Source organism: Hoyosella levis (assembly GCF_026008515.1).
Classification (GTDB): domain Bacteria; phylum Actinomycetota; class Actinomycetes; order Mycobacteriales; family Mycobacteriaceae; genus Lolliginicoccus; species Lolliginicoccus levis.
This window is the reverse complement of sequence record NZ_BQYM01000013.1, coordinates 55496-111792: the sequence shown is the minus strand read 5'-3', so window position 1 is coordinate 111792 and position 56297 is coordinate 55496. Positions and strand designations below refer to the sequence as shown.

Annotated in this window: 51 protein-coding genes, 2 tRNA genes and 1 pseudogene (1 of these 54 cut by a window edge); 37 read left to right on the top strand and 17 right to left on the bottom strand. The window is 67.8% G+C overall.

Annotated elements, in window-relative coordinates:
- Positions 1 to 212 precede the first annotated feature (212 nt).
- Positions 213 to 286: transfer RNA gene (locus tag QC765_RS14450), tRNA-Gly, on the bottom strand.
- A 128-nt stretch (positions 287 to 414) separates the two neighbouring features.
- Between QC765_RS14450 and QC765_RS14445 the strand changes: the two genes are divergently transcribed.
- The 7 genes from QC765_RS14445 to mobA all read left to right on the top strand — a co-directional run bounded on the left by QC765_RS14445 (position 415) and on the right by mobA (position 6229).
- Positions 415 to 488, top strand: a tRNA-Pro gene (locus QC765_RS14445).
- Positions 489 to 623: 135 nt separating this feature from the next.
- Positions 624 to 2039 (top strand): trigger factor, encoded by a 1416-nt coding sequence (gene tig / locus QC765_RS14440; RefSeq protein ID WP_278315131.1) that lies wholly within the window; start codon positions 624 to 626, stop codon positions 2037 to 2039.
- A gap of 220 nt (positions 2040 to 2259) precedes the next feature.
- On the top strand, positions 2260 to 2847 hold the full coding sequence (locus QC765_RS14435) for an ATP-dependent Clp protease proteolytic subunit (protein ID WP_278315141.1): 588 nt from the start codon (positions 2260 to 2262) through the stop codon (positions 2845 to 2847).
- Positions 2848 to 2949: 102 nt separating this feature from the next.
- On the top strand, positions 2950 to 3603 hold the full coding sequence (locus QC765_RS14430; RefSeq protein ID WP_278315130.1) for an ATP-dependent Clp protease proteolytic subunit: 654 nt from the start codon (positions 2950 to 2952) through the stop codon (positions 3601 to 3603).
- Between the two features lie 278 nt (positions 3604 to 3881).
- Positions 3882 to 5162, top strand: coding sequence for an ATP-dependent Clp protease ATP-binding subunit ClpX (clpX, locus tag QC765_RS14425; RefSeq protein WP_278315129.1), 1281 nt, complete (start codon positions 3882 to 3884; stop codon positions 5160 to 5162).
- 8 nt (positions 5163 to 5170) lie between these two features.
- Positions 5171 to 5632, top strand: coding sequence for a type II 3-dehydroquinate dehydratase (gene aroQ / locus QC765_RS14420; RefSeq protein ID WP_278315128.1), 462 nt, complete (start codon positions 5171 to 5173; stop codon positions 5630 to 5632).
- A 9-nt stretch (positions 5633 to 5641) separates the two neighbouring features.
- On the top strand, positions 5642 to 6229 hold the full coding sequence (gene mobA / locus QC765_RS14415) for a molybdenum cofactor guanylyltransferase (RefSeq protein ID WP_278315127.1): 588 nt from the start codon (positions 5642 to 5644) through the stop codon (positions 6227 to 6229).
- Positions 6230 to 6235: 6 nt separating this feature from the next.
- On the opposite strand, the gene QC765_RS14410 is transcribed toward mobA, so the two are convergent.
- Positions 6236 to 7057 (bottom strand): GNAT family N-acetyltransferase, encoded by an 822-nt coding sequence (locus QC765_RS14410; protein WP_278315126.1) that lies wholly within the window; start codon positions 7055 to 7057, stop codon positions 6236 to 6238.
- A 93-nt stretch (positions 7058 to 7150) separates the two neighbouring features.
- On the opposite strand from QC765_RS14410, the gene QC765_RS14405 reads away from it, so the two are divergent.
- Positions 7151 to 9205: a S9 family peptidase gene (locus tag QC765_RS14405; protein ID WP_278315125.1), complete on the top strand. Its 2055-nt coding sequence runs from the start codon at positions 7151 to 7153 to the stop codon at positions 9203 to 9205.
- Between the two features lie 3 nt (positions 9206 to 9208).
- Here the strand turns inward: QC765_RS14405 and QC765_RS14400 are convergent, their stop codons facing one another.
- Both QC765_RS14400 and QC765_RS14395 read right to left on the bottom strand, forming a co-directional pair.
- Positions 9209 to 10186 carry a pirin family protein gene (locus QC765_RS14400; RefSeq protein ID WP_278315124.1) on the bottom strand — a complete coding sequence of 326 codons (978 nt, stop codon included), beginning with the start codon at positions 10184 to 10186 and terminating at the stop codon, positions 9209 to 9211.
- A gap of 110 nt (positions 10187 to 10296) precedes the next feature.
- A complete protein-coding gene (locus tag QC765_RS14395; RefSeq protein WP_278315123.1) occupies positions 10297 to 10647 on the bottom strand; it encodes a hypothetical protein in 351 nt (116 codons plus the stop codon).
- 191 nt (positions 10648 to 10838) lie between these two features.
- Between QC765_RS14395 and QC765_RS14390 the strand changes: the two genes are divergently transcribed.
- The 9 genes from QC765_RS14390 to proB all read left to right on the top strand — a co-directional run bounded on the left by QC765_RS14390 (position 10839) and on the right by proB (position 23875).
- The gene (locus QC765_RS14390) at positions 10839 to 13463 is read left to right on the top strand and encodes a valine--tRNA ligase (protein WP_278315140.1); all 2625 of its coding nucleotides are present in this window, start codon (positions 10839 to 10841) and stop codon (positions 13461 to 13463) included.
- Between the two features lie 63 nt (positions 13464 to 13526).
- Positions 13527 to 15020, top strand: coding sequence for a bifunctional tetrahydrofolate synthase/dihydrofolate synthase (folC, locus tag QC765_RS14385; RefSeq protein WP_278315122.1), 1494 nt, complete (start codon positions 13527 to 13529; stop codon positions 15018 to 15020).
- Positions 15017 to 15460 carry a DUF4233 domain-containing protein gene (locus tag QC765_RS14380; RefSeq protein WP_373876762.1) on the top strand — a complete coding sequence of 148 codons (444 nt, stop codon included), beginning with the start codon at positions 15017 to 15019 and terminating at the stop codon, positions 15458 to 15460. The genes folC and QC765_RS14380 overlap by 4 nt, the downstream gene beginning before the upstream one ends.
- Before the next feature lie 34 nt (positions 15461 to 15494).
- On the top strand, positions 15495 to 15908 hold the full coding sequence (ndk, locus tag QC765_RS14375) for a nucleoside-diphosphate kinase (RefSeq protein ID WP_278315121.1): 414 nt from the start codon (positions 15495 to 15497) through the stop codon (positions 15906 to 15908).
- Between the two features lie 482 nt (positions 15909 to 16390).
- Positions 16391 to 20047, top strand: a complete 3657-nt coding sequence (locus tag QC765_RS14370) for a translation initiation factor IF-2 N-terminal domain-containing protein (RefSeq protein WP_278315120.1) — start codon at positions 16391 to 16393, stop codon at positions 20045 to 20047.
- Between the two features lie 404 nt (positions 20048 to 20451).
- Positions 20452 to 20760, top strand: a complete 309-nt coding sequence (gene rplU, locus QC765_RS14365) for a 50S ribosomal protein L21 (RefSeq protein WP_278315119.1) — start codon at positions 20452 to 20454, stop codon at positions 20758 to 20760.
- A gap of 47 nt (positions 20761 to 20807) precedes the next feature.
- On the top strand, positions 20808 to 21071 hold the full coding sequence (gene rpmA / locus QC765_RS14360; RefSeq protein ID WP_278315118.1) for a 50S ribosomal protein L27: 264 nt from the start codon (positions 20808 to 20810) through the stop codon (positions 21069 to 21071).
- Positions 21072 to 21317: 246 nt separating this feature from the next.
- Positions 21318 to 22781: a GTPase ObgE gene (gene obgE / locus QC765_RS14355; protein ID WP_278315117.1), complete on the top strand. Its 1464-nt coding sequence runs from the start codon at positions 21318 to 21320 to the stop codon at positions 22779 to 22781.
- Positions 22778 to 23875, top strand: a complete 1098-nt coding sequence (proB, locus tag QC765_RS14350) for a glutamate 5-kinase (protein WP_278315116.1) — start codon at positions 22778 to 22780, stop codon at positions 23873 to 23875. The genes obgE and proB overlap by 4 nt, the downstream gene beginning before the upstream one ends.
- Before the next feature lie 273 nt (positions 23876 to 24148).
- Here proB and QC765_RS14345 read toward each other — a convergent pair.
- From QC765_RS14345 to QC765_RS14310, 8 genes and pseudogenes are all read right to left on the bottom strand, one after another.
- Positions 24149 to 24541: pseudogene (locus QC765_RS14345) on the bottom strand (arsenate reductase ArsC); the annotation flags it as partial.
- A complete protein-coding gene (arsB, locus tag QC765_RS14340; RefSeq protein WP_278315115.1) occupies positions 24538 to 25629 on the bottom strand; it encodes an ACR3 family arsenite efflux transporter in 1092 nt (363 codons plus the stop codon). The pseudogene QC765_RS14345 and the gene arsB, both read right to left, overlap by 4 nt.
- A 34-nt stretch (positions 25630 to 25663) precedes the next feature.
- Entirely contained in the window at positions 25664 to 25990 is a 327-nt protein-coding gene (locus tag QC765_RS14335; protein WP_278315114.1) for an ArsR/SmtB family transcription factor, read from the bottom strand.
- A 71-nt stretch (positions 25991 to 26061) separates the two neighbouring features.
- Positions 26062 to 26913, bottom strand: coding sequence for a Sir2 family NAD-dependent protein deacetylase (locus QC765_RS14330; protein ID WP_278315138.1), 852 nt, complete (start codon positions 26911 to 26913; stop codon positions 26062 to 26064).
- Between the two features lie 318 nt (positions 26914 to 27231).
- Complete coding sequence (locus tag QC765_RS14325) at positions 27232 to 27630, bottom strand: ectoine synthase (RefSeq protein ID WP_278315113.1); 399 nt, start codon at positions 27628 to 27630, stop codon at positions 27232 to 27234.
- A gap of 91 nt (positions 27631 to 27721) precedes the next feature.
- Positions 27722 to 29029 (bottom strand): diaminobutyrate--2-oxoglutarate transaminase, encoded by a 1308-nt coding sequence (gene ectB / locus QC765_RS14320; protein WP_278315112.1) that lies wholly within the window; start codon positions 29027 to 29029, stop codon positions 27722 to 27724.
- A gap of 78 nt (positions 29030 to 29107) precedes the next feature.
- Positions 29108 to 29629 carry a diaminobutyrate acetyltransferase gene (gene ectA / locus QC765_RS14315; protein WP_278315111.1) on the bottom strand — a complete coding sequence of 174 codons (522 nt, stop codon included), beginning with the start codon at positions 29627 to 29629 and terminating at the stop codon, positions 29108 to 29110.
- Between the two features lie 162 nt (positions 29630 to 29791).
- Positions 29792 to 30652 carry a ribokinase gene (locus QC765_RS14310; protein WP_278315110.1) on the bottom strand — a complete coding sequence of 287 codons (861 nt, stop codon included), beginning with the start codon at positions 30650 to 30652 and terminating at the stop codon, positions 29792 to 29794.
- Between the two features lie 75 nt (positions 30653 to 30727).
- Between QC765_RS14310 and QC765_RS14305 the strand changes: the two genes are divergently transcribed.
- Genes QC765_RS14305 through QC765_RS14290 form a run of 4 tightly spaced genes read left to right on the top strand, consistent with a single transcriptional unit; the run spans position 30728 to position 34764 of the window.
- Positions 30728 to 32014, top strand: a complete 1287-nt coding sequence (locus QC765_RS14305; protein WP_278315109.1) for a glutamate-5-semialdehyde dehydrogenase — start codon at positions 30728 to 30730, stop codon at positions 32012 to 32014.
- A gap of 58 nt (positions 32015 to 32072) precedes the next feature.
- On the top strand, positions 32073 to 32951 hold the full coding sequence (locus QC765_RS14300) for an AAA family ATPase (protein WP_278315108.1): 879 nt from the start codon (positions 32073 to 32075) through the stop codon (positions 32949 to 32951).
- 10 nt (positions 32952 to 32961) lie between these two features.
- Entirely contained in the window at positions 32962 to 34425 is a 1464-nt protein-coding gene (locus QC765_RS14295) for a vWA domain-containing protein (protein ID WP_278315107.1), read from the top strand.
- Positions 34426 to 34464: 39 nt separating this feature from the next.
- Positions 34465 to 34764, top strand: coding sequence for a DUF1905 domain-containing protein (locus QC765_RS14290; RefSeq protein WP_278315106.1), 300 nt, complete (start codon positions 34465 to 34467; stop codon positions 34762 to 34764).
- A 14-nt stretch (positions 34765 to 34778) separates the two neighbouring features.
- Here QC765_RS14290 and QC765_RS14285 read toward each other — a convergent pair whose 3' ends face one another.
- On the bottom strand, positions 34779 to 35948 hold the full coding sequence (locus tag QC765_RS14285) for an adenylate/guanylate cyclase domain-containing protein (protein ID WP_278315105.1): 1170 nt from the start codon (positions 35946 to 35948) through the stop codon (positions 34779 to 34781).
- A 178-nt stretch (positions 35949 to 36126) separates the two neighbouring features.
- Here QC765_RS14285 and nadD point away from each other — a divergent pair, with 178 nt between their 5' ends.
- The 8 genes from nadD (at position 36127) to holA (ending at position 43963) form a co-directional block, all read left to right on the top strand.
- On the top strand, positions 36127 to 36843 hold the full coding sequence (gene nadD / locus QC765_RS14280) for a nicotinate-nucleotide adenylyltransferase (RefSeq protein WP_278315104.1): 717 nt from the start codon (positions 36127 to 36129) through the stop codon (positions 36841 to 36843).
- Entirely contained in the window at positions 36840 to 37235 is a 396-nt protein-coding gene (gene rsfS, locus QC765_RS14275; protein WP_278315103.1) for a ribosome silencing factor, read from the top strand. Before nadD ends, rsfS begins: the two co-directional genes overlap by 4 nt.
- An 85-nt stretch (positions 37236 to 37320) precedes the next feature.
- Positions 37321 to 38001 carry a histidine phosphatase family protein gene (locus QC765_RS14270; protein ID WP_278315102.1) on the top strand — a complete coding sequence of 227 codons (681 nt, stop codon included), beginning with the start codon at positions 37321 to 37323 and terminating at the stop codon, positions 37999 to 38001.
- Positions 37991 to 38746, top strand: a complete 756-nt coding sequence (gene octT, locus QC765_RS14265) for a diglucosylglycerate octanoyltransferase (protein ID WP_278315101.1) — start codon at positions 37991 to 37993, stop codon at positions 38744 to 38746. The genes QC765_RS14270 and octT overlap by 11 nt, the downstream gene beginning before the upstream one ends.
- 16 nt (positions 38747 to 38762) lie before the next feature.
- Positions 38763 to 39596: a DegV family protein gene (locus tag QC765_RS14260; protein ID WP_278315100.1), complete on the top strand. Its 834-nt coding sequence runs from the start codon at positions 38763 to 38765 to the stop codon at positions 39594 to 39596.
- Positions 39597 to 39689: 93 nt separating this feature from the next.
- Entirely contained in the window at positions 39690 to 40604 is a 915-nt protein-coding gene (locus QC765_RS14255) for a ComEA family DNA-binding protein (RefSeq protein WP_278315099.1), read from the top strand.
- The gene (locus tag QC765_RS14250; protein WP_278315098.1) at positions 40585 to 43014 is read left to right on the top strand and encodes a ComEC/Rec2 family competence protein; all 2430 of its coding nucleotides are present in this window, start codon (positions 40585 to 40587) and stop codon (positions 43012 to 43014) included. The genes QC765_RS14255 and QC765_RS14250 overlap by 20 nt, the downstream gene beginning before the upstream one ends.
- A gap of 1 nt (position 43015) precedes the next feature.
- Entirely contained in the window at positions 43016 to 43963 is a 948-nt protein-coding gene (gene holA / locus QC765_RS14245) for a DNA polymerase III subunit delta (protein WP_373876761.1), read from the top strand.
- A 150-nt stretch (positions 43964 to 44113) separates the two neighbouring features.
- Here holA and rpsT read toward each other — a convergent pair whose 3' ends face one another.
- The gene (gene rpsT / locus QC765_RS14240; RefSeq protein WP_278315095.1) at positions 44114 to 44377 is read right to left on the bottom strand and encodes a 30S ribosomal protein S20; all 264 of its coding nucleotides are present in this window, start codon (positions 44375 to 44377) and stop codon (positions 44114 to 44116) included.
- A 303-nt stretch (positions 44378 to 44680) separates the two neighbouring features.
- On the opposite strand from rpsT, the gene QC765_RS14235 reads away from it, so the two are divergent.
- From QC765_RS14235 to QC765_RS14220, 4 genes are all read left to right on the top strand, one after another.
- Positions 44681 to 45253 (top strand): hypothetical protein, encoded by a 573-nt coding sequence (locus QC765_RS14235; RefSeq protein ID WP_278315094.1) that lies wholly within the window; start codon positions 44681 to 44683, stop codon positions 45251 to 45253.
- Positions 45254 to 45469: 216 nt separating this feature from the next.
- Positions 45470 to 47080, top strand: a complete 1611-nt coding sequence (locus QC765_RS14230) for a circularly permuted type 2 ATP-grasp protein (protein ID WP_373876766.1) — start codon at positions 45470 to 45472, stop codon at positions 47078 to 47080.
- Positions 47081 to 47093: 13 nt separating this feature from the next.
- Entirely contained in the window at positions 47094 to 48065 is a 972-nt protein-coding gene (locus QC765_RS14225) for an alpha-E domain-containing protein (RefSeq protein ID WP_278315093.1), read from the top strand.
- Positions 48062 to 48904: a transglutaminase family protein gene (locus tag QC765_RS14220; protein ID WP_278315092.1), complete on the top strand. Its 843-nt coding sequence runs from the start codon at positions 48062 to 48064 to the stop codon at positions 48902 to 48904. Before QC765_RS14225 ends, QC765_RS14220 begins: the two co-directional genes overlap by 4 nt.
- Here the strand turns inward: QC765_RS14220 and QC765_RS14215 are convergent.
- On the bottom strand, positions 48888 to 50153 hold the full coding sequence (locus QC765_RS14215; protein WP_278315091.1) for a peptidoglycan recognition protein family protein: 1266 nt from the start codon (positions 50151 to 50153) through the stop codon (positions 48888 to 48890). The genes QC765_RS14220 and QC765_RS14215 overlap by 17 nt on opposite strands.
- Before the next feature lie 249 nt (positions 50154 to 50402).
- On the opposite strand from QC765_RS14215, the gene lepA reads away from it, so the two are divergent.
- Positions 50403 to 52274 (top strand): translation elongation factor 4, encoded by a 1872-nt coding sequence (gene lepA / locus QC765_RS14210; protein ID WP_278315090.1) that lies wholly within the window; start codon positions 50403 to 50405, stop codon positions 52272 to 52274.
- A 36-nt stretch (positions 52275 to 52310) separates the two neighbouring features.
- Here the strand turns inward: lepA and QC765_RS14205 are convergent, their stop codons facing one another.
- Positions 52311 to 53096 (bottom strand): PhzF family phenazine biosynthesis protein, encoded by a 786-nt coding sequence (locus QC765_RS14205; protein ID WP_278315089.1) that lies wholly within the window; start codon positions 53094 to 53096, stop codon positions 52311 to 52313.
- 67 nt (positions 53097 to 53163) lie between these two features.
- Here QC765_RS14205 and QC765_RS14200 point away from each other — a divergent pair, with 67 nt between their 5' ends.
- A complete protein-coding gene (locus QC765_RS14200; RefSeq protein WP_278315088.1) occupies positions 53164 to 54438 on the top strand; it encodes a cation:proton antiporter domain-containing protein in 1275 nt (424 codons plus the stop codon).
- Here the strand turns inward: QC765_RS14200 and QC765_RS14195 are convergent.
- Positions 54432 to 54737, bottom strand: a complete 306-nt coding sequence (locus tag QC765_RS14195; RefSeq protein WP_278315087.1) for a YrhK family protein — start codon at positions 54735 to 54737, stop codon at positions 54432 to 54434. The two genes, QC765_RS14200 and QC765_RS14195, sit on opposite strands and share 7 nt — an antisense overlap.
- A gap of 140 nt (positions 54738 to 54877) precedes the next feature.
- Between QC765_RS14195 and QC765_RS14190 the strand changes: the two genes are divergently transcribed.
- Positions 54878 to 55777 (top strand): potassium channel family protein, encoded by a 900-nt coding sequence (locus tag QC765_RS14190; protein WP_278315086.1) that lies wholly within the window; start codon positions 54878 to 54880, stop codon positions 55775 to 55777.
- Positions 55778 to 55809: 32 nt separating this feature from the next.
- On the top strand, positions 55810 to 56297 hold the 5' portion of the coding sequence (locus QC765_RS14185; protein WP_278315085.1) for an NAD(P)H-dependent flavin oxidoreductase. It continues 448 nt past the right edge of the window; the window shows 488 of its 936 coding nt (coding positions 1-488); the start codon lies at positions 55810 to 55812; the stop codon falls past the right edge of the window.

Sequence of the window (56297 nt, the reverse complement as noted above, 5' to 3'; positions counted from 1 at the left end):
TGCCGAGGCCCTCGCTAGGATGTTGTCCGAGGAGCCGGATCCGCCTGGTGTTGCGACGACCGCATGAATCCACCGGCGGTGAGCTGTCGTTTTCCGAACACTCGCGAGGCGAGGCGGGGCTAGACCAGGCTAGGCGAGGCCAGGCCAGGCGAAGGACCTACGGATGCAGAAAGCCCCTGGCTGCGAATCCGCTGGCCAGGGGCTGTTCCGTGTGGAGCGGGTGACGGGAATCGAACCCGCACCATCAGCTTGGAAGGCTGAGGTTCTACCATTGAACTACACCCGCGCTCGCACCTCGGTGCATGCGACAAGTGACTGTACCTAACCTGCTTTGGAAACGCCAAGCCAAGCACGTAATATTGCCCCGGCTGCAACTTGGAGCTAATTCCATGTAGTCTCTCGGGTTGGAGCAAACGGGGTGTAGCGCAGCTTGGTAGCGCATCCGCTTTGGGAGCGGAGGGTCGCAGGTTCAAATCCTGTCACCCCGACGTTGTGGCCTCCGGTCGTGGTTCGTGAGCTTGGCGCCAAGCTGGGCCGGTGGGTCGCGCAACCGGGGCCGGTAATCCGGGATTCGCATTGCCACCCCCTCGTAAGATTTCAAAAAACCAGGTAGGAGCATCTCCGTGAAAAGCACCGTCGAGCAGCTGAGCGCGACGCGAGTACGTATCAGTGTCGAGGTGCCCTTCGAGGAGCTGAAGCCGGACTTCGATCGCGCCTACAAGGCGCTCGCCCAGCAGGTCCGGGTGCCCGGCTTCCGCCCTGGAAAGGTGCCGCCCCGCATCATCGACGCGCGCGTTGGCCGTAGTGCCGTGCTCGAGCAGGTCATCAATGACACTGTTCCGGGCAAGTACTCCGAGGCAGTCTCCGAGGGAGACATCAAGGCCATCGGGCAGCCCGAGATCGAGGTCACCAAGATCGAGGACGATCACTTCGGCTTCACCGCCGAGGTGGATGTGCGCCCCGAGATCACCCTGCCCGAGTACGCATCGCTCGAGGTGTCGGTCGAGGCCGAGGAAGCCACTGACGCCGATGTCGAGGAGCAGCTCGACGAGCTGCGCAAGCGCTTCGGCACGGTCGTCCCGGTCGAGCGCGGCGCCGAAAAGGGTGACCTGGTCACCCTTGACCTGTCGGCCACCGTTGACGGCAAGCCCGTCGAGGACGCGACCGCGGATGACCTCTCCCACGAGGTGGGCTCGGGCGAGCTGATCGAAGGACTCGACGAGGCCATCACCGGCGTCGAGGCCGGCGGGACCGCAGAGTTCCCCACCAAGCTTCTCGCAGGCGATTTCGCGGGCGAGGACGCTGTCGTCGCGGTGAAGGTGACGTCGGTGAAGACCCGCGAGCTGCCCGAGGTGGATGACGATTTCGCTTCGCTGTCCAGCGCGTTCGACACTGTCGAGGAACTGCGGGCGGATCTTCGCGAGAAGGCGGAGCAGTCCAAGCGGATCGCACTGACCAACTCGATCCGTGACAAGGTGCTCGAGAAGCTCCTCGAGGTCGTGGATTTCGAGGCGCCGCAGAAGGTCGTCGACGAGCAGGTGCATGAGCAGCTGCATAGCGCGCTCCACTCGCTCGGAGGCGAGGAGGACACCCTCAACCGCCTCCTCGAGGCGCAGGGCAAGTCCCGCGAGGAGTTCGACGCCGAGTCCCGCGAGGCTGCCGAGCGTGCGGTGCGCGCCCAGTTGCTGCTGGACGCGATCGCTGATGCCGATGACATCACTGTCGGGCAGCAGGAGCTGTTCGAGCGGATCTTCTCCGAGGCGCAGCGCTACGGCATGGAGCCGCAGCAGTTCATCCAGGAGATCCAGAAGCAGCCCAACGGCCTCGCGACGATCTTCGCCGATGCGCGCCGCACCAAGGCTCTCGTCGAGGTGATCCGCGCGGTGGTCGTCAAGGACCAGAATGGCTCGGAGCTCGACGTCACGGAGTACTTCGGTGCTGCCGGGGACGACGAGGACGATGCGCTTCCCACCGAGGGCTCTGATGACGAGTCGGGCGATGCCAACGAGGTCGACGAGACCGAGGCCGACGCCAAGTAGGCCGTTATTCTTGACGCTTACAGCGAACTAGGGCGGTGCCGGGATACCGGTGCCGCCCTAGTTCGTTACTGTCAGTGTCAGACCCATTGCACATCGGCGCCCACTAGCTCGACTTGATGGCGGGAACCCCCGCACCAAGCCCCGGCGCCGGGGAAAAAACGTCCAGGTATCCGGAAGGCAGGCACCCGTGACCGTGCACACTCCCGCGCGCACCCCATCGATGCGTTCAAACACATACGGAATGAACCTCAGCGACTCGGTGTTCGAGCGGCTGTTGCAGGAGCGCATCATCTTCCTGGGCACCCAGGTCGACGATGACATCGCCAACAAGCTGTGCGCTCAGATCCTCCTGCTCTCGGCGGAGGACCCCACCCGTGACATCTCGCTCTACATCAACTCGCCCGGTGGCTCGGTCACCGCGGGCATGGCGATCTTCGACACCATGCAGTTCGCCGAGTGCGATGTCGCGACCTACGCGATGGGCCTCGCGGCATCGATGGGGCAGTTCCTGCTCTCGGCGGGCACCCAGGGCAAGCGGTTCGCGCTCCCGCACGCGCGGATCATGATGCACCAGCCGTCCGCGGGCATCGGTGGCACCGCGGCGGATATCGCTATCCAGGCCGAGCAGTACGCCCATACCAAGCGAGAGATGGCCGAGCTGATCGCGCTCCACACCGGGCAGACCGTCGAGCAGATCACCAAGGACTCCGATCGCGATCGCTGGTTCACTGCCGCGCAGGCGCAGGACTACGGTTTCGTCGACCACGTAATCTCCCGTGCCGGCCAGTCCGGCGGCCTTGGCCGCTGAGCTATCCGGCGGCCACCCCGCTGAGCCATCGGCGGCCCTGGCCGCTCTGGCCGAATCGAACCCCCACCTGTTGTCCTCGCCTGATAGAAACGTGGAGAAGACATGACCGTCAACCGCAATCCGCTCCCACAGCACATGGGCCCGCAGGCCCGCTACATCCTGCCTTCGTTCATCGAGCATTCCAGCTACGGCGTCAAGGAATCGAACCCGTACAACAAGCTCTTCGAGGAGCGCATCATCTTCCTCGGCGTGCAGGTCGACGACGCATCCGCGAATGACGTGATGGCGCAGCTGCTTGTCCTCGAGTCGCAGGATCCCGACCGCGACATCACCATGTACATCAACTCGCCGGGCGGCTCGTTCACCTCGCTGATGGCGATCTACGACACCATGCAGTACGTGCGCGCCGACATCACCACCGTGTGCCTGGGCCAGGCGGCCTCCGCTGCGGCGATCCTGCTTGCTGCGGGATCAGCCGGCAAGCGGCTCGCCCTGCCCAACGCCCGCATCCTCGTCCACCAGCCGGCCACCGGCGGCATGCAGGGCCAGGTGTCCGACCTCGAGATCCAGGCCCGGGAGATCGAGCGGATGCGCAAGCAGATGGAGGACACGCTCTCGCGGCACACCGGCAAGACGGCGGAGCAGATCCGCAAGGACAGCGATCGCGACCTCATCCTCACAGCCGAGGAAGCCAAGGCGTACGGCATCATCGACAATGTCCTCGAGTACCGCAAGCTTTCACTGTCCAACCAGTGACAAAACTGACATGCTGACGGGTCGTCCCGGTTGTATGCTGGGACGACACGCCGCATGACGGCAGATACCGCACAAATCGGTATCGAACGGTGACGCTAGAGCCTCCAAGGGTCGCGAAGCGCCGCCGGGGCGCTGACGATAGGTAGCTGGCAGGCACAAGGACGTCGTGGATCCTCCACGGCAGGTACTGTCAGGGCATGCTGCACATGACCACGATGTTGTTATAGCCGGGAATACCCGGCAGGCGTGGCGAGTATCAGGAAGTTGGGAGCACGGGTATGGCGCGCATCGGTGACGGCGGCGACTTGTTGAAGTGCTCTTTCTGCGGAAAGAGCCAGAAGCAGGTCAAGAAGCTCATCGCGGGCCCGGGCGTGTACATCTGCGACGAGTGCATCGACCTGTGCAATGAGATCATCGAGGAAGAGCTCGCTGAGTCCAGCGACGTCAAGCTCGACCAGCTGCCCAAGCCGGCCGAGATCCACGACTTCCTCGACCAGTACGTCATCGGGCAGGGGAACGCCAAGCGCACCCTCGCCGTGGCCGTGTACAACCACTACAAGCGAGTGCAGGCAGGCGAGAAGGCCCGCGACTCCCGCCACGAGCATGTCGATCTGCAGAAGTCGAACATCCTCATGCTCGGTCCGACGGGCTGCGGCAAGACCTACCTGGCCCAGACTCTCGCGAAAATGCTCAACGTGCCCTTCGCGATCGCGGATGCCACGGCGCTGACCGAGGCCGGATACGTCGGCGAGGATGTCGAGAACATCCTGCTGAAGCTGATCCAGGCTGCCGACTACGACGTCAAGCGTGCCGAGACGGGCATCATCTACATCGATGAGGTCGACAAGATCGCCCGCAAGAGCGAGAACCCCTCCATCACCCGCGATGTGTCCGGCGAAGGCGTGCAGCAGGCCCTGCTGAAGATCCTTGAGGGTACCCAGGCCAGCGTGCCCCCACAGGGCGGGCGCAAGCACCCCCACCAGGAATTCATCCAGATCGACACTAGCAATGTGCTGTTCATCGTCGCTGGAGCGTTCGCTGGCCTCGAGCGGATTGTCGCCGACCGTGCGGGCAAGCGCGGAATCGGCTTCGGCTCCGACGTGCGGTCCAAGAACGAGATCGACACCGCTGACCGCTTCGCGGATGTCATGCCCGAGGATCTCATCAAGTTCGGGCTCATCCCCGAGTTCATTGGACGCCTGCCCGTGGTCGCCTCAGTGACCAACCTCGACAAGGATTCGCTCGTCTCCATCCTGTCCGAGCCGAAGAACGCGCTCGTCAAGCAGTACACGCGGCTGTTCGAGATGGACAACGTCGAGCTCGAGTTCACCCCCGAGGCGCTCGAGGCCATCGCTGACCAGGCCATCCTGCGTGGCACCGGCGCTCGCGGGCTGCGCGCGATCATGGAGGAAGTGCTACTGCCCGTCATGTATGACATCCCCAGCCGCGATGACGTCGCCAAGGTTGTTGTCACGGGCTCCACCGTCCGGGAGAACGTCAACCCGACCATTGTCCCGCGGCGAGCCGAGGATCCCGAGCGGCGCGACAAGTCCGCCTAGGCGCCACTGTGACCACGCCACAGCCGGGCCGCGGCACGATCGTTGTGCTCAACGGGCCCAATCTCAACCTGCTCGGCAAGCGACAGCCCGACGTCTACGGGCACACCACGCTCGCTGATGTCGAGGAGCAATGCCGCGAGCAAGCGCGCAACCATGGCTTCGCGCTCGATGCCCGCCAGAGCAACCACGAGGGCACGCTCATCGACTGGATCCATGAGGTCCGGGAGTCGTGCGCCGGACTGATCATCAACCCGGGCGGGCTCACGCACACTTCCGTGGCGCTGCGTGATGCTGTCATCACCGTCGAGGCCCCCGTGCTCGAGGTCCACATCAGCAATATTCATTCCCGCGAGGAGTTCCGGCACCACTCCTACATCTCTGGCATCGCCACCGGAGTGATCGCGGGCCTCGGCACGAATGGCTACCTCGCCGCCATCGAGCATCTGGCCCGAGCCCTTCCGCGGGGATGATCGTGCAGCATGCCTGAGATTGCCGGGATCATCCTGGTCGGAGGGCAGTCCCGCCGCATGGGCCGCGACAAGGCGACTCTCAAGTGGGGGGGAGCGACCCTCGCCGAGCACCTCGTCGCTCGCCTAGCGCGACGCTGCGCTCCGATCATCGTGGTTGCCGCGCCCGGCCAGGCATTGCCCATTACTGGGGCGCGCATCGTCGAGGATCCCATTGCCCACCAAGGCCCGTTGCGCGGGCTCGCCACCGGCCTTGCCGCTGCTAGTCCCGCCGAATGGGCTTTCGCCTGCGCCATCGACATGCCCGGCATCGAGGCCAGCCTCATCGATGAGCTCGCCCGGCACATCGCCGTATCGCACGACATCATCACCGCCCACGATGGCGCGTCCGCGCAACCGCTCGCCGCCCTCTACCGCACCGCGCTCGCGCCAAGCATGGAAGCCGCGCTCGCCGACGGCCAGCGCTCACCACGGCGCTTCCTCGCCAGTGCCCGCACCTGCGAAGTGCTCGCCACGGGGCTCGAGCACCAGTTGCGCAATCTCAACACGCCCGAGGAGTATCGCGCGGCGCTGGACGAGGATATTCCTGCAGGCGACTAGCTCCGGCTACCAGGCAGTCGGGCTGCGGCGCTCCACGATCACGGTGTCCCGCCAGTGGTCATGGTGGCGCGCTACGGCCTGGCGCACGCCGACGGTGCGGAATCCCGCCTTGCGATGCAGCACGAGGCTCGCCATGTTCTCCGGGAAGATCGAGGACTGCAGCGTCCACAGCCCCGCCGCGTCCGCGTGCCGCACCACATGCTCGAGCAGTCTCGATCCCACTCCCTGCCCGGCAGTGGCCCCGCTGATATAGATCGAGACCTCGAGGACCCCAGCGAAGAATGGTCGCACGGAGGTGGGGCTCAGCGCGGCCCACCCCAGGATGGTGCCCTCCCGCTCGGCTATCCAGCGATGCTCCGGAAGCCAGCGTCCATCGAAGGCGTCCGCTCCCGCGGAGCGCGTGTCGAAAGTCGCGTTGCCCGTGGCGATGCCTTCCTCATAGATCGCGAGGATCGCGTCCCAGTCCGACGTGGCGGCGGCACGGATCGCGACGTCGCCGGAACTGGGCGGGATGGCGCTACCGATGCCGACCGGGGCGAGGCCGAGCAGCAGGTCCGTGAGAACGGAAGCGTGCGCGCGGGCGTCGCGGGCCACAACGATGCTGCCGTTGTGCTCGGCCAGGATCCCGGACTCGAGGAGAGCGTGCAGGTCGGTTCGCGAGCAGTCGTGGGGGAGAGGCTCGCCGCTCCGGATGCCGCCGGGTGTGCGAGCGACGTGGTGGACCAGTGCTACCCGCGCGGGCGTGGAGAGCGTGGAGAACAACGCTGCGATCCTGTCCACGGCTGGCAGGGCAGTGTGGTTCTGCCCAGAGGAGAATGGGGTGCTCACCGGCCCACTCTAGAGCGCGATGGGGGCCGCGGGGAGCTCTCGTGCTGGGCATCACGCGGCACGATGCGTGGCGCACGTGGTAACAACTTCACTGTGACCGATGCGAACAGTGGCGCGAGCGCCCCCAGCGAGACCCCGTTCCATGATCTTGATGCGTTCCTGCGGCTGCCACGCTTGTCCGGGCTGCGGCTTTCCCCGGACGGCTCTCGCTTGGTCACCGTCGTCAGCGGGCTCAACGATGATGCGACCAAGCATGTGCCCGCGCTGTGGGAGATCGATCCGGAGGGCGAGCGCGCGGCCCGCCAGCTGACCCATGGCGCGCGCGGGGAGAGCTCGCCCGCGTTCGCGCCCAACGGCGACCTGCTCTTCGTGGCCGCGCGGGGGAAGTCCGACGAGGACCCCGCGACGGCCTGGCGACTGCCCCGCGATGGCGCCGAGGCCGTCGAGGTTGCACGCTCGCCCCTCGGCATCAGCAGTGTCATGGTGCCGCGCGAGCGCGATGCGACGATCGTGACGATGCCGGTGTTCCCGTCAGCAAGCGACGATGCCGGTGATGAGCGGATCCGCGACGCCCGGCGGTCCGGCAAGGTCTCGGCGATCCTGCACACCGGCTACCCCGTGCGCTACTGGGATCACGACCTCGGCCCCGAGGTGCCATGCCTCGCTGTGGTCGATGCGAACGGCGCTGGCCAGAGGATCGTGCAGGACGCGGCATTGCGCGAAGCGGGAATCGACGTGGACCCATCGGGCTCGTTCGCGGTCACGGTGTGGAACGAGGCCGGGCCGCTGGGCGTGACGCGCGCGCAGTTGATGCGCCTCGACCTCGTGACCGGCGAGCGATCGGTGATCGCGCGGGAGAACGACGCTGATTTCGGGATGCCCACGATCTCGCCGGACGGCATGCGGATCGCCTATGTGCGCGAGGCACATGCGGATCCCGAGACCGCGCCCGACGTGACGATCCACGTTCATGACCTATCCACGGGCAAGGCCACGCGGATCGCGGTGGGCTGGGACCGATGGGCGACCGCGCTTGCCTGGCTGCCCGACGGAACAGGTCTCGTTGTCACCGCAGACCAGTACGGCCGCGCGCCCCTGTTCCTCGTCTCCGCCACGAGCCCGAAGGCCGCGGTGCGAGCGCTGACCACCGACGACGCCGCCTACAGCGATGCGTGCATCGATCCGTCCGGCCGCTACGCCTACGCCCTGCGGGCCGCGATCTCCGTGCCGCCCGCTCCGGTTCGCATTGATCTCGAGACCGGCGAGCTGCTGCGGCTCCCCGCGCCCGCGTCCGTGCCTGCCGTCCCCGGGCGCGTTACCGAAGTACTGACCAGCGGCGATGATGGCACACCGATCCGGGCATGGCTCGCGCTGCCCGCGACGGCCAGCGAGGACTCCCCGGCCCCGCTGCTGCTCTGGATCCACGGCGGCCCGCTCGCCTCATGGAACACCTGGCAGTGGCGGTGGAACCCCTGGCTGATGGTCGCGCACGGCTATGCGGTGCTACTGCCGGACCCGGCACTGTCCACCGGGTTCGGGCGCAGGTTCATCCAGCGAGGCTGGGGTGAATGGGGCAATGCCCCCTACACGGACCTGATGGCACTGACTGATGCGACCGAGCAGCTGCCGGAGATCGACGAGAGCCGGACCGCCGCGATGGGTGGCTCCTTCGGTGGCTACATGGCCAACTGGATCGCCGGGCACACCAACCGGTTCGCGGCCATCGTGAGCCATGCCGGGCTGTGGGCGCTCGATCAGTTCGCGCCCACCACCGATGCAGCGTGGTACTGGGCGCGGGAGATGACGCCCGAGATGGCCGTGGACAACTCGCCGCACCTCTACGTCGCTGACATCAACACCCCCATGCTGGTCATCCATGGCGACAAGGACTATCGGGTCCCCATCGGCGAAGCACTGCGCCTGTGGTTCGAGCTCAATTCCGAGTCGGGCCTGCCCAGCGATGACCACGGGATCTCCGAGCACCAGTTCCTGAGCTTCCCCGATGAGCACCATTGGATCCTCAAGCCCCAGCACACCAAGGTGTGGTACGAGACCGTCCTGGCTTTCCTCGCTGGCCGGATGGGGGCCGGGCCTGCCGCGCTGCCCGACGTCCTGGGCGTCGCCCTGCCGGATGACGACGAGGAGTGACGCCTACCGGCTTGATGGGTTGCGGCGTGGCTTGAGCTGCGCGTTGGGCAGCGGGGGAGCCGGGATGCGCTCGGTCTTGCCCTCGTACCCCTCCACGGCCCCGAACCGATCGGAGTGCGCTTCCCATTCCTCGCGGAAGCGGGTGATCTCCGCGTGCGTGCGGCCCACGAAGTTCCACCACATGATGATGTCCTCGTCGAACGGCGTGCCGCCGAGCAGAATGATCCGCGTCGCCCCGTCGCCGGTGTTGTCCAGGGTGATCGTGCGGCGCCCGGTGGGCAGGTATGCGAGCGCGCCTCGATCGATTGTTGTCGTGCCAACGCTGGCCTGGCCTGAGTCGACGAGGATGCCATGCTCGAACCCGGGATCGACCTCGAGCTCGATGGTCGCACCTGCCTCGAGCAGCAGCTCGGCTCCCAGCAGCGGCGTGTGGGTGGTGACCGGGGAGGTGCTGCCGGCGAGGCTGCCGAGGAAAACGCGGAGGCTCGCGCCGTCGAGCTGCACCAGCTCGGGCTCATGGTGCTGGAAATCGCGAGGGGCATCGCGCGCGTGCTCGGGCAGTGCCACCCAGAGCTGCACGCCATGCAGGACGGTGGTGTTGCCCGTGGAGACCTCGGAGTGGCAAATGCCGTGGCCGCCCGTCATCAGGTTGATCTCGCCCGGGCGGACGAGGCCGTGCACGCCGCCGCTGTCGCGGTGCTCGATCTCGCCAGTGAACAACCAGCTGACGGTTTGCAGCCCGGTATGGGGGTGCGGGGCCACATCCATGCCACCGCTGTCGGAGACATCCTCCGGGCCGTAGTGGTCGGCGAAGCACCAAGCCCCGATGAAGGAACGTTGCCGCTGGGGGAGGGTGCGGCGCACGAGCATGGCACGAGGCCCGCCGAGGGGCACATCCCGTGGTGCGAGGATCTCCACCTCGCCTTGGCTGCTCGCGGCGGTGCAGTTGAGTTCCGCGGGGTGGGCTTCGGTGTTGCTCATGGCTGTGCTCCCGGCTTCGTGGGCCCAGTGCGGGGCCCGGTGCGGATCGGCTCCTCGTCCGATCATATGTGCCAGGCCCGGGCTCTCGCGGAGCAGTCGTCCGGGGCGGGCTACCACATGGTGGCGAGCAGGATGTTGACCGTGGCGAGCGCGCCGATGCTGCCGAGCAGCGCGGGGGTCACAGTGGCGGCGTTGCGCTTGGCGATGACGAGCACGAGGACCGCGACGAGGACGAGGGACTTGATGCCGATCTTCATGTGGTTGAGCTCGGCATCGTTCATCTCGTTGAGGCCGACGAGCAGCAGTCCTGTCACCAGCAACGTGAGGGCGCCGTGCAGCATTCCGGGGGATATCCGGGCTGTCCCGGCCTTGATGTCCTTCATCTGGTAGAGCACCCCACCGAGCAGCGCGACGATCCCGATGATGTGCAGGGCGAGGACAAAGCCGATCACGATTTCCATACGACGAACCGTAGTAGATCGCGGCCGGGGCTGCTCGCAGCGGAACGGATGTGACCCCGGGCAGTCCTGTTCCCTAGAATCGCGGGGTGACCAGTGCAGCGCCAGACCCCCAGGACACCGCCAGCCCGAGCGGCACGAGCCCAGAAGGTTCCAGCGCGGAAGGATCCCGCGCGGAAGGATCCCGACCAGTTGTGGACCTGCCCAAGGCGTGGGAGCCGCAGGCCGTCGAGGCCGGGCTGTACCAGCGCTGGGTCGATGCCGGGTACTTCACCGCTGACCCGCGCAGCGACAAGCCGGGCTTCTCGATCGTGCTGCCCCCGCCGAACGTCACCGGCAGCCTGCACATGGGCCACGCGCTCGATCACACGCTGATGGATATCCTGTGCCGCCGCAAGCGCATGCAGGGATTCGAGGTGCTCTGGCTGCCCGGCATGGACCACGCGGGCATCGCCACCCAGATGGTCGTCGAGAAGCAGCTCGACGCCGCGGGCACCAGTCGGCACGAGATGGGCCGCGAGGCGTTCGTGGAGCGGGTGTGGCAGTGGAAGGCCGAGTCCGGCGGCACCATCATGGAGCAGATGCGTCGCATCGGAGATGGCGTCGACTGGGGACGCGAGCGCTTCACGCTGGACGAGGGCCTCTCGAGCGCCGTGCACACCATCTTCAAGAAGCTCTATGACGCTGGCCTGATCTATCGCGCCGAGCGGCTGGTCAATTGGTCACCGGTGCTGCAGACCGCCATCTCCGACATCGAGGTCAAGCATGAGGAGGTCGAGGGCGAGCTGGTCTCGTTGCGCTACGGCTCCCTCAAGGACGACGAGCCGCACGTCATTGTCGCCACAACCCGGGTCGAGACGATGCTCGGTGATACTGCCGTCGCTGTGCATCCCGAGGACGAGCGCTACCAGCACTTGATCGGCACCACCGTCTACCATCCGATCACCGAGAGCCAGATCCCGATCATCGCCGACGAGTACGTAGACCCCGCGTTCGGCTCCGGTGCGGTGAAGATCACTCCCGCGCACGATCCCAACGACTTCGAGATCGGTGTGCGCCACGGCCTGCCGATGCCCACGATCATGGACGAGCGCGCCCGCATCGCTGGCACCGGTACCGAGTTCGATGGCATGGACCGGTTCGAGGCTCGTGCCCGCATCCGGGAGCGGCTCGCGGCCGAGGGGCGAGTGGTTGCCGAGAAGCGCCCCTACGTGCACAGCGTCGGCCACTCCGAGCGCGGTGGCGAGGTCATCGAGCCCCGGTTGTCCAAGCAGTGGTGGGTCAAGGTGGACGAGCTCGCGCGCATGGCCGGTGATGCCGTCCGCGATGGCGATACCGTCATCCATCCCAAGTCCCTGGAGCCCCGCTGGTTCTCCTGGGTCGATGACATGCACGACTGGTGCATCTCCCGCCAGCTGTGGTGGGGCCATCGCATCCCCATCTGGTACGGCCCCGAGGGCGACGTGGTGTGCCCCGCGCCGGGGGAGACGCCGCCCGAGGGCTATGTGCAGGACCCCGATGTGCTCGACACCTGGTTCTCCTCCGGGCTCTGGCCGTTCTCCACGATGGGCTGGCCCGAGCAGACCGACGAGCTCGCCAAGTTCTATCCCACCAGCGTGCTCGTCACCGGCTACGACATCCTGTTCTTCTGGGTCGCCCGGATGATGATGTTCGGCCGCTTCGTCGCCGAGGAGACCGAGGACTCCCCGGGCGGCAAGATCCCGTTCCATGACGTGTTCCTGCACGGGCTGGTGCGCGATGAGCAGGGCCGCAAGATGTCGAAGTCCCGCGGCAACGGCATCGACCCGCTCGACTGGGTGGAGCGCTTCGGCGCGGATGCCCTGCGCTTCACCCTCGCGCGCGGCGCCAATCCGGGCGCTGACCTGCCTGTCGGCGAGGACCACGCGCAAGCGGCCCGCAACTTCGCCACCAAGCTGTTCAACGCCACCAAGCTGGCCCTGATGAACGGCGCAGCGCCCGGCGAGCTTCCAGCCCGGAACACCCTGACCGACCCGGACCGATGGATCCTCGACCGCCTCGAGCACGTGCGAGCAGAGGTGGACGCCGCCTTTGATCGCTACGAGTTCGGCAAGGCATGCGAGGCCCTGTACCACTTCGCGTGGGACGAGTTCTGCGATTGGTACCTCGAGCTCGCCAAGGTGCAGTTCGCCGACGACGCCACCGCGCCCGCCACCCGCATCGTCGTGGGAAACGTCCTCGACACCCTGCTGCGCCTGCTGCATCCGGCCATCCCGTTCGTCACCGAGACGCTCTGGACCAAGCTCACCGGCGAGGAGTCCGTGGTCATCGCGGACTGGCCCGGAACGCTGGGCGCGGACCGCGACGAGCAGGCTGCCCGGCGAATCGAGGACGTCCAGCACCTCGTCACCGAGATCCGCAGGTTCCGCTCCGACCAGGGCCTGCGCCCCGGCCAGAAGGTGCCAGCCCGCATCACGGGCCTGGACCAGGCAGACCTCGAGGCGCTCGATCCCTACATCGCCGCCCTCTCGCGGCTCACCGCTGCCGGGGAAGGCTTCACCGCGTCCGCTGGCATCGAGGTCCGCACCAGTCGGACTACCCTGCAGGTGGAGCTCGACACCTCCGGCACGGTGGACATCGAGGCGGAGAAGCGGCGCCTTGCCAAGGATCTCGCCGCCGCGGAGAAGGAGCTCGCGCAGACCTCCGCCAAGCTCGGCAACGAGGCATTCCTCGCCAAGGCGCCGGCGCAGGTCGTCGAGAAAATCACCACTCGCAAGGCCATCGCCGAGGAGGAGGTGCAGCGCATCGGGGAGCGGCTCGCCGCGCTGGGAGCACGATGAGGCTGGATGCAAATTGAGGCTGGCGAACGATGAGGCTGGGCACATTATCAACCTGGGAGCACGATGAATATCGATGACCTCGACGGACCCGACCTCCTCAAGGCGCTCGGGGTGCCTGACGATGAGTCCAAGCCGGACCCCGATACACCGATCTACGTCCCGCCCACCGCGGAGGATCTCGCCGAGCTCGCCGAGGTGGAGGCCGAGCTCGACCAGCGCTGGCCCGAGACCAAGATCGAGCCAAGCCTGACCCGGATCTCCCTGCTGCTCGATGTGCTCGGCGAGCCGCACACCGCGTACCCATCGATCCACATCGCCGGGACCAACGGCAAGACCTCCGTCGCCCGCATGATCGACGCGCTGCTCACCCGCATGGGGCAGCGCACCGGGCGCACCACGAGCCCGCACCTGCAGCTCGTCACCGAGCGGATCAGCGTCGACAACGCGCCCATCAGCCCGCGGACCTACATCGACACCTACCGCGAGCTCGAGCCGTACATCGCGATGATCGACGAGAAGTCCGTCGCCGCTGGTGGCCCGCGCATGAGCAAGTTCGAGGTGCTCACCGCGATGGCGTTCACCGTCTTCGCCGATGCCCCCATCGACGTCGGTGTCATCGAGGTGGGCCTCGGTGGAACGTGGGACGCGACCAACGTGGTCACCGGCGACGTCGCGGTGATCACACCCATTGGCCTCGACCACACCGAGTACCTCGGCTCCACGCTCACCGCCATCGCCTCCGAGAAGGCTGGCATCATCAAGCGCGCCCCCGAGAAGCTCATTCCCACCGATACCGTCGCGGTCATCGCCGAGCAGGAGCCCGAGTCCATGGACGTGCTGCTCCGCCAGGCCGTCGACACCGATGCCGCGGTGGCCCGCGCTGGCAGTGAGTTCCTTGTCATCGAGCGGCGGGTGGCCGTCGGTGGCCAGCAGATCACCCTGCAGGGACTCGGTGGTGTCTACGACGACATCTTCCTGCCGCTCCACGGTGAGCACCAGGCACGCAATGCGTCGCTCGCCCTCGCTGCGGTCGAGGCGTTCTTCGGCGCGGGCAAGGATCGCCGGCTCGATATCGATGCGGTGCGCGATGCCTTTGCCACTGTCGCTAGCCCAGGACGGCTCGAACGAGTCCGGCCCGCCCCCACGGTCTTCCTCGACGCGGCGCACAATCCCCACGGCGCGCAGGCGCTCGCCTGCGCTCTTTCCGACGAGTTCGATTTCCGTCGGCTCGTCGGTGTGGTCGCGGTGATGGCGGACAAGGACGCGGCCGGGATACTCGATGCCCTCGAGCCCGTCCTTGACGAGATCGTCGTCACCACTAACTCCTCGCCCCGCGCGATGCCTGCCAACGATCTCGCCGAGCTCGCGCTGCCACGATTCGGCGATGATCGTGTCATCATCGCTCCTAGCCTCGCCGATGCCATCGAGACCGCCGTGGCGCGGGCGGAGGAGGTCGCCACCGGCGACGAGCATGTATCCGGTGCGGGCATCGTCATCACCGGATCCGTCGTCACCGCCGGCAACGCGCGCAGCCTGTTCGGAAAGGAACCGTCGTGACCGAGGCAACCGCAAGCAGTGGTCCTGGAACAGCTCCCGACCCCTGGAAGGGCCTGCGGGGAGTCATGGCTGGCACGCTGATCCTGCAAGCCATTGTCGTCCTGCTCGCGCTACCCGCCGTGTGGCGCGTCGGCGAAGGCATCACCTGGCTATCGGGGAGCTACATCCTCGGGCTCGCGGGCCTGATGATCATCGGCTCCGGTCTGCAGCGCCGGCCGTGGGCCCTGCGCTTTGACTTCGCCCTGCAAGCGCTCATGGTCGCGACGTTCTTCTTCAGCATCGCGCTCGGCATCCTTGGGCTGATCTTCCTCGCGGTGTGGGCGTACATCCTGTACCTGCGCAATGACATCCGCAAGCGCATGGCCGAGGGACTGCTTCCCGCGCAGCAGCGGGATCAAGCGGACATTGCGCCCGAGGAGAACGATGCGCCAGGCCGATGACGCAAGGGCTGGCCAATGCAGCTAGGCTAGGCGCGTGAGTGAGCGCACCCTAGTATTGATCAAGCCCGACGGCGTGGCCCGTGGCCTCGTCGGTGAAGTCCTCTCCCGCATCGAGCGGCGCGGCCTCAGCCTCGCTGCGCTGGAGCTGAAGCATGTCACCGAGGAGATTGCCGCGCAGCACTATGCCGAGCACCAGGGCAAGCCCTTCTACCAGTCCCTGATCGACTTCATCACCTCCGGGCCGCTCGTCGCGGCCGTGGTCGAGGGCCCGCGCGCCGTAGCGGCGTTCCGCCAGATCGCCGGCGGCACCGACCCCGTGGAGAAGGCAGCGCCCGGTTCCGTCCGTGGCGACTTCGCCCTCGAGGTCCAGGAGAACATCGTGCATGGGTCGGACTCGACCGATTCCTCAGCGCGCGAGATCGCGCTCTGGTTCCCCGGCCTGGCCTGACCCGAGCAGCCTGACCCGAGCAACACATCCGTGGCCCGGGCGGGACCTACCACACCGAGGCTCGGCAGCACCGGCTGAGTGCATGGGCACCAGCCACGCTGCCGAGTCTTTCCCATCGTGGCGAGCCTGGCGCGAGGAGTGTGGGATAGTAGGGGGCAGTGGCATCACATCCGCCGCGACGGGACGGGGACATGGTCGCGTTCCAGCGAGGATGAGACGGTGCTGCTGCAGGGCTTCCGACGGGGAGCCCGGCCTGGTCCCACCACCGGTTCAGGCGCGGCATGACAGTCATGCCAGGCGCCGAGCCCAACGGAGGATCCAGCCGGGCAAGCCAAGGTGCCCGCAGCGATGACCTGCTGGAACAGTTTCCCGGTGAGGCACCGCTGGCAGACCTGACAATGTACTCGCGCCGGTACGAGCGCGAGAAGGCTTATGCCCCTGTGTGGCCGCGTCCGACGCGCCCGGGGGCCCGAGGAGTATACGTGGCTGATCACGTGGCGCCCGATGACGCTACCCAACCGAACACCAGCGGTGAACCCGCAGCTCAGTCCGCCGACAGTGAGGACTCACGCCCAGTGTTCCCCGCCAAGATGCGCGTGCACGCGCTCGCCAAGCTGCTAGGGCAGACCAGCAAGCAACTGCTCGCTAGCCTCAAGGAACAAGGCCACGAGATGCGCAGCGCGCACTCCACCGTGGAACGGTCGCTCGCCGAGCAACTGTGGGACGACGCGCGAGGCACTGCGGGCACTGCGCATGCTGCTCCCGCAGCGACAGCCCCCGAGACGGCCGAGCCCGCGCCGCCCACCGAGGAAGCGGGACCGGCGAAGCGATCGGGACCATCCGGGTCGCCATCGCTCTTCTCGGAGCCCGCGGCAAAGCGCGAGCCCACTGCGACCCGGCAGCGCTCGACCGATGAGCCCGCGATCGATGTCGGCCCTCCGTTGTTCCTGTCGCCGCCGGAAGTGGACCGCGATGAGGAGCCCCGGGCACGGACCCGCACGCGCAAGCCCAAGCGCGCGGCCGAGGACCAGGCCCCGGAGCAGCCAGAGGCAACCACGCCAGATGGCGCCACGTCCGACGGCACCCAGCCTGATGGCGGCAAGCCCGATGATGCTCAGGCCAAGTCGCCCAAGGCAGGTCGCCGCAAGGCCAGCGACGGCAAGGATGCGGACGAACCAGATACGTCCGGGAGCGACAAGCCCCGGCGCCGCGACTCCGGCAAGACCAGTGATCCAGAGAAGGCCAGCGACTCCGACCAGGCGAGCGACGCTGACGGGGACGAGTCGGAGACCTCGGAATCGGGCACCGACGATGACAGCGGCAAGCGCAATAGGCGCCGCCGCCGTGGCCGCCGTGGCCGTGGCCGCGGCAAGGGCGAGACGTCCTCGGGCGACGATGGTTCATCGGACGGCGATAGCGAGGACACTGGCCAGCAGTCCGACCGTCGCGCTGCCAGCAAGGATGCAGGCGCAGCCGACGACGACCAGCCCGGCAAGGCCGAGTCCTCCCAGTCCTCGCAGGGCGACGACTCGGGCAAGGCTGACTCGGGCAAGGCTGACTCGGGCAAGGGTGCGGACAGCAAGGGCGAGTCGTCGAAGGACGAGTCGGGTTCCAGCGATTCCGCCGAGGAGTCCTCGGGCGACGACAGCGATGAGGGATCCGGCTCCGCGAGCAGCCGGCGTCGCCGTCGCCGCCGCCGGAGGCGGGGCAGCGGTGACGATGCCAGCGATGCCACTCCGGGGGAGGATCCGCCGAACACCGTCGTGCACGAGCGGGAGCCACGCAGCAAGTCCCGCAAGGATGAGGTGCAGGGCATCACCGGCTCGACGCGTCTCGAGGCCAAGCGCCAGCGGCGCCGCGACGGGCGGGAGGCAGTTCGCCGACGCCCGCCGATCCTGACCGAGGCCGAGTTCCTCGCGCGCCGCGAATCGGTCGAGCGGGTGATGGTGGTGCGCGAGAAGCGAGCCAGCAACCAGCCCGGCACGACCACCCAGATCGGCGTCCTCGAGGACGGGATGCTCGTCGAGCATTTCGTGACCAGCGCCGCGTCCGGCTCGATCGTGGGCAACATCTATCTCGGCCGGGTCCAGAACGTCCTGCCCAGCATGGAAGCCGCATTCGTGGACATCGGCCGTGGCCGCAATGGCGTGCTCTACGCCGGCGAGGTCAACTGGGATGCAGCCGGGCTCGATGGCGGCGCCCGGAAGATCGAGCAGGCGCTGAAGCCCGGCGACCAGGTGCTCGTGCAGGTCTCCAAGGATCCGGTCGGGCACAAGGGTGCTCGACTGACCACCCAGGTCTCCCTCGCTGGCCGGTTCCTCGTCTACGTTCCCGACGGCTCGTCCACCGGTATCAGTCGCAAGCTGCCTGATAACGAGCGGCGCAGGCTCAAGGAGATCCTCCGCGAGATCGTCCCGGACGATGCGGGCGTCATCGTTCGCACGGCGTCGGAGGGCGTGCCGGCCGAGGAGCTCGCGCGGGATGTCGATCGCCTCCGCAAGCTGTGGGCATCGATCTCCGAGGAGTCCAAGGCCGACAAGGGCAAGGCGCCACGATCGCTGTACGAGGAGCCCGACCTTCTCGTGAAGGTCGTCCGCGACATGTTCAACGAGGACTTCGCCCAGCTTGTCGTGCAGGGCGACCGGGTGTGGGACACCGTGGAAGGGTACGTGCGCAAGGTAGCGCCCGACCTGCTCGATCGCGTGGTCAAGCACGACGAGAAGCTGGATGTGTTCGAGCGGTTCCGGATCGACGAGCAGATCTCCAAGGCGCTCGACCGCAAGGTCTGGCTTCCGTCCGGCGGCACGCTGGTCATCGACCGCACCGAGGCGATGACCGTGATCGATGTCAACACGGGCAAGTTCACCGGATCGGGCGGCAACCTCGAGGAGACGGTCACGAGGAACAACCTCGAGTCGGCAGAGGAGATCGTGCGGCAACTGCGCTTGCGCGATGTTGGCGGAATGATCGTGATCGACTTCATCGACATGGTGCTCGAATCGAACCGCGATCTCGTTCTCCGGCGCCTGACCGAGGCACTGGCGCGGGACCGCACGCGGCACCAGGTCTCAGAGGTCACCTCGCTCGGGCTTGTCCAGATGACGCGCAAGCGCATTGGCACCGGACTCGTCGAGGCATTCTCGACCAACTGCGAGCACTGCCACGGCCGGGGAATCGTCATGCATGACGAGCCCGTCGATGCGCAGTCCGATCCGGATCGCGGCACCAGTTCCCGCCGGTCGCGCCGATCACGCGCGGCCAAGCCCGAGGTGGAGGTTCCCGAGGCTCCCAAGCAGCACGCGCCGCAATCGTCGCCCGATGACCTCAAGGCGCAGGCTGAGAACCACTCGAAGCACCCGATGATCCTCGCGATGTCAAAGCAGGAGGAGGAGGAAGCCGCTGCTGCGGCTGCCTCGGGAAGCTCCGATGCGCGGGGGCAGTCGGACAGTGCCAGCGCTGCAACGGGCTCGTCGGCGAACGAGGCGGACTCGGCGGAGGCCGCTGCACCGGAGCAGGCCAGCAGGCCATCCCGGTCGCGCCGGCGCAGCCGGTCGAGTGGGTCCAGCAGCGCGCCCAAGGCTGTAGCGGAAGCGCAGGACGCAGAAGCCAAGGACGCAGAAGCCAAGGGCGCAGAAGCCAAGGGCGCAGAAGCGAAGGTTGCAGAATCGCAGGTTGCGGAGCAGCCACGGGACGCAGCCCCCGGACCGGATAGTGCGGCCGGACAGGCAGTGGCTCAGAACCAGGCAGATGCCAGCTCCAACGCGACCGCTAGTGCCCCGAACGCAGTCACCGGGGGAGCGGATACGGAAACGGCGCGTCCGCCGCGGCGGCGGCGCGTCCAGCGGCCTGCGGGTGGCGCAGCGTCCTCGGCGCCGGTCTCTTCGGGGTCGGATTCGCCGGAGCAAGCAGCTGCAGCATCGCCGGAAACGGCATCCGCGGTGGAGCCTGCTAGCGAGGAGCCTGCACCCGCCGTGACGATCGTGCCCGCTCAGGAGGCCGAGGTAGTTGCGCGGCCTGTGCCACGGCGCAAGCGGCGTGCTGCGGGACGGCCCTCGGGACCGCCGGTGGATGCGGGCGATTCCAGTGGAACCGATGTGGGTGAATCTGCTGGGGCCGACTCCGCTGGGAGCACGGACTAGGTCCTTCGACGCCGCCGGGCGGCCAGCCAACGGCCTCGGGCGGCACAAGCACTAGATGCCGTCAGACGCGATAGAAGCAGCATGGGATCCACTGCCGCTTCTATCGCGTTTGCAGTTTGATCCGGCGCGGCTCCGGAGTCTGGTTTGACCAGGCTGCCTCCTGTCCACTAGCCTTGGAAAGTCGCTGCCCGGCGATGCCCCTTCATGCTGCGATCGCGCATAAGTGAGTGGTCATGGGAGCTCCGCCTCCCATGCGCGCTATGTGCCTGCGAGACGTGGTGACGGCGTGAACCCCGTGTTCGCCGCAGGTGCATTGGTGAACTGGGTAGCTAGCATGATGGACCAGTCGTATCGCGCCCTGCGGTACGAGCACACACGTTTGATGAAGCAAGGGGTAGCCCTCCATGTACGCGATCGTCAAGTCCGGCGGCAAGCAGTACAAGGTTGCTGTTGGTGACCTCGTGAAGGTCGAGAAGATCGAGGGTGCTCCGGGCACTGCGGTTGAGCTTCCTGTCGCCCTCGTCGTTAATGGCGCAGAAGTCACCTCCGATTCCACCGCTCTGGCCAAGGCATCGGTCACCGGTGAGGTCGTCGAGCAGACCAAGGGCCCGAAGATCCGCATCCACAAGTTCAAGAACAAGACCGGCTACCACAAGCGTCAGGGTCACCGGCAGAAGCTGACCGTCCTGAAGGTCACCGGCATCAACGCGTAAGTCACTGTCTCGATCTCAGTACTTCAGGCCTTCAAGGAGGACCAGCAATGGCACATAAGAAGGGTGCTTCCAGCTCGCGCAACGGGCGCGACTCGAACTCCAAGCGGCTCGGCGTCAAGCGCTACGGCGGCCAGCTCGTAAACGGTGGCGAGATCCTCATTCGCCAGCGTGGCACGCACTTCCACCCCGGCGTCGGCGTCGGCCGTGGCGGCGACGACACCCTCTTCGCCCTCGACGGTGGAGTTGTGGAGTTCGGCCGCAAGCGTGGCCGCAAGACCATCAACGTCATCCCCGTCGAAGTTTCGGCGTAGCACAAAAGCACCTCGCAGGGACACGCGTTCAACGCAGCGTTCACGCTCTCGCAGGGGCGGGCCCGGGCAGCACGCCCGAAAGCCCGCCCCTGTTTGCATTGCCGCCCTGGCCGCTGAGCCCAAGCAGCCGCCCAGGACGCCCATTCACACCCAGCACCAATCGGCCCCAGAGCTCAGGGGCACCAGGCGCGGCACCGCCGCGCGGACCAGTACCACCGGTGATCCCGGTGGGAGGAGGATCCACTCGTGGCACGTTTCATCGACCGCGTCGTTCTGCACACCCAGGCAGGCAACGGCGGGCACGGCTGTGCCTCCGTGCACCGTGAGAAGTTCAAGCCCCTCGGCGGGCCCGACGGCGGCAACGGCGGCCGCGGCGGCAGCGTCATCCTCGTCGTCGACCCCAACGTGCACACGCTCCTTGACTTCCACTTCCGGCCCCACGCGAAGGCCACCAACGGCAAGTCCGGCATGGGCAGCCACCGAAACGGTGCAGAGGGCGACGACCTGATCCTGCACGTCCCCGAGGGCACCGTTGTCCTCGACAAGGACGGCGAGTTCCTCGCGGACATGGTTGGCGCGGGCACCGAGCTTGTCATCGCGCGCGGTGGTCGTGGCGGTCTCGGCAACGCCGCGCTGGTGTCGCGGGCCCGCCGCGCCCCGGGGTTCGCGCTGCTCGGCGAGGACGGCGAGCATGCCGAGGTCGTCCTGGAGCTGAAATCGGTGGCCGATGTCGGGCTTGTTGGCTTCCCCTCCGCGGGGAAGTCGTCGCTCATCTCGGTGCTGTCGGCCGCGAAGCCGAAGATCGCCGATTACCCCTTCACCACGTTGCGACCGAACCTGGGCGTGGTCGAAGCGGGCGACGTCACCTACACCATCGCTGATGTGCCGGGCCTGATCCCCGGCGCGAGCGAGGGCAAGGGCTTGGGACTGGACTTCCTGCGCCACATCGAGCGGTGCGCGGTGCTCGCCCATGTCGTCGATTGCGCCACGCTGGACCCAGGGCGCGATCCGATCTCCGACATCGATGCCCTCGAGGCCGAGCTGGCAGCGTACACGCCGTCCCTGGAGGGTGACGCTAGCCTCGGCGACCTCCGCGATCGTCCGCGCATCGTGGTCCTCAACAAGGCCGATGTGCCCGAGGCCGCGGAGCTCGCGGAGTTCGTGCAGGCCGAGCTCGAGGAGCGCGGCTGGCCCGTGCACATCATCTCGGCGGTGGCGCGCACTGGCCTGCGCGAGCTGTCGTTCGCGCTCGCCCGGATCGTCACCGAGTACCGTGCGGCCCATCCGAAGGCAACCGAGCGCAGGCAGATCATCCGGCCCGTTCAGTTCGCCGAGGAGACGTTCACCGTCACGCGCGATCCCTCGGAACCAGGCGGCTTCATCGTGCGCGGCGCGAAGCCGGAGCGGTGGATCAAGCAGACCCAGTTCGACAACGACGAGGCTGTCGGCTTCCTCGCGGACCGGCTGCACAAGCTGGGCGTGGAGGACGAGTTGCTCCGGCTCGGAGCGGAGCCCGGCGCTTCGGTCACGGTCGGCGATGTCTCCTTCGAGTTCGATCCCCAGACCCCGGCCGGGGCGGATGTCGTCCCCACCGGTCGCGGCACGGATGCGCGCCTCGAGCAGACTGATCGCGTCGGCGCGAAGGAGCGCAAGCTAGCGAGCCGTATTCGTCGGGGACTGGAGGACAACGAGAGCGAGCTCGAGCAGTGAGCATCCGCGCCACTATCGCTGGGGCTCGCAGCGTGGTGGTCAAGGTGGGATCCTCGGCGATCACCACTGTCGAGGGCGGACTGGTCACCGAGCGCATCGATGCACTGGTCGACGCGTTCGAGGCCCGCATGCAAGCCGGCTCTGATCTTGTGGTCGTGTCCTCTGGCGCGGTGGGGGCAGGCATCGCCCCGCTCGGGCTGCGCAAGCGCCCCCAGGATCTCGCCACCAAGCAGGCCGCGGCAAGCGTCGGGCAGCTCGCGCTCGTCCAGGCATGGGGTGCCTCGTTCGCCCGCTATGGGCGCACGGTCGGCCAGGTCCTGCTGACCGCCGACGATATCGCCCGGCGAGCCCAGCATCGCAACGCGCAGCGCACCCTTGATCGGCTGCGCGCGCTGCATGCCGTGCCCGTGGTCAATGAGAACGACACTGTCGCCACGACCGAGCTGCGCTTCGGTGACAATGATCGGCTCGCTGCACTGGTCGCGCACCTCGTCGGCGCGGACGCCCTCGTCCTGCTCTCCGACGTCGACGGGCTCTACGACGGTGACCCCCGCAAAGGGGGAGCGCGGCTCATTTCCCAGGTGGATGGGCCAGCGGATCTCGATGGTGTGATCGCTGGCAGTGGCGGGGCGCTCGGCACGGGCGGGATGGCGTCGAAGCTCTCGGCGGCACGCCTCGCCGCGGACTCCGGGATCCCCGTACTGCTTGCCGCCGCAACGGAGGCCTCCGAGGCGCTCTCCGCCGCTGAGATCGGCACGGCCTTCGTCGCTCGGCCGGAGCGAATGTCGGCGCGCAAGTTCTGGGTGCGGCATGCCGCTGATACCAATGGCTCGCTTCATCTCGACGACGGCGCGGTAAAGGCCGTGATCGGGAATCGCCGGTCGCTCCTGGCCGCAGGCATCACCGCTGTCGAGGGCCGATTCTACGGCGGTGACGTGGTAGACATCTGCGCCCCAGACGGGAGCCGCATCGCCCGCGGTGTGGTGGCCTACGATGCGGCCGAGCTAGCGGGCATGCTCGGCCGGTCGAGCATCGACCTATCCCCGGAGCTGCGGCGCCCCGTCATCCATGCCGACGATCTCGTCGCCCACTGACCATCTACGCCGCTAGGCCCGCTACGCGTCGCCTAGCGCTACGCCGAGGCGTGCGGCAAGCTCGCGCACCCGCGCGTCGATATCGTCGCGCACGAGCCGCATGCGCTCCATCCCGGTGATTCCACGCTCGGATGGCTCGTCGATGATCTACCGCTCCACCGTTGCTGGCGGATTGTCGATGACCGCCTCGGGGCCGAGTATCACGACGGCATCGGCGCCGTCGAGCAATGCCCGGTCGATCGGCTTGGGCTGCTCCCCGTCCAACGAGGCGCCGATCTCGGCGAGGAGCTCCTCGACACGGCGACGGATCTCGTCCCGGATCGGGCGCACCGCATCGATGCCTTGCCCGGCGGGATCCTCGAGCACCCAGTCGCGGTAGGACTTGCCGGGGAACACCGGGCACGCGTCGCCGCACCCCATCGTGATGATCACATCGGAATCCTGCACAGAATCGACGGTGAGGATCTTGGGCCGTGCACCGTTCATGTCGATGCCTTCCTCGGCCATCGCGGCCACGGCGGCCGGATTGATCGTCTCGGCGGGGGCGCTGCCGGCGGACCGGACCTCGATTCGCCCGGCCGCTAGGTGGTCGAGGTAGGCGGCGGCCATCTGGGAGCGCCCGGCGTTGTGGACGCAGACGAACAGGACACTGGGGCGGTCGCTCATGCGGTTGTCCTCTGCTGGTTGGCGGTGTTGCTCCAGAAGCGTCGGCGCAGCCACAGCGACACATAGACGAGGCCCACGAGGACGGGCACCTCGATGAGCGGGCCGACGACGCCTGCGAGGGCCTGCCCGGAGGTCACGCCGAAGGTGGCGATGGCGACGGCGATGGCGAGCTCGAAGTTGTTGCCCGCCGCGGTGAACGCGAGCGTCGTGGTCCGCTCGTAGCTCAGGCCCAGCATGATGCCGGCGAGGTAGCCGCTGCCCCACATGACCGCGAAGTACAGCAGCAGCGGCAGCGCGATGCGCACGACGTCGAGCGGGTTGGCGGCGATCTGCTCGCCCTGCAGCGCGAACAGCATCACGATGGTGAACAGCAGGCCGTAGAGCGCCCAGGGGCCGATGCGGGGCAGGAATGACGCCTCGTACCACTCGCGGCCGCGGGCGCGCTCGCCGAGCCTGCGCGTGAGATAGCCCGCGATCAGCGGGATGCCCAGGAAGATCAGCACGGAGCGGGCGATGTCCCAGGGGGAGGCGTCGATGGTGGCCTGGTCGAGCCCCAGCCAGCCGGGCAGCAGGTCGAGATAGAACCAGCCGAGCACGGCAAACATGACGATCTGGAACACCGAGTTCAGTGCCACGAGCACCGCCGCTGCCTCGCGATCGCCGCAGGCCAGGTCGTTCCAGATGATGACCATGGCGATGCAGCGGGCCAGCCCGACGATGATGAGGCCGGTGCGGTACTCGGGCAGGTCTGGCAGGAGCATCCAGGCCAGCGCGAACATCACGGCCGGGCCGACGACCCAATTGAGGATGATCGAGCTGGCGAGCAGCCGGCGGTCACCGGTGACGGTATCGAGGCGGTCGTACCGCACCTTCGCGAGAACTGGGTACATCATGATGAGCAGGCCGAGCGCGATGGGCAGCGAGATGCCGTCGACGGTGATGCTGTCGATGGCGGTGTCGATGCCGGGGACGAAGCGGCCGAGGAGCAGGCCGAGGATCATCGCGGCGCCGATCCAGACGGGCAGGTAGCGGTCGAGGGTGGAGAGCTTGTCGACGACGTGGGTTCCGGTGCTCGGGGGAGCGGTCACAGTGGGGTCCTTCTCCAGTGCCGTGCGGGCGGGGCTAGCAGCGGTCGGTGGTGGGCGCGAGGGGCAGCGAGCCAGCTGGGCGCACATTGCTGGCGGCGAGGATCGCCGTGATGATCTCCTTGGCGCGGGGCGTGAGGGTGTAGTGCATCCACGTCCCGTGCCGTTCCGCGGTGACCATGCCCGCCTCGCGCAGCACCTTGAGGTGGTGGGAGACAGTGGGCTGCGAGACGGTGAACAAGCTCGTGATGTCGCAGACACACACGCTGCCCGGGCTCGTTGCCAGGGTGGTGGCGATCTGGAGCCGGATGGGGTCGCCGAGCGCTTTGAGCAAACTAGCGAGATCCTCGGTCTGGTTCGACATGCATCTATATTGACAGAAGTCGATATAGCCGGCAATCCGGGGTGGCAGCCACCACCTCTGGAGCAAGACCTCTAGAGCAGAACCTCTGCGAGGGCGCCCAGTGTTTCCGAGCAGCCCCCGTCGATTCGAGCGCTCGCGAGCTCATCGCCCCTAGTGCCGCCACGATTGACGATGATGATGGGGATGCCACGCCGGGCCGCGCGGCGCACGAACCGCAGTCCCGACATGACGGTCAGCGACGAGCCCGCGACAAGCAAGGCATCGGCCGCGTCGACCTCGGCGTAGCAGCGCTCGACAGTGGGGCGCGGGACGGACTCGCCGAAGAAGACGATATCCGGCTTGAGGATGCCTCCGCAATGAGCGCAATCAACCATGCGGAACGTTGCCACGTCCCGGACCAGGGCATCGGCGTCGGGAGCGATCTCGAGGCCGTCGATGGTCGCTGCCCTCGCGAACTCGGGGTTGAGCCGCTCGAGAAGCTGCGCGAGCATGGCCCGGTTGGTGCGGCCGCCGCAGTCGAGGCAAACCACGGTGCGGTACGTGCCATGCAGGTTGATCACGTCGCGGTGCCCGGCCCGGGTGTGCAGCAAGTCCACGTTCTGGGTGATCACCGAGCGGATGACACCGGCATCCTCCAGAGTGGCAAGCGCTTGATGTCCGGGGTTGGGCGAGCGTGATTCGATGAATCGCCAACCGATATGGTTGCGGGCCCAGTATTGCTGGCGGGCCTCCCGGCTGCCGAGGAACTGCGAGATCGTCATGGGGGTGCGCCGGGGCGCCGACGGGCTGCGATAGTCGGGGATCCCGGAGTCGGTGGACAACCCCGCCCCGGTCAGCGCGACCGCATTGCCGCCCGCGAGGATCTCGATCGCACGGGCAAGGCCTTCGTGCTCGATGGCTCGCGCCAGGAGCTCGGGTGGCATCGGGCTTCTCACCCCGCCCAGGATAGGCCAGCCGATGGCACGGCTGCACCCCTCGCGACACAGGGAAGGACGCGGGGCACCTTCCCCAGCTGCCCCGCGTCCACCTCCGGTATACCAGCCTGATCGACGGAATCGTGGATCATCTGGCCATCAGTCCCGGATTTGTTATACCCCGAAGCGATTCTCGATCTAGAATTCGCTTTTCGTTTCCAGTCCGGCCGCAATCGTCAACGTTCGTCCGCTCGGCCTGTTGCGCGCGAAGGCCCGGCGGCCGAGTGCTCCGGGGCCGCCGGGCCTAGACACGAGGACTAGTGCAGGTCACTCGTCGAGCGTGATGAGCGGGTACACGCCGTGCTCGTCGTGCACCTCGCGCCCGGTGACGGGCGGGTTGAACACGCACATCATGCGCATCTGCTCATCGACCTCGAGGCGGTGCTTCTCGAAGCCATTGAGCAGGTACATGGAACCGGGGCCGAGATCGTAGACGGTGCCGGTCTCGAGATCGGTGAGCCTGCCGCGCCCCTCGACGAGCCAGACCGCCTCGACATGGTTCGCGTACCAGAAGTCGTTGATCGTGCCGGCCTTGATGACGGTCTCGTGGAACGAGAAGCCAACCCGATCGTCGGCGAGGACGATGCGCTTGGAGCGCCAGTTGCCGTTCTCTGCCTCGACGTCCCGCTCGGTGTTGGTGATGTCCTGGGTGGTGCGAACGATCATGCTGGGTGCCTTTCTCTGCGATCCGCTTGGGCAGCACATCGCCGCGCGTTGGCTACCGCGCGGCGACGGCGTGATGGTGGAAGTGCCAGGGCTAGCGCAGTACCTGCCGGGCGGCATCGCTGAGGATGTCGAGCCCGAGGTCGAGCTCCTCATCGGTGAGGGTCAGCGGCGGAAGCAGCTTGACCACCTCGTCCGAGGGGCCGGACGTCTCGGCGAGCATGCCATTGTTGAACGCGATCTCGCACGCGGCCGAGGCAAGCTCGGGCTCGTCGAAAACGAGGCCCTGGACCATGCCACGACCACGGTGCTGGAGCCCGCCGATCTCTTGCGCGAGCGCCTCGAACCGATCGGCGATTATCTCGCCCTTGCGGGCCGTCTCGAGCTCGAGCTTGTTGTCCGACCAGAAGGTCTCGAGCGCGACCTTCGAGGTGACGAACGCGGGGTTGTTGCCGCGGAACGTGCCGTTGTGCTCGCCTGGCGTCCAGATGTCGAGCTCCGGCTTGAACAGCGTCAGCGCCATCGGGAGGCCGTAGCCACTGATGGACTTGGAGATGGTCACGATGTCCGGCTTGATGCCCGCGACCTCGAAGGAGAAGAACGGGCCGGTGCGTCCGCAGCCCATCTGCACGTCATCGACGATCAGCAGGATGTCGCGGCGCGCGCAGAGGTCCGCGAGGGCGCGCAGCCACTCGTGGCGGGCCACATTGACGCCACCCTCGCCCTGCACGGTCTCGACGATCACGGCGGCGGGGCGGTTGAGTCCCGAGCCGGAGTCATCGAGGACCCGCTCGAACCACTGGAAGTCCTCGGTGACGCCGCCGAAGTAGTTGTCGTACGGCATCGGCGTGGCGTGGACCAGCGGGATGCCAGCGCCAGCGCGCTTCATCGAGTTGCCGGTGACCGAGAGGGCCCCGAGCGTCATGCCGTGGAAGGCATTGGTGAAGTTGATGATCGCCTCGCGGCCGGTGGCCTTGCGGGCGAGCTTGAGGGCAGCCTCGACGGAGTTCGTCCCGGTGGGCCCGGGGAACTGCACCTTGTAGTCCAGGCCGCGCGGCTTGAGGAGGTTCTCCTCGAAGGTCTCGAGGAACTCCTTCTTCGCCACGGTGGCCATGTCGAGCCCGTGGGTGATGCCGTCCTTGCTGATGTACTCGAGGAGGGCTTCCTTGAGCACGGGGTGGTTGTGCCCATAGTTGAGGGAGCCGGCTCCGGCGAAGAAATCGAGATACTTGCGACCGGAGGTGTCGGTGATCCACGAACCCTTGGCGGTCGTGAACGTCGTGGGCCAGCCACGGCAGTATCCCCGGACCTCGGACTCCCGGTTGAGGATGATCGACGGGACGCCCGATCCGGTGCCGGGCTTCTCGGACTTATCGTCAGTAGGCAAGTCAGCGATGGTCATGTCTATCTCCTTGAATAATGCGAATCGACGTCAGGGACGTGATGGTCTTGCTGCGGCCGCGTGGTCTGGCGGCCGTGGTCAGCGCGGGGCGAACTCACCGATGCGGTAGAGATCCTCGGCCTCGTGGCTATCGGGGAAGAGGTCCGGCGGAAAGAGATCGCTGCGCACGATATCGGTGTCACGGGAGCGCGCGAGCGAGCTGAACAGCTTGATGGACGCTTCGTTGTCCGGGCTGATGGTCGTCTCGAGATGGGTGGCGCGCTGCACCGGAGGCTGGTCTAGCAGCCAATCCAGCATGTTGTGGGCGATCTTCAGGCCCCGGTAGTCGCCGTCCACGGCAACCTGCCACACCATGATGGTGAGCGGATCCGGTGGGCGGAAGTATCCGGTGACGAATCCGGCTACTCGGCCATCGACCTCCGCGACCACCGAGGACTCCCGGAAATCGCGGCACCAGAGCACGTATGCGTAGCTCGAGTTGAGGTCTAGTACTTGTGAATCGCGGGCGATTTCCCAGAGTCGAATCCCGTCCGAGATTTCTGGAAAGCGGAATCGCACCGCACGGCGGGCGGTGTCTGTGTTTTCGATGTCAGATTTCATCGGTAACCTGAGATTAACAATGCGTCGTCCCTTTGTCAGGGAGCGTCGCGCGGGCAGGGGCACTTTCGGAGCTGTTTTCGCTGGACAGCCATGCAATGTGGCCATCGTCACATTGTGATCATAGTTGACATATGCAGCGACGGCATCAGTGGTGGCTGCTGGTCACATGTCATCGTGCTCGACGAACTCCGCTACCAGCGTCAATGGTGGCGCGAAAGCTCCAGGCCGCGTCGTCGCCACTGCTCCAGCCGCAGTGGCCCAACGCATCGCGGTGCGGGCACCAGTGTGCCAGAAGGCCGCGAGCGCGCCAGCGAACGCATCGCCCGCCCCAGTCGTATCGACCACCTCCACCGCGGGCGGCGAAGCATCGATCACCCCTCCACCAGGCCCTCGGTAGGAGGCTCCCGCCGCACCACGTGTGGTCACCACATGACGGACATGCCGCAGCTCCCCGTCAAGCATCGCGGCCTCATGCTCGTTCACGATCAGCACGTCCGTGCACGCGAGGAGATCGCGCGGTAGCTCCCTGGCAGGGGAGGGGTTCAGCATTACCGTGGCGCCGACGGCGCTCGCGGCCATCGCGGCCTCGACGACGATCCCGATCGGCAGCTCGCACTGCAGCAGCAGCAGCTCGCACTCCACGATCCGCCGTCGCTCCTCCGGCAGCAAGGACGTCATGGCCGCGTTCGCACCCGGCACCACGATGATCGCGTTGTCGCCAGCGTTGTCCACGCTGATCGCGGCGAGCCCGCTCGCCGCCTCCACCGCTCGGATCTCGGGAAGATGCACCCCGGCCTGCTCCAGCGACTCCCGGAGCGGCCCCGCGAACTGGTCATCGCCCAGCGCCCCGAGGAACCACACCTCCCCGCCGAGCCGAGCGGCCGCCTTGGCCTGGTTCGCGCCCTTGCCGCCCGGGATCTCCACGAGCGACTCGCCCAGCACGGTCTCGCCCACGGCTGGAATGCGGGGCGCCCGCGTCACCAAATCCATGTTCACGCTGCCCAGCACTGCGATCCGGCTCATCCCACCAGCATCCCATGCGCTTGCCCGGCGCGAGGGGCGATCCGCGCGCCATGCCGACCCGCTACCCTGGAGGCCATGACGACCGGCTCCACCCTCGCGGGCTCGCCCAGCTCCACCACCTACGACCTGCGCTCGCACGTCCACGATGCGGCCTGTCGCGCCCGGGGCGCGTCCCGCGTGCTCGCCCTGCTCACCACCGAGCAGAAGAACGCAGCGCTGCATGCAGCGGCCGACGCCATCCTCGCCGCCACCAGCACCATCCTCGCCGCGAACGACGACGACATCGAGCGCGCTCGTGCGGCCGGGACCGCGGAATCGCTGATCGACCGCCTGCGCCTGACCGAGACCCGGGTGGAGGGCATCGCGTCCGGGCTGCGGCAGGTCGCGGGCCTCGCAGACCCGATCGGCGAGATCGTGCAGGGCAAGACCCTCCCCAACGGCCTCGAGCTTGTCCAGAAGAGAGTCCCGCTCGGCGTCATCGGCATCGTCTACGAGGCCCGGCCCAACGTGACGGTCGACGGGTTCGGCCTGTCGCTCAAGTCCGGAAACGCCGTCCTGCTGCGCGGCTCCGGATCCGCCGCCACCTCCAACGCCACCCTCGTCGACACCCTGCGCGGCGCCCTCGAGCAGCAGGGCCTGCCCGCCGATGCGGTGCAGTTGCTTCCAGCGGAGGACCGGGCATCGGTGACCCACCTCATCCAGGCCCGCGGACTTGTTGATGTGGTCATCCCGCGCGGCGGGGCCGGGCTCATCAATGCGGTAGTGCGCGACGCCACCGTGCCCACCATCGAGACCGGCGTCGGCAACGTGCACGTCTATATCCACTCCGCGGCTGATCTCGAGATCGCCGAGAAGGTGGTGCTCAACTCCAAGACACGGCGCCCCAGTGTCTGCAACACCGCCGAGACCCTTCTCATCGACGAGTCCATCGCCAGCACGGCCATCCCGCGGCTCACCCAGTCGCTGCAGACGCACAGCGTCACCGTGCACGGAGACCTGCCTGGAATGGTGCCCGCCACCGAGCAGGACTGGACCGACGAGTACCTCAGCCTCGACATCGCCGTGAAGGTCGTCGACGGCATCGATGCCGCCATCGAGCACATCGACCAGTACGGCACCAGCCACACCGAGGCCATCATTACTAGTGACCTCGCCGCCGCCCGCGAGTTCACCAACCGAGTCGACGCCGCGGCCGTGATGGTCAACGCCTCCACCGCCTTCACCGACGGCGAGCAGTTCGGGTTCGGCGCGGAGATCGGCATCTCCACGCAGAAGCTGCACGCCCGCGGCCCGATGGGCCTGCCCGAGCTCACCTCCACCAAGTGGATCGTGTGGGGCAACGGCCACACCCGGCCCGCCTAGCAGTTCCCCCGGCTCACTCATTGGCCCACCCACCGGCCCGCGCGCCGGAAAGGCACCCATGGATCCGATCAGCGTGACCACGCCCGCGTTCGCCTCGCCCGCCGAGGTCATCGAACGGCTCGCCGCCACCGGCTACCTCGCCGACACCGCCACCGCGACGGCGGTCTTCCTCGCCGACCGGCTCGGCAAGCCCCTGCTCATCGAGGGGCCCGCCGGGGTCGGCAAGACCGAGCTCTCCCGAGCCATCGCCACGGCCACCGGGGCTGGCCTGATCCGGCTGCAATGCTATGAGGGCGTCGACGAGGCACGTGCCCTCTATGAGTGGAACCACGCCAAGCAGATCCTGCGCATCCAGGCCGCCCACGAGAACAGCTGGGAGGACACGCGCGATGACGTCTTCTCCGAGGAGTTCCTGCTGGCCCGGCCTCTTCTCGCCGCGATCCGCCGCACCGAGCCCACCGTGCTGCTGATCGACGAGACCGACAAGGCCGACACCGAGTTCGAGGGCCTGCTGCTCGAGGTGCTCAGCGATTTCGCGGTCACCGTCCCCGAGCTCGGCACCATCACCGCGACCCGCCGGCCGCTGACCATCCTCACCTCCAACGCCACCCGCGAGCTCTCGGAGGCCCTCAAGCGCCGTTGCCTGTTCCTCCACATGGACTACCCGGATCCTGATCGCGAGCGACGCATCCTCGCCGCGCGCGTGCCCGAGCTGCCCGCCGCGTTCGCTGCCAGCATCGTCGATGTGATCGGCGCTCTCCGCGCACTGCAGCTAAAGAAGTCGCCCTCGGTCGCCGAGACCATCGACTGGGCCCGCACCCTTCTCGCTCTGGGCGAGGCGAAGCTCGACGACGACACGATCCGTACGACACTCGGTGTGGTGCTCAAGCATCAGGCCGACCACCAGCGCGCCCTCGCCGACCTCAAGCTCGCCTAGCGCGGCCCGCATGGACAGCCCAGGAACCGCCAGCAGCCCAGGAACCCCCCAAGGCGCGGCGGAGCATCCCCACATCATCGGGCACCTCGCCGGATTCGTCGAGGCGCTCCGGTCCAAGGGCATGCCCGTGGGGCCCGCCGAAACCGTCGACGCAGCCCGCGTGCTCACTCACCTCGGCCTCGACCAGCGCGATGTCGTGCGCGAGGGCCTTGCCTGTGCCCTCGTGCGCCGCGACACCCACCGCCCCACCTTCGACATCACCTTCGACCTGTGGTTCCCCGCCGCGACCGGTGCCCGCGCCGCCACCGGGGAAGCGGGCGCCGAGCATCCCCGCGACGAGGAAGGCGCGCTCGATGTCGCAGCTCTCCGCGACACCGTTGCAGACCTCCTCGCCAGCACCTCCCTGAATGCGAAGGACGAGCTCGACGAGACCATCATCCTGATCGTGGACGAGCTAGGTCGCTACCGCTCCATGAACGGTGAGTCCTTCTCCGCCTACCAGGCACTCCAGGCCATGGCTCCCGACCAGGTGCTCGACAAGGTCCTCAAGGGACTCCTCGAGCGCATCGCGCCCGCCGGGGGAGAAACTCCCGAGCCGTTCGCCCTCGAGGTGGCCAAGCGCAATGCTGCGGCCCTCGTCGCGCGGTTCCGCTCCCAGGTCGAGTCCGAGACGCAGCGGCGCGTCGCCCAGCGCCTCGGCGTGCAGAAGGTCACCACCTACGCGGTGCCGAAGGTCGCCGAGCAGGTCGACTTCCTCCGCGCCAGCGACACCGAGCTGCGTGCGCTCCGCGCCAGCGTCGCGCCGCTTGCCCGGCTGCTCGCATCCAGGCTCGCAGTCCGCCGCAAGCGCATGCGCGCCGGATCCATCGACGTCCGCAAGACCATGCGAAAGTCCATGACTACCGGCGGCGTGCCCATCGACCTCGTCGCCCAGCGTCCCAAGCGCACCCGGCCCGAGCTCGTCGTGCTCTGCGACATCTCCGGATCCGTCGCCGGCTTCAGCAACTTCACGCTGCAACTCGTCCACGCCCTGCGCGAGCAGTTCTCCCGGGTGCGGATCTTCGCGTTCATCGACGCCACTGACGAGGTCACCGCCTACCTCGACGCGCAATCCGGCCTCGGCACCGCCATCTCCCGCATGATGGCCGAATCCCGGCTCATCACCTACGACGGCCACTCCGACTACGGCAATGCCTTCGCCACCTTCACCAACGAGTTCGGCCACGCCCTCACCCACCGCGCGTCCCTGCTGATCCTCGGCGATGGACGCACCAACTACCGCGACCCCAACCTCGCCGCCCTCGCCCACATGGTCACCACAGCCCGGCAAGCGCACTGGCTCAATCCCGAGCCCGCCGCGCAATGGGGCAGCGGTGACTCGGCCGCCGATCTCTACCAGCAGATCATCCCCATGCATGAATGCCGCACCGCCGAGCACCTCGCGGCCGTCGTGGCGCGGCTGCTGCCCGTGTAGTTCCCCTGCCGTCCTGGCCTTCCGCGCTAGCATCGAGCCATGCGCTGGGAGTTCGACGCTGACCTGTTCCTCTGGCGCGGCGACGCCGTCTCCTGGACGTTCCTGCGCCTTCCCCTCGACGTCGCCGAGGAGATCCACGACCAGCAAGCCGGGCCCCGTGCTGGCTTCGGGTCCGTTCGTGTCGCCGTGACCATCGGCAGCACCACGTGGCACACCTCGGTGTTCCCCGACAAGCCGACAGGCAGCTTCCTGCTGCCGATCAAGAAGCAAGTGCGCGCCGCCGAGGGCGTCTCCGAGGGCGATACCGTAACCGTGGTCCTCGAGCTCGCTGGGGCGTGAGCGCTTCCGATCGGTCAGGAACGCGCCAGCGGTGGCGCCTCCACGGTGAACAACGGCGTCGGGCCGGGTACTCCCTTGAAGTCGAAGGAGCCAGCGGAGCTCGTGCTCCAGCCCGCTCGCTGCAACGCGTCGCTCACGGCATCGGTGACCAGTACCTGGTGCGGTTGTGCCGCGGAGAGCACCCGGCTAGCCAGGTTGATCGGGCGGCCATACCAATCGCCGGCGCGCGAGATCGCGGTGCCCAGCGTCACCGATGCCCGCAGCGGCGGCAAGCCACGGGCCTGCGCCTCATCAACGATGTCCACCGCGGTCCGCGCCAGGGCCACGGGATCCGGGCTCATCAGCATCACAGCGTCCCCGATGGCCTTGACGACGCGAACCGGAGCCTCGGCCAGATCGGTGGCCAGCGCGGCGAGATCGTCAGCCATCTCCCCGAGGATATCGACAGGCAGCTTCTCGCCAAGGCTGGTGAAGCCGACAAGGTCGGCGAAGCAGAACGCTACTTCCTGTACCCCGGTGATCGCGATGTCCCGGGACCGGGCCGCGCCCACGGCATCCGACCGGATCCGCTGGGCGAGCATGGTCCCGAGCAGGTGCGCCACGATCTGTGCCTCGGCCTCGGCGAAGCGCCGGACCTCCATCGCATATCGCAGCACGACATCAGGATCGTCATGCGCGGCGACCAGCACATCCTCGACCATGCCGGACATCGCATCGACGAAGCTCCCGAGATTGCGTCCCCACACGCGGGCCGTGGCGAACAGCTTCTCGGTGTCGAACCCCAGCCGGAGGTACTCGCGGAACCGCTCCGCGATCAGCAGATCATCGTGGCTATATATCGGCGCGTCGCTTGCGGGGACACCACGGCCCAGCGCCCGGAACCAGGATCGCAGCTGCCCCGGATCCACGCCCGCCTTGCTGGAGAGCTCATGGATGGTGAACACCCCCGGAGGATCCAGGGCCTTCTCGAGGATGAGGCTCGCGAGGCGTCCCGCGCCGACCGCGATGACGAGCTCCTCGATCGGCACGCCATCGCCGGCGAGGGCATGCAGGGCCGCGAGGCGCAACGCGCGCGCCTCGCCGCTCAGCCCATCGAGCAGGCCCGCGCGCTCGATCTGCTCGTCCAGCGGCGGGATCGTGCCGGCTGGCCGTGGTGCGGGATCAGTGCCGTCCTTGAGGGCCACCTCCCGATCGTATCCATCGCGGCGACAAACTGGCCGGGGATGAGGCAGAAAGGATCCTGCGAGAGTGCGAGAAACGACAGCTCCCGCGCTTGGATGTGTCGTTTTTCGCACACGCTCGGGGAGTGGGGTCCAGCCCACGGCCCCCGCTGGGCCGTGATGCGCCGTATTGTCGAGTCCCATGCGCGCAGACACACGACGCATCGGCGTCATGGGTGGCACCTTCGATCCCATCCATCATGGCCACCTCGTGGCCGCGAGCGAGGTTGCCGACCGGTTCGCCCTCGACCAGGTGATCTTCGTGCCCACCGGCCAGCCCTGGCAGAAGGCGAGCCGGCACGTGAGCCCCGCCGAGGACCGGTACCTGATGACCGTCATCGCGACCGCATCGAACCCGCGCTTCTCGGTCAGCCGCGTCGATATCGACAGGCCCGGCATCACGCGCACCGCCGATACCCTCCGGGACCTGCGCGACACCTATCCCGGTGATGAATTGTTCTTCATCACCGGCGCCGATGCGCTCGCCAACATCCTGTCGTGGCAGAACTGGGAGGAGATCTTCGATCTCGCGAAATTCGTCGGGGTGAGCAGGCCCGGCTATGATCTACACGCCGAGCATCTCTCCGCCCACCTCGATGACCGTCCCGATGACGTCATCACCCTGATCGAGATCCCGGCCCTGGCGATCTCATCGAGCGACTGCCGGGACAGGTCCCGCGAGGGGCGATCCGTCTGGTACCTGGTGCCCGATGGGGTGGTGCAGTACATCGCCAAGCGGGATCTCTACCGGAGGGCCACCGACGCCCCGGTAGCAGGCGCGAAGCCTGAGATCGCCCCGGCATCCGCAGACACACGGCCCGCATCCGCGCGGGCAACCCCACATGAGGAGAACCCATGACCGCCACGCACGAGGCGATCGAGGCCAGCGCCGTAGCCGCTCGCGCCGCATCCGAGAAGAAGGCCACGGACGTCATCGTCCTCGACGTGTCCGAGCAGCTCGTGATCACTGACTGCTTCGTCATCGCGACCGGCGGGAACGAGCGGCACGTCAGCTCCATCGTCGACAACGTCGAGGAGAAGCTGCGCGCGATCGGCCGCAAGCCCACCCGCCGCGAGGGCGCCAGCGAAGGCCGCTGGGCGCTGCTCGACTACGTCGATTTCGTCGTGCACATCCAGCACGGCGAGGAGCGTTCCTACTACGGGCTCGAGCGCCTCTGGAAGGACTGCCCCGCCATCACGGTCGATGGGCTCGATGAAGCCGGTGCCGACGACGAGGCCGGACAGGACTGACACGGCTCGCCCGATGGGGCAGTGCCAGCGGCTAGAGTGATCCGGGGCCCGAGGGCCGCCGTCGCACAAGGAACGAGGACACACCATGGCGCCACCAGTCACGATCCGCAGGATCGTGCTGCTCCGCCACGGACAGACGGTGTACAACGCGGAGAACCGCATGCAGGGGCAGCTCGACACAGCGCTGTCGCCCCTCGGCATCGAGCAGGCCAATCGTGCGGCCGAGGTGCTCGCCCACTGCGATCCGCTCGCGATCATCTCCTCCGATCTGCACCGTGCCTATGACACCGCCCTCGCGCTCGGCTCCGCGACCGGACTGCGGGTCAGCAAGGATGAGCGGCTCCGCGAGACCCACTTGGGCGACTGGCAGGGCCGCACTCACGCCGAGGTCGATGCGCTCCACCCGGGCGCCCGGGCAGCCTGGCGGCTCGAGCCCCGCCTAGCGCCGCCTGGGGGCGAGAGCCGCATCGATGTGGCCGCGCGCGCCGTGCCGCTGATCGATGAACTGCTCGCCCGCTCCACCGACGGCGATGCCGCGCTCGAGCATTGGCCGGAGCATCCCATCGTCCTGGTGGCGCATGGCGGCCTGATCGGTGCCCTCACCGCCCAGTTGCTCGACCTCCCGGTCGGGCACTGGCCGATCCTCGGAGCGCTGGGCAATGCCTGCTGGGTCCAGCTCAGCCACTACGGCGCGCCCGACGGAACCGGCCAATGGCGCCTCGACGTATGGAACTCCTCCGCCCAGGTAGCGCCCGATGCAGCTTGAGCCCGGCACCACGCCAACGCTGCTCGTCCTGGGCGATTCGCTCGCCTTCTACGGCCCCGCGGGCGGCCTGCCCGCCAATGATGACCGCATCTGGCCCAGCCTCCTCGCTGACGAGCTCGGCTGGACCTCCCACCTGTGCGCGCGCGTGGGCTGGACGAGCCGCGACGCATGGTGGGCGCTGACCCAGGATCCGCTGGTGTGGGCCGCGATCCCGCGCGCCGGGGCGATCATCATCGCGGTCGCGGGCATGGACTCCCTCCCCTCGCCCCTGCCCACTGCTTTCCGGGAGCAGATCCGGTACGTGCGCCCCTCCTGGCTGCGCAGGCGAGTGCGCGCCACCTACGCGCGGGTGCAGCCCGTGCTCGCGCCCCTCGGCTGGCCCATGGCACTACCACCTGCGGTGACCGTTGCGTACCTCGAGAAGATCCGTGCCGCCATCGCGGCCGTGCGGCCCGGCATCCCGATCATCGCTGTGCTACCAGCGCTGCACCACAGCCACTACTACGGCTACGCGCAGCCTGGGCAGCCCCGCACGTCCCAGGCCATCACGCGGTGGGCCAGCGAGAAGGGCGTCCCGCTCATTGATGTGCCCGCGGCTACCATCGACCACTTGCGCGCGGGGGAGGGAAACCCGGACGGTATCCATTGGGGCTTCGCTGCACATCGCCGCGTCGCCCGCCTGATGCACACCGCTATCGTGTCCGGTGAGAGTGATTCGCCCGGAAGTGCCAGGGCGGCGCGGTAGCGAGAGAGGACCTGCAATGGCAGTCACAGTAGTAACGGACTCGTCGGCGACGCTGCCCATCGACCTCGTTCGTCGGCATGGCATCCATGTCGTCCCCCTGCACATCCTGTATCACGGGGAAGACCTTCGCGAAGGCGTCGATACAATGCCCTCCGATGCCTGGCGGGGCAGTGGCATCTCGACCGCGGGCGCATCCCCGCAGGAGCTCGTCAGCGCCTTCGAGGCTGCCCAGGCCGCCAGCGACGGCGACGGCGTGGTGGGGATCTTCCTTTCCCGCAAGCTCTCCTCGACCTGGGAAGCCGCCCACCAGGCCGCCACGAAGTCCGGGCCGCACGTGCGCGTCGTTGACTCCCAGGCCGCGGCCTTCAGCCTCGCCTTCATCGTCCTCGCGGCTGCCCGCGCCGCGCAGGACGGATGCGACCGCGACGCCGTCTACGAGACCGCCGTCCGCGCCGCCACCCGCACGCGATCCTTCGTCTATGTCAACCAGCTCGACAACCTGCGGCGCGGTGGCCGCATCGGTGCCGCCTCCGCGATCCTCGGTACCGCGCTCGCCATCAAGCCTGTCCTGCATCTCTCCGATGGGGCGCTCGCCGTGCGGGACAAGGCCCGCACCGCCACCAAGGCTCTCAACCGACTCGTCGACCTCGCGGTCGATGCTGCCGAGCCGCACCGCGATATCCGCATCGCCGTCCAGCACATCGAGGCCGAGGACCGCGCCCGACAGGTCCTCGATCGCATCACGACCCGGCTGGGCACGGTGCATTCCACCCACATCGCGGACCTTGGTGCCGTGCTCGGCGTGCATCTCGGCCCCGGCGCGATCAGCGTCTCCCTCTACCACGAATAGCTGACAACGGGGAGTTATCCCCAGCCATTCCGCTTCTCCCCAGGATGGCTCTCACCACCAGCATCCAGGTACCGGCTGCCCTAGCGTCGCCTCATGCCCTATGACGCTGACGCGGCGCGGGAAAGGTTCCGCGCCGTCATGTCCTTGCCGCGCGAGCCTGGCACCGGGACCACTACTGCTGACGAATCCAGCGAGCCCAGCGAAATCGACGAACCAGGCTCCACCGCGACGGATGGGGACAGCGCTGCTGGCGCGGCCCGCCCCGCGCCCGCCGAGTGGAGCACACCTCTCGCCCCGCCCACGCGTGCCCGGATCGACCTCTCGCGCGCGGGCGCCGTGGCACTGATCGCGACCGGCCTGATCGGCATCATCGTTGCTGTGCTGCTGACCCGCTCCGCAGCGCCCAGCGAGACGCCAGTGCCCGGCCCGGCTACGGCGAGCAATGGCAGCACCACGTCATCGCACAAGCCCGCGGAACCTCTGGAGCGATTGGAGCCCTTGCCTGGTACAGCCGCGCCAAGCACGGAGGAACCGGCAGCACGGCCGGACCACCTGATCGTCAGCGTGGCCGGGCATATCTCCCGGCCGGGGCTGGTGACCGTGGAGGCCGGGTCGCGGGTCGCCGATGCCCTGAGCGAGGCCGGCGGGCCACTGCCAGGGGCCGATACGCTCACGCTCAACCTGGCACAGCCCCTGCGCGATGGTGATCACATCATCGTCGGGGATCGCCACGCAGACGGAGCGACCAAGCCAGTCGTGAGCGTCATCCTGGGCGCGGCCACACAACAGCAGGCGAGCTCAGGGGAAGCCGCGCCGAGCATTGTCAATGCCAACTCAGCCACGGCGCAACAGCTCGAGACGCTCCCCGGTATCGGACCCGTCACTGCCGAAGCGATCGTGCAATGGCGCGAGGCCAACGGTCCATTCCACTCGATCGAGCAGCTCCGCGAGATCCGGGGGATCGGCCCGGCCAAGCTCGAGCAGTTCCGTGACCACCTCACGTTCTGACCGAGCGCTCATCGACGTCCGTCTCGTGCCCTGCGCCGTCGCGGCCTGGGCAGCCACGGCCCTCGCGCTCGTCCACGGACCACGTGCTGCGATCGCCAGCATGGTCGCCGCCGCGACCCTTGCCCTCGTTGTGCTAGCGATCAGGCCAGCATCCCCTCGGCTGCGAGTCATCGTGGCCACTGCCTGCCTGTTCTGGATCGCGCTCGCTGCGGCCGGTGCCGTTCACGCGCATGCCGCCGCGACTCACCCGCTGCGCGCCCACGCCTCCGGCGAGCCCGTTGTCCTTCACGCCCGCGTGCTGACCGATCCCCGGGCACTGGACGGCCCAGCGCGGCCCACCTGGATGCTCCGTGCGCGTCTCGAGTCCTTCACCACCGAGCAGGGCACCACCGTCGCGGGTGGCGCCGGGCAGCGCACCACCGTCGCGGGTGGCACCGTGACTGTATTCGCGCCAGCGCTGGACCGGTCCAGCACCAGCAGCGCCGATGGCTGGGCGGCACTCCTCCCGGGGGACCACGTGCGATTCACCGGAGCGATTGCCGAGCCCGGCCAGAGCGACCTCACAGTCGCGACGATCTTCGCTAGAGGTGACCCCGCCATCACCGCCAGCACGCCCTGGTGGGGGCAGGCTGCGGGGCATGTGCGTGACCGATACCGCGAGGTGGTGGCAGCCACACTCGATGAGACGACCGCCGCGGTGCTGCCCGGGATCGTCATCGGGGACCGCTCCACCATGCCACCGGACCTCCGCGAGGCGTTCGTCACGAGCAGCCTCACTCACCTCACCGTCGTATCGGGCACGCACGTGACCATCGTGTGCGGGGCAGTGCTGCTCGCGGCCCGGATCGCCACCGGCTCCCGGCGCGCCGCTGCCATCACCGCAGCGCTCGCACTGCTCGTCCTGGTCATCGTGTGCCGGCCTGAGCCGAGCGTGCTCCGTGCCGCCGCCATGGGATCGGTCACGCTGCTGGCCCTCCTTGCTGGTCGGCGGCGCCACGCCCTGCCCGCGCTCTGCACCGCGGTGATCGTGCTCCTGATCGCGCTGCCGCAACTAGCCGTCCATATCGGGTTCGCGCTGTCGGTCATCGCCACCGCAGGGCTTGTGATGCTTGCGCCGCCGGTCGCGGATGGGCTGCACCGCCGGGGAATGCCCCGCAGAGTTGCTTCGGTGCTCGCGGTGGCGATTGCCGCCCAGATTGTCACCGCGCCCCTGATCGCCGCGGCGTTCGGCCAGTTCAGCGTGGTCGGCGTGCTGGCAAACCTGCTGGTGGCGCCGATCGTGACCGTGGTGATCATCTGCGGCTACCTCGGCCTGCTGCTCGCGCCCGTGTCCACCACGCTCGCGACGGTCCCGATCTGGCTCGCCGGACACCCTACAGGCTGGATCGTCACCGTGGCCACCTGGTGCGCCGGCCTGCCCCGATCCAGCATCAGCGTCCCCCAGGGCATGGGCGGGTTCGCGCTCGTGCTCGCACTCACCCTGCTGGGCGTGGCAGCACTGCGTGCCCGCGAATGCCTTGCCTGGTGGGGGCGCGCGCCACTCCCATACCGCTGCGTGCTTGTGCTGGCGACAACGATCCCCGCCTGCTTGATCGTCATGCGGGTAGCGGTACCCCCAAGCGTGCCCCAGGGCTGGCTCGTGGCCGCCTGCGATGTCGGGCAAGGCGACATGTTCGTCGTCGCCACGGGAATCCGCAGCGCACTCATCATCGACACCGGGCCAGACCCCGTAGCTGCCGATGAATGCCTTGACCGCCTGGGGATCCGCACCGTCGACGCTGTTCTCATCACCCATCTGCACGCTGACCACATCGACGGGCTGGAAACCATTGCCGCGCGCGGCCCCAGCATGATCGTTCTCGGACCGGGCCGCGATCCCGCGCCCGCCCTGTCGGACGTGCACGCCCTCGCTCAGGACCACGACCTGCCCGTGCGCACCGTCACCGCCGGTGACACCCTCGCGATCGGAAACGCCCAAGCAACCATCCTCGGGCCCGAGCCGCAGCGCGCGCTCCACGCCGATCCCAACGATCAATCCCTCGTCCTCTCCATGACGCTCCACGAGGGCGGGCCCACGCTCCTCGCCACTGGTGACGCCGAGCAACCCGCCCAGCGATGGCTGCTCGACACCTATCCCGCCGAGATGCTGCGAGCCGACATCATGACCGTGCCGCACCACGGCGCTGACACCACCGAGCCAGGCTTCCTCGACGTCGTGAATCCACGCATCGCGCTCATCGGCGTTGGCGCCGGCAATGCGCATGGCCACCCCCGCGCCACGATCCTCGACCAGTTGCACCGCCAGGGCGCAGCGATCGCACGGACCGACCAGCACGGCACCAGCACCGTCCGGGCAACCCCCGAGGGGCTGAGGATTGTGGCCGAGCACACCGATGTGGGAATGTCTTAGCGTGCCACTCCACCTGCTGCTCGGGGACGAGGAATACCTCGTCGAACGCTCCCTGCGCCGGCTCATCACCGCGGCCCGGGCAGCGAGCGCCGACGCCGCGGGCATGGAGCTCACCCGAATGCGCGCCGGTGACGCCAGCATCAGCATCCTCGCGGAGATGCTCAGCCCTTCCCTGTTCGGGGAGGACCGCATCGTCGCGCTCGACGACGCCCACGAAGCGGGCAAGGACGCTGTCGAGGTCATCACCAGCACCGCGCGGGACATGCCAGATGGAGTGACCCTGATCGTCCACCACACCGGCGGCGGTCGCGCCAAGTCGCTAGCGGGAACACTGCAGAAGCTCGGCGCGGAGACCCACCGCTGCGCCAAGCTCAACGCATCGGAACGGGTCGAGTTCGTGCGCACCGAGCTCCGCGATCATGGCGTGCGAGCCAGCCCGGACGTGATCACCACGATCCTCGATGCTGTCGGCTCCAACCTGCGCGAGCTCGCTTCCGCATGCTCCCAGCTCGCTGCCGATACGGGCGGCGCTGTGACGGCCGCGGCAGTGCAGCGCTACTACGCGGGGAAGGCCGAGGTCACGGGGTTCGACGTGGCAGACAAGGCCGTAGCGGGCAATCGTGCCGCGGCCCTCGCGGCGGTCCGGTGGGCGCTCCACACCGGAACGCCGCATGTGCTGCTCGCGGATGCGCTCGGCGAGGCGGTCCGCTCGATCGCCCGCGTTGCCGCAGCAGGAAGGGGAGACCCTGGACGGCTAGCGGGCCAGCTGGGCATGCCACCGTGGAAGGTCAAGAAGACCCAGCAGCAGGCGCGCGCCTGGCGGCCCGATACCCTCGCGGTCGCGCTGCGCGTGGTGGCACGGCTCAACGGGGATGTGAAGGGCGGCGCGGCCGATGCCGACTACGCGCTCGAGCGCGCAATCATGCAGATCTCCAGCCTCGCCGAGTGAGCTAGAGCCTCGCTGAGTGAGCTAGAGGCTTGCACGCTGAGAGGTACGCCGACACAAGTTGCGGAGACGCCAAAACGACCCAGCTCTACCGGAGAGCGCGGTTTTCAACCGGACGCTCGGCAGGCTGGGTCGTTCGGGGAAAGACTTGGATCAGGCGATCTTGTTGAACGCCGATGCCATGGCCGACTTCTTGTTGGCGGCCTGGTTCCGGTGGATGACACCCTTGGTGGCAGCCTTGTCGAGCTTGCGGCTAGCCGCACGGAGGGTCTCCTCCGCGGTGTTCTTGTCGCCTGCGGCAACTGCTTCCCGGAAGTTCCGGATGGCAGTGCGCAGCGCAGACCTCACCGACTGGTTGCGGAGCCGGTTACGCTCGTTGGTGCCGATCCGCTTCATCTGGGACTTGATGTTGGCCACGCGTACAACCTCTGGTCAGATTCGTCTAATGGATGACTTGGCACTCTTTTTGCAGGCCGCTTCGCTCGTCCCAACTGTGTGGGTGGCTCGAAGCTTTGCCTGCGCCGGGAGTGCGTGCGCAGCAGCCACTGGCTGACCGTGCGCGCCGAAGGGCAAGACTACCACCGGCGATGGGAACAGGCCAATTCCACCAGCGGCGCCGCATCGGGGTTTCGACAGAGGGGACCACTGTCCACAGCACTCGCCGGGCGGAACCGCCGTAGACGGGCCCCGCGTGGGTAGGCCGCGGATATGGTGGGTGGCGTGAGCGACCATGAGCAACCATCCCACGGCGCCGGCGGCGAGACCGGCACGAGCGGCGAATCCGGCACCGGCAGCGGGAATGAGAAGGGGAGCGGCACCGGCCCCCGGCGCGCCACCGGAGTCCTGCGGAATCGCGCGGTTATCGCTGTTCCGATCCTGATCGTCGCCGTGAGCACCGCGGTGATGCTGGTGTGGCTGCCTTCGCTACCGGATCGCGTGGTGACGCAGTGGTCGCCGACGACCGGGCAGCCCACGTCGCTGAGCACTGCTTCGACGGCGGTGCTGTCGTACGTGGTGCCGGCGTTGTTCACCGTGCTGCTCGCGGTGCTCGCGGTGCTGCTCGAGACGCGGGGCTCGGCCTTCCGGCGCTGGGCGGCGAGATTCACGGCGGGGACCTCGTGGACGATCACCCTGTTCATCTCGGCGGGCACGCTGGTGATGCTGTCTGGCCAGCGTGGTCTCGAGGACGCTTCGCTGGCTGCTCCGCCATCGGGCAGCGCGATGGCGGTCGGTGCGGTGCTCGCCGTAATGGTCGGCGTGGGCGGGGCCGCGCTTCTCGAGCCGCGCGGCTGAGCCGGCAGAGGGCCGGGAACCGCCGGGCGCCCCGAGCGTCACGAAGCCAGGCGCCGCGAGTGTTGGTGGCGCGCCGGCGCTGCCACGCCGGGGGAAACGAGACTTTAACGAGATCTCCCGCGGTTCTGCGTGCTGTGAGCGCGCGGTTGTAGCAGCATGGAGAGAGTGAGTTCCGGTTCAAGGTCACCTCGTACCCATGGCGCGTTGTTCGATGCGCTGCAGCAAGCCGATGAGGCGGGGCACGGTGAGTACGTGTTCAGCGGCTACGCGGGCACGGGCCCCGTGCATGAGCACTACGCCAAGGCGTATGACGAGATGTTCGACAAGCAGGGCGATGTGCGCTCGGCCTACAAGGGCATTTTTTCGGCGCTCGCCCCGGTCTCGGCAATGGACCTGGCTGCTCGTGCGGATGCGCTCGGCCGCGCCTTCCTCGATCAGGGGATCACGTTCTCCTTGTCGGGCCAGGAGCGTCCGTTCCCGCTCGACCTGGTGCCGCGGGTCATCGCGGCCGCGGAGTGGACGCGGCTGGAGAAGGGCATCAAGCAGCGCGTGAAGGCGCTGGAGCTGTTCCTCGATGACATCTATGGGGAGCAGAACATCCTTCGCGACGGTGTGCTGCCGCGCAGGCTAGTGACGTCATGCCAGCATTTTCATCGTGAGGCGATGGGCATCGTCCCACCGAACGAGGTGCGCATCCATGTGGCGGGCATCGATCTGATCAAGGATGAGAAGGGCACCTTCCGGGTCCTCGAGGACAACCTCCGCTCGCCGTCCGGGGTCTCGTATGTGCTGGAGAACCGGCGGACGATGACGCGTGTGTTCCCGGACCTGTTCGCGAGCCATCGGGTGCGCGCGGTGGGGGACTACCCGTCGCACTTGCTGCGGGCGCTGCGGAACTCGGCGGCGTTGAACGAGGCTGATCCGACGGTGGTCGTGCTGACACCGGGCGTGGCGAACTCGGCGTACTTCGAGCACTCCTTGCTCGCCCGAACGATGGGCGTGGAGCTGGTCGAGGGCCGTGACCTGTTCTGCCGCGACAATGTCGTCTACATGCGCACCACCGAGGGCGAGCAGCAGGTGGATGTGATCTACCGGCGCATCGACGATGATTTCCTGGATCCGTTGCAGTTCCGCCCGAACTCGGTGCTGGGCGTGCCGGGCGTCCTGAACGCGGCGCGGGCGGGCAATGTGGTGATCTCCAGCGCGGTCGGCAACGGCGTGGGCGATGACAAGCTCGTCTATACGTATGTGCCCACGATCATCGAGTACTACCTCAATGAGAAGCCAAGCCTGCCGAATGTCGATACGTTCCGCTGCTGGATCCCCGACGAGCTCGAGGAGGTCCTCGACCGGGTTGATGAGCTGGTGATCAAGCCGGTGGAGGGCTCGGGCGGCTACGGCATCGTGTTCGGCCCGGACGCCTCGCCCGCGGAGCTCAAGTCCATCTCCCAGCAGGTGCGCGCGCATCCTCGTGACTGGATCGCGCAGCCGGTGGTGCAGTTGTCGACAGTGCCCACGAAGGTGGGTGACGAGCTCGCGCCGCGGCACGTGGACCTGCGCCCGTTCGCGGTCAATGATGGCGAGGATGTGGTGGTGCTCCCGGGCGGCCTGACACGGGTGGCGCTCAAGGAGAGCTCGCTGGTGGTCAACTCCAGCCAGGGCGGCGGCAGCAAGGACACCTGGGTGCTGGCGACGACACGCTCGGCGGCGGAGGACCGTGAGCTAGTGGGCGATGAGCTGGTCTCCGAGCCGACGACGGCCCATCGTTCCGAGGTGGGGCCCGATCCTGGCACTGAGCAGGAACAACAGCAACAGCAGCAGCAATAGGAGGTGGGGGATCATGCTTGCGCGCAACGCGGAATCGCTGTACTGGATCGGCCGGTACGTCGAGCGGGCCGATGATCTCGCCCGGATCCTCGACGTGGCGGTCCACCACCTCCTCGAGGATTCCACGGTGGATCCGGATCGCACGTCGAGGATCTTGCTGAAGGTCCTGGGGGTGGAGCCTCCGGACGGGACGCTCGATGTCTGGTCGCTCACGGAGCGGGTGGCCTATAGCCGGGAGAACTCGGGCTCGATCGTTGATTCGCTGGCGCGGGCGCGGGAGAACGCGCGCGGCGCCCGCGAGGTGACGTCGACGGAGATGTGGGAGTGCCTGAACACGACGGTCAATGGGCTGGCATCGCGGGAGCGGGCGGCCCGGCTGCTGGGCCCGCACGAGTTCTTCCGCTACGTGGAGGAGCGGGCCGCGATGTTCGCGGGTCTCGCGGATAGCACCCTCAGCCGGGATGACGGCTACCGGTTCCTGCTGCTCGGCCGCTCGGTGGAGCGGGTGGACATGCTCGTTCGGCTGCTGCTTTCTCGCGCGGGGGACCGGACTCTGTCGCCATCGTGGGTGACGGTGCTGCGCTCCGCGGGCGCGCACGATACCTATCTGCGCACGTACCGCGGCGCGCTCGATGCTGGTCGCGTAGTGGAGTTCCTGCTGCTTGATCGCTTGTTCCCGCGCTCGGTGTTCCACGCGATGCGCACTGCCGAGACCGCGCTCGAGGAACTGGACAATCGCCCGCGCAGCCGGATCGGGGCACGCGCGGAGGCGCCGCGCCTGCTGGGCCGCGCCCGCAGCGAGCTGGAGTTCCTTCGCCCGGGCATGCTGCTGGAGGAGCTGCAGCCGCGCCTGCTGGCCCTGCTTGATACCTGCACCGACGTCAACGAGGCGGTGGCGCTGCAGTACTTCCATTCGGCGCCGTGGGTGGCGTGGACCGATGCCGATGCGCGGCAGGACGAGATGCACGTGGAGGCGGAGCTGTGAACTGGCGGATGCGAATCGTCCACACGACGGGCTATGCCTATGAGACGTCGGTGACGAGGTCGTACAACGAGGCCCGGCTGAGCCCGCGAAGCGAGCCGCGGCAGAACGTGATCCTCAACCGGGTGGAGACCAACCCGGCCACGCGGTCCTACCGCTACACCGATTACTGGGGCACCCATGTGACGGCTTTCGATCTGCATGCGCCGCACACCGAGCTCGCGGTGGTGGGCTCGTCGGTGGTCGAGACCGATCCCTCGACGCGGCCCGAGGAGCGCGTGACGTGGAAGGACCTGGGCACTGACCGGATCCTCGACTGGTTCAACGAGTCGCTGCTCAACACCAACTATGTGCCGCGCGACCACGAGCTCACCGCGATCGCCGAGGACCTGCGCAAGGGCCATCGGCCCGATGAGGCTGTCGAGATCATCTCGCGCTGGGTGCACGAGCAGATGTCATACGTGCCCGGTACCACGGGCGTGCATACCTCCGCGGTGGAGGCCTGGGAGGAGCGCAAGGGCGTCTGCCAGGACTACGCGCACCTGACCCTGCTGATGCTGCGCGGCATTGGTGTCCCGTGCCGCTATGTGTCCGGCTACCTGCACCCCAAGCCCGATGGCGAGGTGGGCGAGACAGTATCGGGGGAGAGCCACGCCTGGATCGAGGCATGGACCGGCGGCTGGTGGGGCTTCGACCCGACCAATGCGATGGACGTCACCGAGCAGCACGTCGCGATCGGCGTGGGGCGCGACTACCGCGATGTTCCCCCGTTGCGGGGCATCTTCATCGGCGGCAAGTCCACGGCCCTCGATGTCGTTGTCGACATCACGCGCCTGGCGTAGCGGCTGCGCCGCCCGCAGTCGCATCGACCGGTACTAGGTCGACAGCGGCGGTCCCTGCGCTGGCCGAGGCGTTGGCGGGCTCGACGGGCGACAACGGCTGTGCCGCTGGCGGTTCGGCCGCCGTGACGTTCTCGCTGGCAGCGCGCCGGGATTCCATCCGGGACGGCACCACGGCACGCAGCGCGCCGAAGATCGCGGTGAAGCCATCGCCGGGGCAGGAGGTGTCGTTGAGATCGCGATGCTGGGCGATCGTCGGCACCGCGAGCCGGGAACCGAAATCTGGCTCGACGTAGGTGAGGCGGCCAGCCGCATCCATTCCGAGGTGCTGGCACAGCGCGGCGAGGACCGTGACGAGGGAGCGCTGGGCAGCGGCGCTGGGGCGCTGCGTCTCGTAGTCACCGACCACGCAGATGCCGATATTGCCACCGTTGACGGCATAGGAGTGCCCGGCGGTGACGACGTTGGTGGTGCCCGGCTGGAAGACGGGTGAGGCGTCCGATCCGGTGTCGCGCCCCGCGTATACCGCTCCCGCCGGATCGATGAGCAGGTGGTAGCCGACATCGCCCCAGCCGAGCATCCATGCGTGGTACCGGTAGATCGCGCGCACGGAGGCGGGCCCGGTCGACCACGGCGCCGACGCGGAATGGTGCACCGTGATCATCTGTGCGGGGGTGAACTGCTGCTGCCAGGGACTCTCCACAAGGCTGGTCTGCGCGCCCCAGCCGGGACGTGTCACCACCGGCAGGCCGAGGAAATCGGTGGTGGTGCCTGCGTTGGCGATCGGCCGCACGCCGCCACTGATGGTCATCGCGCTCGCTCCGGCGGCCGTGTCGTCGTGGGCCACCTCGATTCCGGTGCAGCCGTCGGGAATGCGGAGCAGGTCGGTAGAGATGCCCAGCGGCACGGAGTCCGGGCAATGGCTGCTCGGGTGGAGGGCATGCCATCGCCCCAGGGCGCCGCCGCTGGCGAACCGCACGCGGGCCGGAGCCGTGGTGGGGCGCTCGAAGGTCATGCCCACGAACTCCCCGCCCGGGGGCGGCGTGCTCGGCGTGCCGAGCGGGATCGCGGCGAACGGCTCGTCCGCGGCCAGCGCCGGGGTGGTGCGCGCATGGGCGGTCGCACCCCCCAGGGAAGCCATGCCGAGGGTTGTCAGTCCCAGGGCCGCGCTGGAGCCGGCGATCATGAAGCCCCGGCGATCGAGGGGCCGCGGGTGGCTGTGGTGGGCGCGCGGCTGGCGATGGTTCGTCACGATGGCATCCCGGGAGGTGTCGGTGCTGGGTGTGCTTCTGCGCCCCCACCGTAGGGGGCAGGGGCCGTGGCCGTGGCGGGGCTGCACGGACGCAACCCACTCGTTAGCAAAGCGCAACGGGGCCCGGCCACGGGCCATGCGTGATCCCCGGGCCTGCTTGGGGGGTCACCGAATATCGATCCAGGCCCCCGAAGCCATAGAATCGAGCACGTAGGCTCGACAGCCGAGAGCCGACCCGCACACGACAGCATGTTAAGGAGCCGAGTGCCTAGCTTCGCGGACACGACGTTCACCGATCCCGCGCGGATCAGGAACTTCTGCATCATCGCGCACATCGACCACGGCAAGTCCACCCTGGCCGACCGCATGCTGCAGATCACCGGCGTTGTGGACGAGCGCCTGATGCGTGACCAGTACCTCGATCGGATGGACATCGAGCGCGAGCGTGGTATCACCATCAAGGCGCAGAACGTGCGGCTGCCCTGGCAGATCACCCTGGATGACGGCACCGAGGAGGACTATGTCCTGCAGGTGATCGACACCCCGGGACACGTGGACTTCACCTATGAGGTCTCCCGCGCGCTCGAGGCGTGCGAGGGCGCGATCCTGCTCGTCGACGCTGCCCAGGGCATCGAGGCGCAGACGCTCGCGAACCTGTACATGGCGCTCGAGCGGGATCTCGAGATCATCCCGGTGCTCAACAAGATCGACCTGCCCTCGGCGGATCCCGACCGGTACGCCGACGAGATCGCGCACATCATCGATTGCGAGCCCGAGGACGTGCTGCGTGTCTCCGGCAAGACCGGCATCGGCGTCAAGGAGCTCCTCGATGCCGTGGTGCAGAAGATCCCGCCGCCGGTCGGTGAGGACGAGGCACCCCCGCGCGCGATGATCTTCGACTCCGTGTACGACACCTACCGCGGCGTGGTCACCTACGTGCGCGTCGTGGACGGGCGCATCAGCCCCAAGCAGAAGATCCTCATGATGTCGACGGGCGCCACCCACGACCTGCTCGAGGTCGGCATCATCTCTCCCGAGCCGAAGAAGTGCGACGGGCTCGGCGTCGGCGAGGTCGGCTACCTCATCACCGGGGTGAAGGACGTGCGCCAGTCGCGCGTCGGCGATACCGTCACTGCCGCCAGGAACAGCGCCACCAAGGCACTTGTCGGCTACCGGGACCCTCGGCCCATGGTGTACTCGGGCCTGTATCCCGTTGATGGCTCCGACTACCCCGTGCTGCGCGACGCCCTCGACAAGCTGCAGCTCAACGACGCCGCGCTCACCTATGAGCCCGAGACGTCCGTAGCGCTCGGCTTCGGATTCCGCTGCGGGTTCCTTGGCCTGCTGCACATGGAGATCACTCGCGACCGGCTCGAGCGCGAGTTCAACCTCGACCTCATCTCCACCGCGCCCAACGTCATCTACCGTGTAGTCATCGAGGACGGCACCGAGCTGACCGTCACCAACCCCTCGGACTGGCCCGACGGCAAGGTGAGCTCCGTGCACGAGCCCATGGTCAAGTGCACCATCATCACCCCGTCGGAGTTCGTGGGCACCGTCATGGAGCTGTGCCAGGGGCGCCGCGGCGAGCTCGGCGGCATGGACTATCTCTCGGAGACGCGCGTCGAGATGCGCTACCGCATGCCGATGGCCGAGATCATCTTCGACTTCTTCGACGCCTTGAAGTCCCGCACCCGCGGCTACGCGTCGATGGACTACGAGGAGCACGGCGAGCAGGAGGGGCAGCTCGTCAAGGTCGATATCCTGCTGCAGGGCGAGGCCGTCGACGCGTTCAGCGCGATCGTGCACCGCGAGGCCGCGCACACCTACGGCAACAAGATGTGCACCAAGCTCAAGGAGCTGATCCCGCGGCAGCACTTCGAGGTGCCCATCCAGGCCGCCATCGGCTCGAAGATCATCGCCCGGGAGAACATCCGCGCCATCCGCAAGGACGTGCTGGCCAAGTGCTATGGCGGTGACATCAGCCGCAAGCGCAAGCTGCTCGAGAAGCAGAAGGAAGGCAAGAAGCGGATGAAGACCATCGGTCGGGTCGAGGTCCCGCAGGAAGCCTTCGTCGCCGCGCTGTCGACCGACTCCTCGACCGACAAGCCGAAGAAGTAGGTTCCGGCGATCGTGGTGCCGGCCGTTGTCCGCGCTCTAGGCGTGCAGCGTGCCGGTCATCACGGTCACCGCGGAGCCACCAATGAGCACGCGCCCGCCAGAGCGCATCCGCAGGCGCAGCTCGCCGCCGCGGCGCGATGCCTGGTAGGCAACGAGCTCATCCTGGCCGGTGCGCGCGCTCCAGAACGGGGCAAGCATTGTGTGGGCGCTGCCCGTCACCGGGTCCTCGGGGACCCCGACCGCGGGCGCAAAGAAGCGTGAGACAAAATCGTGGCTGCCCTCCGCCGGGGCGGTGACGATCACGCCGCGCGCCGGGATGCGCGCCAGCGCGGCAATATCCGGATCGAGCCCGAGCACAGCGTCTGCATGATCGAGCTCGACGAGGAGATCCCCGGTAGAGCCGGACCACGTTCCTCGGGGCACCGCGCCCAGTGCCTCGGAGAGGCTGTCATGCGCCTCCACCGGCCGTAGCTCGGCGACGGGGAAGTCCATCCACAGCTGCTCCCCATCGAGCTCCACGACTAGCGGCCCGCTGCGCGTCTGGAATCGCATGGGCCCTTGGTGGCCCTGCTGAACAAGGACGTGGGCCGTCGCAAGGGTCGCATGCCCGCACAGGTCCACCTCCGTTGTGGGGGTGAACCAGCGCAGCTCCCAATCCTCCGCGCCGAGGCGCTGCGGGAACGCGGTCTCGGAGAGGTTGAACTCGGCTGCCACGTCCTGGGCCCAGTGCTCGTCGAGCACGCTATCGATGGGCACCACGGCGGCCGGGTTGCCGGAGAACGCCTGGGAGGCAAAGGCATCAACGATCCAGTACTCGCGCATGGAGCCAGGCTAGCGCGCGTTTGCTTGCTCGCGGATTAGGACGGACCAAGCGGGGCACCCCTGCGGCATGAGCATCGATATCGTTCTTGCCACGGTCGGGATCCTCGGGATGCTCGTCGCGACGATCTCGGCGCGAATGCGACGGTTGCCGCTCTCGGAGCCCCTGATCGCTCTTGTCGCCGGCGTGCTGCTCGGCCCGGCGGTGATGGGGGTGCTGCCGATCGAGCCGTTGACGAGCGAGCAAGCCTTCCTCCATGAAGCGAGCGGGGTGCTCCTCGCCATCTCGGTCATGGCGGTCGCGCTCCGGTTTCCGCTCAGCGTCGTGCGCGAGCGCTGGCGGCCAGTCCTGCTCCTCGTCGTTCTTGTCATGCCGCTCATGGCCATTGCTTCAGCGGCAATCAGCTGGGCGGTGCTCGACATCTCGATCGCCGCGGCATTGCTGCTCGGCGCCGCGATCAGCCCTACCGACCCGGTGCTGGCATCCAGCGTCGTCACGGGCGAGGCCGCCGAGCAGGACCTTCCCGCCCGCGATCGGCACTTGCTCTCCCTGGAATCGGGCGCCAATGATGGGCTCGCGCTTCCCCTGGTGCTCGTGGCGCTCGCCATCGCTGGGACCTCGAGCGTTCCCTCCGCGCTCGTGGAGTCGCTGTGGCAGGTGATGGGCGGGATCGTCGTCGGCGCGCTGGCCGGCGGGCTCGGGGGCGCCGCCATGCGGATGGGGGACAAGCATGGGGCGACCGCTAGCGCGCCCGCGCTGTTCTTCACCGTGGTGCTGGCGCTCGGCACGCTGGGCATCTCGGGGATCACGCATGTCGATGGCGTGCTCGCGGTATTCGTCGCTGGGCTCGCGTTCAACCTCGTGGCCACGGGCGGGGAGCGGACCTCGGAGGCCCCCATCGACGAGGCGATCAACCGCTTCGCGGTGCTGCCGCTGTTCCTCGTGCTCGGTGCCGCGCTGCCCTGGACGGAATGGGGCGCGCTGGGCTGGAACGGGCTGGTGCTCGTGGTGGCTATCCTGCTGCTGCGCCGGGTTCCCCCCCTGCTGGTTCTGGCGCGGGCATTGCGCCTGCCGGTGGCAGATGCCCTCTACCTCGGATGGTTCGGCCCGGTGGGGGTCGCGGCCCTGTTCTACCTCACCCTCGAGGCCGCGCGCGGAGGAGCCAGCGCGACGATCCTGGCGGCAGGCTCCCTGGTGCTTGTCTGCAGCACCGTTGTCTTTGGTCTAACAGGAGCGCCGGGCAGAGCGCTGTACCGGAAGTCAACGGCCCGCGCGGGGGCGTCCGCCTCGCGCGATAAGCACGGCCGGGCAGGGACCGGTAGCCCGGGAACGGGGGATCAGTAGTCGTAGTCGCTGCCTTCGGTGCCAGTGCTGACGCCGATGCGGCTGAGGTGGATGCGTCGTCGCAGGCGGATCATGGGTCGGGCGAGGAACTCCAGCGACCCGATCAGGAAGAACCAGGTGCCGAGGGTCTGCGTGGACTCGAAGAAGAAAAAGATGCTGCCGACCGTGAAGAAGATGGCGATCAGGACGTCATTGATGATCGAGAGCGTCTCGTACCGGTTGTTGATCACGATCAGTTCGCGGCCTATGGGCAGGCTAAGCGGCGGATCGTCCCTGGCGTTCGCGGAGTGCTGAGCCATATGACGGGATCGTACCGGCGCCCGGGCTTTGTCGCGAGCCGGATTATCCGGGCCTGAGCAGGGTACGCACCCTGGATGCGAGCGAAAGGCGGAGGAGCGATGACATCTGTGCGGTGCGTGGCTGGATCAGAGGGGGCCACGTGAGCACTCTCGTGAATTGGCTGGTCAGCGCTTGTGGTGTGCTCTTGGTCTGCCTTGGCATTCGCGACATCTACACCACCCTCTGGCATCCCAAGGGACTGGGCACCCTGTGCCGCGGCCTGTTCGTGCTCCTGTGGCGAGCGGCGGGCAAGGTGGGCGGCAATGGGCGCGCGCTGGCGGCCGTGGGTCCGCTCGGGCTCGCTGCGACGATGATCATGTGGACCGTCACGCTCGTCCTCGGGTGCGCTCTTGTCTACCTGCCACACATGCCCGGGGGCTTCGCGTTCAGCTCCTCGTTGCAGCCCGCGAGCTCCTCGGATCCCGTGGCCGCGCTGTATCTCTCGCTGGTGACTGTCACGACGCTGGGCTTCGGCGACATCACGCCCACGCTCCCAGCCTTGCGCCTCCTCGTTCCGCTGCAGGCACTGGTGGGATTCTGGCTGTTCACGGCCGCGGTCACCTGGGTACTCCAGGTGTATCCGGCTCTGGGCCGGCGCCGCGCGGTTGCCCGCCAGCTCGCGTTGATGGCTACCACCGGAGCGGAGGATGTCGTCGCTACCGGGAGGTCGAGCATCGCTGCCCAGTGGCTGGTCTCGGTTACCGAGGCGCTGGCCTCGGTCGAGATGGATCTCGGTCAATACGGAGAGATCTACTTCTTTCGCGAGGAGGAGCCGGATGAATCGCTCGCGGCGACTCTGTCGTTCGTGCCGCGGCTCGTCGACGCGGGCCGGTCCTCGGCCGCGCCGGAGGTCCGCTGCGCGGCACGGATGCTCGATGAGCAGATGGAGCGGCTAGCGCGCCGCTTGGCAAGCAACTATCTGCATGATGTGGGGAGCGTGCACGACGTCTGCCAGTCGCTCGCCGCGGAGCACGGCCACTCTCCCATCACGAACAGGTAGGCACCAGCGTGGCGCTGTGGTAATCAGAAGGTGTGCTGACGACATGGTTGACGCGGGAGCTTGATATCACCTATCCGATCGTGGGCGCGCCCATGGGAGGTCGCGCGGGCGGCAAGCTGGCGGGTGAGGTGAGTCGCGCGGGAGGCATCGGCATGCTTGGCGCTGCCCGCTACACCACGCCGGAATGGATCGCCACGGAAGCCGCTGTGGCGCGGGATATCGGCGGACCGTTCGGCGTGGGCCTGATGACGTGGGCGCTCGACGATGATGACGCGCTGCTCGACGCGGCTCTCGCGGAGCGGCCCGCGCTGGTGTCCTTGTCGTTCGGTGACCCAGCGCCGTACGTGCCGCGCGTGCACGAGGCTGGTGCGCTCGCGATCGCGCAGGTCAACACGATCGAGGACCTGCGCATGGCCGAAGCCGCTGGCGTGGACGCGGTGGTGGCGCAGGGCGCGGAGGCTGGTGGGCACACTGGGCGCATCGCGACGCTTCCGCTGCTCCAGGAGGTGCTGGAATCGAC

Bases quoted from the DNA above. Each gene is read 5' to 3' on its own strand.
- QC765_RS14435 (WP_278315141.1), top strand. From the start codon at position 2,260: ATGCGTTCAAACACATACGGAATGAACCTCAGCGACTCGGTGTTCGAG.
- QC765_RS14430 (WP_278315130.1), top strand. From the start codon at position 2,950: ATGACCGTCAACCGCAATCCGCTCCCACAGCACATGGGCCCGCAGGCC.
- clpX (WP_278315129.1), top strand. From the start codon at position 3,882: ATGGCGCGCATCGGTGACGGCGGCGACTTGTTGAAGTGCTCTTTCTGC.
- mobA (WP_278315127.1), top strand. From the start codon at position 5,642: ATGCCTGAGATTGCCGGGATCATCCTGGTCGGAGGGCAGTCCCGCCGC.
- QC765_RS14400 (WP_278315124.1), bottom strand. From the start codon at position 10,186: ATGAGCAACACCGAAGCCCACCCCGCGGAACTCAACTGCACCGCCGCG.
- QC765_RS14395 (WP_278315123.1), bottom strand. From the start codon at position 10,647: ATGGAAATCGTGATCGGCTTTGTCCTCGCCCTGCACATCATCGGGATC.
- folC (WP_278315122.1), top strand. From the start codon at position 13,527: ATGAATATCGATGACCTCGACGGACCCGACCTCCTCAAGGCGCTCGGG.
- rplU (WP_278315119.1), top strand. From the start codon at position 20,452: ATGTACGCGATCGTCAAGTCCGGCGGCAAGCAGTACAAGGTTGCTGTT.
- rpmA (WP_278315118.1), top strand. From the start codon at position 20,808: ATGGCACATAAGAAGGGTGCTTCCAGCTCGCGCAACGGGCGCGACTCG.
- QC765_RS14335 (WP_278315114.1), bottom strand. From the start codon at position 25,990: ATGTCGAACCAGACCGAGGATCTCGCTAGTTTGCTCAAAGCGCTCGGC.
- QC765_RS14330 (WP_278315138.1), bottom strand. From the start codon at position 26,913: ATGCCACCCGAGCTCCTGGCGCGAGCCATCGAGCACGAAGGCCTTGCC.
- QC765_RS14325 (WP_278315113.1), bottom strand. From the start codon at position 27,630: ATGATCGTTCGCACCACCCAGGACATCACCAACACCGAGCGGGACGTC.
- ectB (WP_278315112.1), bottom strand. From the start codon at position 29,029: ATGACCATCGCTGACTTGCCTACTGACGATAAGTCCGAGAAGCCCGGC.
- ectA (WP_278315111.1), bottom strand. From the start codon at position 29,629: ATGAAATCTGACATCGAAAACACAGACACCGCCCGCCGTGCGGTGCGA.
- QC765_RS14310 (WP_278315110.1), bottom strand. From the start codon at position 30,652: ATGAGCCGGATCGCAGTGCTGGGCAGCGTGAACATGGATTTGGTGACG.
- QC765_RS14305 (WP_278315109.1), top strand. From the start codon at position 30,728: ATGACGACCGGCTCCACCCTCGCGGGCTCGCCCAGCTCCACCACCTAC.
- QC765_RS14300 (WP_278315108.1), top strand. From the start codon at position 32,073: ATGGATCCGATCAGCGTGACCACGCCCGCGTTCGCCTCGCCCGCCGAG.
- QC765_RS14295 (WP_278315107.1), top strand. From the start codon at position 32,962: ATGGACAGCCCAGGAACCGCCAGCAGCCCAGGAACCCCCCAAGGCGCG.
- QC765_RS14290 (WP_278315106.1), top strand. From the start codon at position 34,465: ATGCGCTGGGAGTTCGACGCTGACCTGTTCCTCTGGCGCGGCGACGCC.
- nadD (WP_278315104.1), top strand. From the start codon at position 36,127: ATGCGCGCAGACACACGACGCATCGGCGTCATGGGTGGCACCTTCGAT.
- rsfS (WP_278315103.1), top strand. From the start codon at position 36,840: ATGACCGCCACGCACGAGGCGATCGAGGCCAGCGCCGTAGCCGCTCGC.
- QC765_RS14270 (WP_278315102.1), top strand. From the start codon at position 37,321: ATGGCGCCACCAGTCACGATCCGCAGGATCGTGCTGCTCCGCCACGGA.
- octT (WP_278315101.1), top strand. From the start codon at position 37,991: ATGCAGCTTGAGCCCGGCACCACGCCAACGCTGCTCGTCCTGGGCGAT.
- QC765_RS14260 (WP_278315100.1), top strand. From the start codon at position 38,763: ATGGCAGTCACAGTAGTAACGGACTCGTCGGCGACGCTGCCCATCGAC.
- QC765_RS14255 (WP_278315099.1), top strand. From the start codon at position 39,690: ATGCCCTATGACGCTGACGCGGCGCGGGAAAGGTTCCGCGCCGTCATG.
- QC765_RS14225 (WP_278315093.1), top strand. From the start codon at position 47,094: ATGCTTGCGCGCAACGCGGAATCGCTGTACTGGATCGGCCGGTACGTC.
- lepA (WP_278315090.1), top strand. From the start codon at position 50,403: ATGTTAAGGAGCCGAGTGCCTAGCTTCGCGGACACGACGTTCACCGAT.
- QC765_RS14205 (WP_278315089.1), bottom strand. From the start codon at position 53,096: ATGCGCGAGTACTGGATCGTTGATGCCTTTGCCTCCCAGGCGTTCTCC.
- QC765_RS14200 (WP_278315088.1), top strand. From the start codon at position 53,164: ATGAGCATCGATATCGTTCTTGCCACGGTCGGGATCCTCGGGATGCTC.
- QC765_RS14195 (WP_278315087.1), bottom strand. From the start codon at position 54,737: ATGGCTCAGCACTCCGCGAACGCCAGGGACGATCCGCCGCTTAGCCTG.